This is a genomic window from Stenotrophomonas sp. 05N37, from assembly GCF_056397365.1.
The window spans coordinates 905,865-963,120 of record NZ_JBFTNG010000001.1 but is presented as its reverse complement, the minus strand read 5'-3'; the positions used below and the strand labels follow the sequence as shown (position 1 = coordinate 963,120).

Here is a 57,256-nt window from a genome sequence, read left to right as displayed (position 1 = left end):
GAGTTGCCGACCATGGTCAGCGCGCCGCCCATCACGATCGCCGCGGCGATCGGCAGCAGCAGGCGCTGCAGGGTCAGCCCGGTACGCGCGGCCAGCCGCGAGGCGACCGGCAGGTACAGCGCCATCACCGAGGGATTCTGCATGAACGACGAGTTCAAGCCGGCGATCGCGGTGGTCATCATCAGCAGGCGGGTTTCCACGCCATGCCCGCGCCGCAGCAGCCAGGCCGCCAGCCGGTTCAGCGCGCCGGTGCGGTCCAGGCCCGCACCGAGGATGGTGGTGGCGATGATGCTCATCACCGCGTTACCGGAGAAGCCGCCGAAGATTTCCTCCGGTGCGATCAGCCCGGTCACGCCCAGCACCACCAGCACCACCAGCGCCACCACATCGGCGCGGATGCGCTCGAACAGGAACATCGCCATCGTGAAGCCGACCAGCCCCAGGACGAGCTTCATGTCGGTGGTCAGCGTCAGCGCGGTATCCATGGGGTGGCGCGGTTCCTTGGGCCAGGATCAGGTGCGGTCGTACAGCAGGTCCCACACGCCATGGCCGAGCTTCTGGCCACGGGTCTCGAAGTGCGTCTGCGGACGCCATGCCGGGCGCTCGACCTGGCCGCGCGGGCCGGCGCGGTTGCTCAGCCCGGCGGTGGCATCGAGCACGTCCCACATCTGCTCGGCGTAGTCTTCCCAGTCGGTGGCACAGTGCAGGCGGCCACCGACGCGCAGCTTGCGCACCAGCAGGTCGGCAAAGCCGGGCTGGATCAGGCGGCGCTTGTTGTGGCGCTTCTTGTGCCACGGATCGGGGAAGTAGATGCGTACTTCATCCAGCGCGCCATCGGCGATCTCCTTTTCCAGTACCTCCACCGCATCGTGGTGGTACAGGCGCACGTGGTCGGCGTTGTCGTCGGCCAGGGCATTGAGCAGGCGGCCCACGCCCGGGGCGTGCACTTCCAGGCCGATGTAGTCGCGGCTCGGGTCCTGCTGCGCGGCGAAGCGCAACGCGGCGCCGTTGCCGAAGCCGATCTCCAGCACCTTGTGCGCATCGCGCCCGAAGGTGGCATCCAGGTCGCGCGGCTCGCCGGTGAAGTCCAGGCCGAAGCGCGGCCAGCGGTCATCGAACGCGCGCTGCTGGGCCGGGGTGAAGCGACCCTGGCGCAGGACGAAGCTGCGCACCTCGCGGCGGCCTTCGGTAATGGTGAAGGGCTTGGCCGGGGCCTTGGCGCCGGCGCTGTCGAAAGGATTGGTCATCAGCCGATCAACCCGTCCACCGGCGAGGACGCACTCGCGTAGCGCTTGCGCGGAATGCGCCCGGCCAGGAATGCCTCGCGGCCCGCTTCCACGGCCTTGCGCATCGCGCTGGCCATCAGGATCGGGTTGCGGGCGCCGGCGATGGCGGTGTTCATCAGCACGCCGTCACAGCCCAGTTCCATCGCGATCGCCGCGTCGGAGGCGGTGCCCACGCCGGCGTCGACGATGATCGGCACCTTGGCATCTTCGATGATCTGCAGCAGGTTGTACTTGTTCTGGATGCCCAGGCCCGAGCCGATCGGCGCGGCCAGCGGCATCACCGCGGCGCAGCCGATCTCTTCCAGGCGCTTGGCCAGGATCGGGTCGTCGGAGGTGTAGACCATCACCTCGAAGCCATCCTTCACCAATTGCTCGGCCGCCTTCAGGGTCTGCACCACGTCCGGGTACAGCGTCTTCTGGTCGCCCAGCACTTCCAGCTTGGTCAGGTTGTGCCCGTCCAGCAGCTCGCGCGCCAGGCGGCAGGTGCGCACCGCGTCGTCGGCGGTGTAGCAGCCGGCGGTATTGGGCAGGATTGTGTAGCGATCCGGCGGCAGCACGTCGAGCAGGTTGGGCTCGCCCGGGTTCTGCCCGATGTTGGTGCGGCGGATCGCCACGGTCACGATCCGGGCCCCGGCGGCATCGGTGGCCAGGCGGGTTTCTTCCAGGTCCTTGAACTTGCCGGTGCCGGTCAGCAGCCGGGAACCGTAGGTCTTGCCGGCGATCACCAGCGAATCAATGGGGGCATTTGCATTCATGCGCGCAATTATCGCCTATCGCGCGGCGCGATGCTGCGTCGCTCAACCGCCACCGAGTGCGTGTACGATCTCGACCCGGTCGCCATCCTGCAACGCGTGCCCGGCATGCCGGCTGCGGGTGACGATCTCGCCATTGACCTCCACCGCGACGCGGCGCTCGAGCAGGTTCTCGACCTGCAACAGGTCAAGGACGGTGGCGGTTTGCGGAAGCTGGCGGGTCTCGCCGTTGAGCACGATGTTCATGACGCCATTGTCCCTCAATGGCGCTGGACTGCGTACCCTTGCAGCCCCCTCCCGGGGCCGCGGAGGCGGCCTCGCCGGGGGCTGGCCGGTCCCCGGGGCATTTCATGCGGCAACGCAGCGTGAATTGGCCCGGGTGCAGTGAAACCATTACACCGTGCGCCGGCGTACGTCGGTGGTTCTCCCACTTCAAGGAGCTTTACATGCTGATCAGCAAGCGTCCCCTGCGTTCCCTCTTGGCCGTGGCCATCGCCCTGGCGGCGGCGCCGGCCATGGCCCAGTCGCCGTACACCAAAACCGTGTTCATCGGCGACAGCCTGACCGACGCAGGGTACTTCCGTCCGCTGCTGCCCGCAGGCGTGCAGCCGGTCACCGGTCAGTTCACCACCAACCCGGGCTGGACCTACGCCCAGTACGTGGCCAACTACTACGGTACCAACGGGTCGGCGCACGGCAACGGGCAGGGCGGTGACAACTACGCCATCGGTGGCGCTCGCGTCGGCGTGGATACCAGCCAGGTGCTGGCCGCAGGCACCCCGGCGGTGCCGGTGTACTCGCTCAAGACCCAGACCGCGCAGTACCTGGCCGCCAACGGCGGCAAGGCAGACCCGAATGCGCTGTACACCGTGTTCGGTGGCGCCAATGACCTGTTCGCCATCCAGGCCGGCGCCCCGCTGGTCTCCACCCTGACCAACGCGGTCACCGACCAGGTCGGCATCGTCGCCACCCTCAAGGGTGCCGGCGCCGAGTACATCGTGGTCCCGACCATCCCCGACGTCGGCCTGACCCCGGGCGCACGCGCCGGTGGCCCCGCCGCGATGGCGGCCGGCACCGCGCTGGCCAAGGCCTACAACGACGCCCTGTTCGGTGGCCTGAAGGCCGCCGGCCTGCAGGTGATCCCGGTGGACACCTTCCACGTGCTGCAGGAAATCGTCGCCAACCCGGGCCAGTACGGCTTCGTCAATGTCACCAACCCGGCCTGCACCACGGCCTCGTCGCTGACCTGCAACCCGACCAGCTACGCCACCCCGACCGCCGCCAGCACCTACGTGTTCGCCGACGGCGTGCACCCCACCAGCGCCACCCATGAGATGCTCGGCCAGTACACCCTGTCGATCCTGGAAGCCCCGCGCAATCAGCAGATCCTGACCCACTCGGCGCAGACCATCGGCCGCTCGCGCGCCGACCAGGTCAGCCTGCACCTGGGTGGCCGTCCGGACGACGGCATGTCCTGGTGGGGCGGCGTGCGTGGCGACATGCAGCGTTACTCGCACGGCGACCTGTACGACGGCATGGCCCCGGCCGGCCTGTTCGGCGTGGATTGGGCGCGTGACGGCCTGGTGCTCGGCGGCTTCGCCGGTTACGGCCGCATGGACGCCGACTTCGGCAACAACAAGGGCGACTTCACCCAGTCCGACACCTCGCTGGGCCTGTTCGCCGGCTGGTACGGCCAGCACGCCTGGGTCAACGGCCAGGTCAGCTACAGCTGGCTGGACTACGACGTCACCCGCAAGGTCCAGCTTGGGCCGGCTACCCGCACCCATGAAGGGTCGCCGGAAGGCAGCAACCTGACCGTGGCACTGAACGCCGGCTACGATTTCGGCGGCCAGTCGCACTTCGAAGGCGGCTTCCGCCACGGCCCGATCGCCGCGGTGATCTGGCAGAAGGTCAAGCTGGACGGCTACGCCGAAAGCAACCCCAGCGCCACCGCGCTGGGCTATGCCAACCAGGACGTCGACTCCACCGTCGGCCGCCTCGGCTGGCAGGCGCGCTTCGAAGGCAGCACCGTCACCCCGTACGTGCAGGTCACCTACGACCACGAGTTCGAAGACGGCCAGCAGGCCAGCGCGTGGCTGCAGTCGATGCCGGACGTGGGCATGTACAAGGTGCCGGGCCTGGAGTTCGACAAGGACTACGTGACCGCCGTGATGGGCGCACGCGTCAAGCTGGGCGGCCTGCAGAGCAACATCGGCATGAGCGCCACCACGCTGCAGAAGCGTGCGCGCGACGTGTCGCTGTTCGCCAGCTTCAGCGGCAGCTTCTGATCCACCCTTGCGCAGCGCCCCTTGCCGGGGCGCCGCGCAGGGCCGGCGAAAGCCGGACGCAGCGGGCGGCCCAGTGCCGCCCGTTGCCTTTTGACCACTCCGCCGCATAGACTTGTCCGGCACCACGCGGGTGTAGCTCAATGGTAGAGCTGTAGCTTCCCAAGCTACTGACGAGGGTTCGATTCCCTTCACCCGCTCCATGTCCCCCAGCGCTTTCGGGGATCAAGGCCGCTCCGCAATATCCAGGCCGCTCCGCAATTCCTCGTTTTGTATCGCAGATATCTAGGCCACAGAGTCCAGGTTTCGCTCCGCGATCTGCGCGTCTTTGTCGCTTGCAGCGACGAACCTCCATTGTCGCCCGAACGATGCCGAGCCAAATTCAATGAATGTGCTTGTAACGGCCCGTAAGCTCAGCCGCCAGCAAATTCTTACGCTTTAGTCGCGCGACTATCTTGTGAGCGTTGCTTTGGCACCCATCTTCTTTTACACGTAGACCTTGGTTGTCGCGGCCTATTTGTGCCCGAGCGGGGCTTGCGCTTCGGGAACTTCGTTCGCCGAATTGGCCTCGTATGTGCCTGCCTTCTCGCTCAGGTGCGAAACTGAAAATTCCCCTTTGCATTACCGGCGCCCTTCCGGTGCAGCGATGCCGCCAGTTCAGCCGTGATCTCCACGAGCACCTTGTTCTTGGACTTCGCTTGCTAGATAGCCAAGTCGCGTGATGAGGCCTGTCGAAGATTCATCGACCAGACGTCGCCCACACACCGGCCGGTTAGCAGGCGAGGTCCATTTCAAGGCTCTATGCGTGCGTCCAGACTAGCGTGTTTCCTCAAGAGGGAAAGCAGTCCGCTTCCATGGATCAGCTCGCTTGGTTTGTCCTTGGCGGTGTAAGCCGCGGTAGACATCGGTGCATGCGAGGATGCCTGCACTGGTGCGCAGCAGGCTGCTGGACGGTTAGAGGGAACTAGGTGAAATCAAAGAAATCAGCAAGCAACAAGCCATTGGCCTCCCTGTTCCTGGCGTCGACACACACGACTTCAGCACCCAACGCTTGGAGCTCAGAATGCAAGTCGCGGAATGGAAGGAAATTGTCCAGAGTAATACCTTGGCGATTGGGGGCAAGGAACGCCAATCTAACCCGCTCCGGAGTGAATGCCTTCTGGAACCGACGCACCGTCTCCACAACGTCAGGCATGCGTTTGAACGCATTTGGCTGCAGGGCGCCTGCAAAGTTCCATCGCCCGCCGTCCATTTTTCCCCTAGCCTTTCGAATGAACTCTGCTGAACTCTCGCCGTACTCATGCGGAGAGGTCAGCCGAAGATACAGGCGCCTTTCCCGGCCGAGCGAATACGTGTCAGGAAGTTTGCTGTGCGTGGGAATCTTGCCTCCGTTTCCCAGCCGGGGATCAAGGAACATCGCTCGCAACTGGGTGCTTTTGCCAAAGCCTTGGGGCGCGACAACGAACAGTACTCTTTCCAGATAAATAGTCATCCAACGTCCTGGCTTGATTAGCTTGCTTATCGGCAGGTCCGTCCCGCCTGCTGCTCTGTCTCCCCGCGTTGCTGTGCCTGTTCTTGCGCCTGCTGCTGTCCCTGCGTTCGTTGAAGCACTTCTGCCTGCTGAAGGCTCTGCTCGGCAGGCTCCTGCGCAGCCTGCCTTCCATCTACATGAGTATGGAAGTGCGGGCCCTTGTCGCCGAACGGCGCATAGACCGCGAACACGTTGTGCGCACCATCTCTTCCAAGGCCACCCGTGACGTGATCGACTCTCTGAACGAGAGGGGCGCTCAGCTGCTGCTTATAGAGCGAAGCGGCGACGTTGCGGCTTTCGGCCTCGTTCCAATTACCAGTGCCTTTGACCCATTCATGGATCCGGCCATAAGTGGCGTGGTCGGCGTGGGCAGGATGGTCTGCGAACACCGCCGCAGGGCGATCAGTTTGCTGAGCAGCGATGTCCGGCTGAGCATGGCCGATAGGCCCTACCTGACGGACCTCAACCGGAAGATGCCGGCCACCGGACGTGTCTGCGAAGCCAAATACCTTGCCGGTGCCGCCCAGCGAAACGCCAGCCGCCTGGATCTCAGCAACTGAGCTCCTCAGCTCGGCCAAGTTCATCCCCACCTGCGGCATGGTCTGGGTAGAAGCTTGACTGCGCTCCTTCAGTAATTCCGCACCGACGGAGACAACGTAAGAAAGGTAGTAGGCGTTGTAGTCGGCCTTTCCTTGGACACCCAGCGTGCTGCTCGACTTATCGAACTGGCAAACCGCCACCGCCTCAATGGCAGGGCTTTGGATCGTCGTCCCGGGGCGCTGCATGAAACCTGGCCCTATCTGGATCCCTGTTGCCAACTTTCCGTCGGTGACACAGGGGGTTGTGTCGTCCAAGCGTTTCACGACCTGCTCCAGATCCGCTCCGTTGACCGTAGTCTTGATGCGGCTTGCAACCGCGTTCATCGAAACCAATTCGGCAAAACCTTCGTTCTTGCGGGAGGCATTGATGTACGTTTGCGCGAAAGGTGTGATGTCTACTGTTGCATCCCCGTATTGCACGCCTTGCTTCAAGGCTCCTTCAATGTCAAAGGAGAGCCTGTGATTGGTGAGGTGGGTGGACCGCGCCATAAGAGCGTGACCCGTTTCGTGCCCGAGTACGGCCGTGAGCTGATCCACTCGTTGATGTTGGCGGGGCCAGTCCCAGACGTGAGAGCTGATGCTGATGGTCTGATTCTTGGCATCATAGTGCCCCCTTCGTTAGGGGAATCAGCGAAGCGAATGTGCTTGAGGTCGCCGGAATCCATCGCTTTGCGCATGATGTCAGCGAGAAACGGGGACGTCTCAATGGCTTCTCGCAGATCGCGTGCTTTCGCTTCTGACAGCGACGCCTGCGTATTGGCTTCTTCGAGCATGCGCTCAATGCGGGGATCAAGCATCGCTTGGCGCCACTTCCAGATTTACAACCGAGGCACAGGTTGGAGCATCACGCACGTCCACTTTTATTGACACATAGAGTGTCAACGAAGGACTGACACTCTTATAGAAGGTAATGCGTTGATCGTCGCCAAACGCTGGGACATGCATTCGAAAACCATTATCCACGAGGGGTGACTTGAGCAGCTGGAAGTCCAGACAAGCTTCAGCCGGCGCGACGGTCAACTCGATAGCTTGGCCACCGCCATCTGGCGAGAATTTCCAGACCGCCCACTCGTAGGTTCCAGCGCCGACTTTTCCCGTTACCCCTCGACGACGTCCCTCACTATCCGGCGACAGAGCCGTTCCCAGAACCTCTTCGACCCGTTGGGGATCCGAGTCGGCATAGGAGCGAAGAGAATCTGCAAGCTTGTGGACCTGATCAATCAGGCTCTGCGGGGTCTGCGCCGCCCCGGGTTTCATGGGAGGATAGCCGGCCCAGCTGATCACTGGCCCCGTTTCTCTTGGAATGGCGGCATCTACGATCGCCACTGCATTGTCCTGTTCGCGCTGAATGTCAGCGGCCATAGCATCCTGCATGGATTTTTCCTGGTTGGCTTTCGAAGGCTGCGCACACGCCACTAGCCCCACTATCAGGGCCCCAGCTATCAGACCCATGGGAATGCAGCGCCCTTTGCAAGTAATATCCATTGCCTGCTCACACGTAGGGAGGGGGCGCTGTCAGTGTAGCCCCGGGCCAGATAGGGAACAAACCCTATGGTACCGTCGGTCCATTATCAGCACCGACTCACCTCCCCAGGCGGCTTGATCACCGCGACCAATCGGCTACACCGCATGTCGATGGCCGGCTCGCCGTGGCCGATGTCGCGCGTGTGGCGTCTGACCGCCCCGCAGCGTTGGCACGCACCGGGTCGTTGGACCTGCTCACGCCCTAGTCGCCAACGACCTCGAAGGCAAACGGATTGTCCGGGTCGGGAAAACGCAGCAGATAGCGCGCAATGCGCGTCCGGCCATCTGGCAGCAGGTAGTCCACCTGCAAGCCGCGCGGAATGTCTTCCATTCCGGACCCCAGGTAGGTATTGCTCGGGTAGCTGAAACGGTGGTGCGGCGCGGTCCGAATGGCGGCACACGTGCCAAACAGCGGGGGCAGAAGGTACAGCCGCTCCCCATGCAGCAACAGCACCTTGGTGTAACGATCGCCCTTGCCGCTGCTGACGTAGCGCATGTCCAGGCACACCGACGTGCCGTGCTGCCACGCCGTGACGTCCGCCAGGTTCTCCGGGCGGATGGATGCATCGGTGCGCCATGCCGGCGGGGCGAGGTCGACGGCGCTTCGCAGTGGCCAGCGCCGCGCACCCACAAACATCGTCTGGCCATCGAAAACAACGTCGGGTAGGCCGTCCGTGGGCTCCAGTGCCAGACTGCCTGGCACGGTCCACTGTGCGTCTGCATGGCGACGCATCGCCTGGATCGTCGAGGTGGCCCACAGGCAGTGCCGCGGCGATTCGGTGCAGGGCATGCCCAGTTCGGTTCCCGGGCCCAGGAACAGGTTGCCACCCAACGATCGGTAGAAATCGTCGTAGCCGGTGAACTGCACCGGCCCGGCACCGGTCGTGCCCGACAGGAGGACACTCAACAGGGCCACTGGAGCGAGCGTTGCGGGTTTCATTGGCATGCGTCTGCGGCGGTCGCCGGTCGGGCGTCGAGGGTATCGGTTCGAGGGGGCCAGCGGAACACCGTTACGCCCACACAGCGTGGGTAGCCGCCGACGCACCGCACGGGAGTCTGTTGGAAAGTGAGGCTGTCTTGCCCCCAGGTCGATGAGGGGCCCCCTCAAGGGGGATCGCTCACGCTTTCGTTTCCATGAAACCGTGGCGGCGCCGAGCCTCGCCGATCCTCATCGCAGCGTACCCCGCGCAGGCTATGCTTCGCGTTTTCCGGCCCCGTGCGCCCATCGCGATGAAACTCGCCATCCTGTCCCGCAACAGCAAGCTGTACTCCACGCGCCGGCTGGTGGAAGCCGCGCGCGCGCGCGGCCACACCGTGCGCATCCTCGACCCGCTGCGCTGCTACATGCGCATCGCCGCCGACGGTTTCACCATGCACTACAAGGGGCGGCCGATCACCGGCGTGGATGCGGTCATCCCGCGCATCGGCGCGTCGGTGACCCGTTACGGCACCGCCGTGCTGCGCCAGTTCGAGATGATGGGCGCGCGCACGCCCAATCCGTCCGATGCCATCCTGCGGGCCCGCGACAAGCTGCGCGCGCACCAGATCCTGGCCTCCAAGGGCATCGACATGCCGGTGACCGTGTTCGGCGACAACCCCGACGACACCGTCGACCTGTTGTCCATGCTGGGCCCTCCGCCGCACGTGGTGAAGCTCAACGAAGGCACCCAGGGCAGGGGGGTGATCCTGACCGAGAAGGCCAGCGCCTCGCGCGGCATCGTGGAGGCGCTGCGCGGGCTGTATGCCAACTTCCTGATGCAGGAATTCATCGGCGAGGCGCAGGGTGCGGACCTGCGTTGCCTGGTGGTCGGCGACCAGGTGGTGGGGGCGATGCAGCGCCAGGCCCCGGACGGCGACTTCCGCTCCAACCTGCATGCCGGCGGCAGCGCCCGGGCTGCGAAGGCCAGCCGGGCCGAACAGCAGGTCGCGGTGCGGTCGGCCAAGGCGCTGGGGTTGGGCGTGGCGGGCGTGGACCTGATCCGCTCCAGCCGTGGCCCGCTGGTGCTGGAGGTCAACTCCACGCCGGGCCTGGAGGGGATCGAAGCGATCTGCCAGACCGACCTGGCCGGGCGCATCATCGACCACGTTGCCAACATGAAAAAGCCAGCAAATTCAAAGCCTTGATGGTTTTACGGAAAGCTTCGGCGGATTTAACGAGGCTTTAATCGCCCCCAGCGTAGGCTTCGACGAACCGCAGCTCTGCCCTCCTCAGCAGGATCGGTAATCGGGAACGCACTTCAGGCCCAGGCGGTTTCCGTCTGGGCCTTTTTACAGGCCGGCGGCGTCGACCGGGCGCGCCTTTGGACCCCTGCCATCAGTCCCTTGTCCGGCGTTCGGTGGGCTCGTACAGTGGCGCTTCGTTCATGGAAGGATGGAGTTTTGGCGATGCGTCGATATACCGTTTTTCTGCTTGCCCTGTGTGTGGTTGGCTCCGCCGAAGCCAAGCGTGATGATGGGGTGGTCAAGATCACCGAGGGCGAGCCGGTATCGGCCCAGGTGGATCGGGTAAAGGCTGCGCTCAACAGCGAGTCCTACAGCGAGATCAGCCCGGAAGACAAGGGCCGGGTCCAGCAGGCGCTGGGCAGGATCGAGCAGAAGATGGAGGGGCACACCCTCTCCAGCGAGCTGAGTCCGGTTGACCGCACGGCCGTGTTCAATGACCAGGAACTGGTCAACACGGTGATGAGCAAGGCCAAGGAGGACAGCCGGCTGATCTGCCGCCGTGAGCGTGCCACCGGCAGCAACATGTCGCAGAGCGTGTGCACCACCGTGGCGCAGCGGCGCCGGGCCACAGAGAACGGCCGGTCCCTGCTCAATGAGCACCAGCAGTTCAACAATCTCAACCCCGGCAGGTGATTTGACGCTGTCATGGCACGGGCCGGTGTCTACTGTTAACAATGAAGCCTGTATCGTTCAGCAGGCAGCGCAAGGTAATGGCTCGCTGCGGTTTCGGCCGCAGCGACGCTGTCCGGGCCAATCCCTCATGAAACAGAGGTCACAGTGCGAATTCTTGTAATTGAAGACAACAGCGACATCGCCGCCAACCTGGGCGATTACCTCGAAGACCGCGGACACACCGTGGACTTCGCCGCCGACGGCGTGACCGGCCTGCACCTTGCCGTGGTGCACGAATTCGATGCGATCGTGCTGGACCTCAACCTGCCCGGCATGGACGGCATCGAAGTCTGCCGCAAGCTGCGCAACGAAGCGCGCAAGCAGACCCCGGTGTTGATGCTTACCGCGCGCGATTCGCTGGACAACAAGCTGGCCGGCTTCGATTCCGGTGCCGATGACTACCTGATCAAGCCGTTCGCGCTGCAGGAAGTGGAAGTACGCCTGAACGCGCTGTCGCGCCGGGGCAAGGGGGTGCAGACCCGCGTGCTGGAAACCGGCGATCTGGAATACAACCTGGACACGCTGGAAGTGCGCCGCCAGGGCAAGCTGCTGCAGCTCAACCCGACCGCACTGAAGATCCTGCAGGCCCTGATGGAAGCCGCCCCTGCGGTGGTGACCCGCCAGGAGCTGGAAACCCGCGTGTGGGGCGAAGAACTGCCCGATTCGGATTCGCTGCGCGTGCACATCCACGGCCTGCGTGCGGTGGTGGACAAGCCGTTCGAAGTGCCGCTGATCCAGACCCGCCATGGCATCGGATACCGCATCGCCGCGCCGGAAGCCTGATCCGGTGACGGCCAAGGGGGAGCGTCGCCGCGCGCCATATCGGCGCCGGCTGCGCAGCCGCATCATCGTGTCTTTTGCGCTGTTGGGCTTCTGCCTGACGGCGCTGTTTGCGTTTGCCACCAATTGGACCCGCGCGCGGGTGGAAAACCAACTGGTGGAAGACGTGATGAACCGCAATATCGACGAGTACGCGATGCGGTTCCAGCTCGACCCGAGCCGCAGCCCGGATCTGCCGTTCCAGCAGATCCGCGCCTTCGCCTATTCCAAAGACAAATTCGACCGCGTGCGCGAAGAGCGCCCGGAATGGGCGGCCTACGCACCTGGAAATTACAGCGTCAGCGGGGTCGATGAGGAGAACAAGCCGTTCTCCTACAAGCTGGCAGTGCGCAAGACCCCGGAGGCCTGGTTTTTCCTGGCCTACGACATGACCGAAAGCGTGCGCGGGGAGGCCCAGCTCAATCGTGCGCTGTTGATCTCCGTACTTGTCTTCAGCCTGCTGTCCCTGGTGCTGGGCTGGTGGTCGGCGTCCAAAGTGATGAAGCCGGTATCGGACCTGGCCGCGCGCCTGCGTGCCTACCGTGGTGGCACCAGCGAGCCGGAGCCGCTGGCCCCGCGTTTCCCGGATGACGAAGTGGGCCAGCTGGCCCAGGCCCTGGATGATTATTCTTCGCGGCTGACCGAAGTGGTGCAGCGCGATCGCGAGTTCAACGCCGACGTCAGCCATGAGTTGCGCACACCGTTGGCGGTGATCCGCGGGGCAACCGAGCTGCTGCTGGCCCGGCCGGGCCTGGACGAGAAGGTGCTGCAACGCCTGCAGCGCATCCAGCGCGCCGAACAGCAGTGCACCGACCTGATCGGCTCGCTGTTGCTGCTGTCGCGCAACGAGCGCGGGCAGGGCAGCAGCAACGTGGCGCGGGTGGGCGAGCAACTGCTCGATGCGCACCGCGCCCAGCTCGGTGGCAAGCCGCTCGAGCTGGTGCTGGAGGGCGACCGCGACCTGGTCATCGATGCGCCGGAATCGGCCCTGTCGGTGGCGTTGGGCAACCTGATCGGCAACGCGGTGAAGTATTCGCAGGAAGGCTCAGTGCGCGTACGCATCACCGGCAACCGGGTCGATGTCATTGACAGTGGCCCGGGCCTGAGTGCGGAAGATGCGGCCAAGCTGTTCCAGCGCGGCTATCGCGGCACCCACGCCGGGCATTCGCAGGGCGGCGGCATTGGCCTGTCGATCGTCAGCCGGCTGTGCGACCTGTACGGCTGGCAGGTGAGCGTGCGCCCGGGCGACCAGCGCGGCGTGGTGGCAACGCTGACGTTTGCGCCCGCATAGCGCCACGCCACGCGCGGCTGCCGTTCGAGCCCATCCAGCTGCCGTGCAGCCACCGATGGGATGGCGCTACGGTTTGGCGGCTGCTGCCAGGGCGCGATAGCGGCGGTCGAGTTGCTCGACCTTGGCCTGCAGGTGGTCCGGGTCGCCGTCGTTGACCACGACGTCATCGGCCAGCGCCAGGCGTGCCTCGCGGCTGGCCTGGGCGGCGATCATGCGGTCGGCCAGCGCGGCGCTGATCCCGTCGCGCCGCAGCAGGCGGGCGTGCTGGACCGCCACCGGGACATCCACCACCAGAATGCGGTCCAGCCAGGGATACTGTTGGCGGCCGCCGGCTTCGGTGAGCAGTGGGATGGCGGCGATCGCGTACGGCCCGTCGGCCTGCTCGCAGGTCTCGCGCAGCAGCGTGCGGATGGCGGGGTGGGTGATGGCTTCCAGCGCCTGGCGCTCCCGTGCCGAGGCGAAGATGCGCTCGCGCAGGGCGGCCCGGTCAAGCTGGCCGTCGGCCAGCAGGATGCCCGGGCCGAAATGCGCCGCGATCCGGGCCAGACCTTCGCTGCCGGGGGCGACCACCGCACGCGCGGCGACGTCGGCATCGGCGACGGTAATGCCCAGGGCGTTGAACCGCCGGCTCAGTTCGCTTTTGCCGGCGGCGATGCCGCCGGTCAACCCGATGAGGTAGCGCGCCATCGGCCGGCCCTCAACGCAGGCCGGCAAAGCCCATATAGGCGCTGATGATCTGCTCGCCCCACATGAAGACGATCCAGCCGGCAATCGCCAGATAGGGGCCGAACGGGATCGGCGTGGCGCGGTCGCGGCCGCGCGCATACAGCCAGACCGAGCCGATGATCGCGCCGACCACCGAGGACAGCAGGATGATCGGCAGGATGCCCTTGAGCCCGCACCAGGCGCCCAGCGCGGCCAGCAGCTTGAAGTCGCCGTGGCCCATGCCTTCTTTGCCGGTGATCTGCTTGAACAGCCACCACACCGACCATAGCGACAGGTAGCCGGCCAATGCACCCAGGAGGGCCGGCTTGGCGGGCATGTACAGGTTGTCGCTGGCGGCGATCAGGCCCAGCCACATCAGCGGCAGGGTCAACTGGTCGGGCAGCAGTTGGGTGCGCAGGTCGATCCCGGACAGGGCGACCAGGAAGCAGCTCAGCACGATCGCGCCGAAGCCTTGCCAGCCGAAGCCGAACTGCCAGACGCTGGCCAGCACCAGCAGCGCGGTCAGCAGTTCCACCAGCGGGTACTGGATCGAGATCGGAGCGTGGCAATGGCGGCACTTGCCACGCTGGATCAGCCAGCTGAACAGCGGGATGTTCTCGTACCAGGCCAGCTTGTGCTTGCAGTGCGGGCAGTGCGAGGGCTCGACCACGATCCCCGGCGGCGGCGGCTCGTAGATGTCCGGCTCTTCCAGCACTTCGCGGGCGTCGCGCTTCCACTGCCAGTCCAGCCGCTTGGGCAGGCGCAGGATCACTACATTGAGGAAGCTGCCCAGGAGCAGTCCCAGGCCGGCCGCGGCGGGGTAGCCGAGACCGGGGTGCTGGTCGAGAAATGCCATGTGTGTATCAGACCACCGAAGCGAGTTTGAAGATGGGCAGGTACATGCCGATCACCATGCCGCCGACGATGGTACCAATAACCACCATCACGATCGGTTCCAGCAGGCTGCTCAGCGCGTCCACCGCGTTGTTCACTTCCTGCTCGTAGTACTCGGCCACCTTGAACAGCATGGCGTCCAGCGCGCCGGCCTCTTCGCCGATGCCGGTCATCTGGATGACCATGTGCGGGAACAGGTTGGTCTGCTTCATGGCCATATTGACCGGGTAGCCCACCGACACGTCGTCGCGCATGCGCAGCACGGCTTCCTCATACACCATGTTGCCGGTTGCGCCGGCCACGATGCTCAGGGCCTCCACCAGCGGGACACCTGCCTTGAAGGTCACCGCCGTGGTCCGGGCGAAGCGGGCGATGGCACTGTTGTGCATCAGCTGGCCGATCACCGGTACCTTCAGGATCAGCCGGTCCAGGGTGTGCTGCATCGTCGGCGAGCGCTTGTAGGCGGCGAGGAAGCCGAACACGCTGCCGACCAGGACGATCAGGATCGGCAGCCACCAGGACACCATGAACCGGGACAGGTTCACGATCATCTGGGTGAAGGCAGGCAGCTCGGCGCCGAAGCCCTTGAACACGTCCTCGAACTGCGGCACCACCCAGACCAGCAGGATGCCGCTGACCAGCATGGCCACGGCCATGACCATGATCGGGTAGAACAGGGCCTTCTTGATCTTGCCCTTGAGCGCTTCGATGTTCTCTTTGTAGTTGGCCACCGTCTCCAGCACGGTTTCCAGCACACCGGCGCCTTCACCGGCCTTGACCAGGTTGCGGTACAGCTCGTCGAACTGGACCGGGTGCCGGCTGATCGCCTCATACAGCGAGGAGCCGCCCTCGATGTCGGTGCGGATGGTGTCGACCATCTTCTTCATGCGCGGGTTCTTGTGCCCGCTGGCGATGATGTCCAGCGCGCCCACGATGGGCACGCCCGACTTCATCATGGTCGCCATCTGGCGGCTGAAGAAGGCGATGTCCTTGGCGCTGATCTTGGCCCCGGCCGCGCCGAACAGCGGCTTGGGCTTGGGCTTGACCACGGTGGGCGTGATGCCCATCCGGCGCAGCTCCGCGCGCAGCAGGTTCATGTTCTTGGCGGGCTGTTCGCCCTTCATCTTCACGCCCCGCTTGTCGGTCCCCTCCCAGACAAACGGCTGCAACTCCATGGTGCTGCGCGCCACGGGCTCTTTCTTGACTGCACTACGGCTGACAGACATACAGGCTCCCCAGCCACGCCATCCCCAGGCGGGCTATCTGCGCCGCATGTTAGCCGGTTCCGGGGCGCTGTGGCATCCCCAGTTCGGGACGAAGCGTGACCGGGATCCGGGACCCCCACGGTCACAAGGTGACGCAACACGTCACATTGCCGGATTGGTCGCAGATTTCCGTGAAGGGGGTTCCAATCCTGAAGATTGCTGCCATCATTGCGCCGGGGAATGCTGGGGAGCATTGCTGATCACGTTGGCACGCAACCTGCTTTGATCCACCCGCACGGGCGCCAGCCTCGCTCACCGGTCCGCCGGCCCAGGCTTCGACCCAGTGTTCATTTTTTTCCTACCTCTAGGGGATGTACTCATGAAGAAGCAGCAGGGCTTTACCCTGATCGAACTGATGATCGTTGTCGCGATCATCGCCATCCTGGCCGCCATCGCACTGCCGGCTTACCAGAACTACGTCGCCAAGTCGCAGGTCACTGCCGGTCTGGCCGACATCCGTGGCGGCGTGACCGCGTTCGAGGAAGGCATCCAGTCGGGCACCAAGACGGGCTCTGCGACCACTACCGACCTGGGCCTGGCTTCCAGCACCCCGCGTTGCGACATTGCGCCGTCGGGCAAGTGGGATGATGCCTCCGGCCAGAAGATCACCTGCACCCTGAAGGGCAACCCGAAGGTTGCTGGCAAGACCATCGAGCTGGAGCGCAATGGCTCGGGCGCGTGGAACTGCACCGCCGCCAGCGACCTGGAAGCATACAAGCCGGCCGGCTGCTAATTATTGGCGCCAGACGTGTTTGAAAGAAGGGGGCGGTTTCGCCCCCTTTTCTTTTGAAGGGCAACCGAACAGCATCCTATGGGGGGACGCCATGCGTGGGGAGCGTGGTTTTACGTTGATCGAGTTGATGATCGTGGTCGCGATCATCGCGATCCTGGCAGCCATCGCGCTGCCGGCTTATCAGAATTACGTGGCCAAGTCGCAGTTGACGGCGGGGCTTGCCGAAGTGACCGGCGGCCGCACCATGTTCGAGTCGCAGGTGCTGGCCAACAATATCACCACCTTCAATCTGGCCGACATCGGTCTGCCCAGCAGCACCGCGCGTTGCCGGATGAGCATGTTGTCCACGGATGAGGGATTCATCCGGTGCACGCTGCGCGGCAGTCCGACCGTGGCCAACAAGACCATCGAAATCGCACGCAGCCGCTCGGGCGAATGGCGCTGCAAGGCCGACGCGTCGGTTGATGCAAAGCTGCTGCCTGCCGGCTGCAGTTGATTGCGCCGATATCGAGGGAGAGGGCGTTGTTGAAATGTGAGCGTGGGATGCATCGTTGGCAGCAGTCGGCAGGACTATGTCTACTCTTTCTCGTCGTACTCGCGGTCTACTGGCCGGGCTTGAGCGGCGCCTTCATCTTTGATGATTACAGCACGATCGTAGACAATACGCGGCTGCACGTGGATGCGCTGCAGCCGTCGTTGATCTGGAAGGCCGCAACCTCTTTCGATCCTGGCGGGACGCTGGGCGCCCGCCCACTGGCCATGGCCTCGCTTGCGGTCAACCATGCGTTGGGTGGATTGAACCCCTGGGGCTACAAGTTTGGCGGTCTGCTGGTGCATGCATGCAACAGCGTGCTGGTGTACCTGCTGGCAAGCATGCTGCTGCGTACCTCGGCCGCATCGACGGGGCGTGGTGGATGGATCGCCGCCCTGGCGGTGGCATTGCTTTGGGCCATTCACCCGATCCAGGTGTCCAGTGCGCTGTATGTCGTCCAGCGAATGGAGACGTTGGCGGCAAGCTTCATGCTGGCAGCCCTGATCTGTTACCTGCATGGGCGCTTGCGCCAGGTCGACGGCATGCGGGCGTGGCCCTGGCTGGCCAGTGCTGCGCTGCTCACCTTGGCCGGCCTGCTCTCCAAGGAGACGGCGGTCCTCGTACCCGTGTATGCGCTGGCGATGGAGCTGACCGTACTGCGTTTTGCCGCCGCCAACCCGGCAGTGGGACGTCGCTGGCGGGTCCTGTATGCCGCTATGGTGGTGGTCGGTATCGTCGTGTTCGTGACGCTGGTGATACCGCGGTACTGGTCCGAACACTACCTTGCGCGAAACTTCGGTACCTGGGAGCGACTGCTTACCCAGCTCCGTGTCCTGCCGATGTACCTGAAGCAGATGTTCGTGCCAACGCCGGGCAATCTTACGTTCTATTACGACAACGTCCTTCCGTCACGAGGACTCCTGCAGCCGGTCACCACGTTGCTTGGTGGGGTGCTGTTGTCTGGGCTGCTGGCGCTCGCCATGTGGGCGCGTCGGCGGGCGCCGCTGTTTGCGCTCGGCGTGTTGTGGTTCTTCATCTCACACCTGTTGACCAGCAATGTGGTGGGGCTGGAACTGGCGTTCGAGCATCGGAACTACCTGGCGCTGCTCGGCATACTGCTCGCACTCGCCGACCTTGCGTTGCGTCTTCCTGCCGCATCCCACCAGTTGGTGGTGCCCGCTGTGGTGGCCGCGGTGGTTGTCGCTTGTCTCGGGCTCACCCTGATCCGATCGGCGACCTGGGGTAATCCGTTGCTGCTGGCTACCGAGCTGGCCGTGGAAAATCGTGGATCTGCACGAGCCAGTGCCGATTTGGGCGCCAAGTATGTGGAAATGTCCGACGGATATGCGACTTCTCCCTTCGTGGATATGGCCATCGCCGAGTTCGAGCGCGGGGCTGCGTTGCCCAATGCATCCATCATCAGTGACCAGGGCTTGATCCTTGTCGCGGCGAACAGTGGCCGCCCGGTGCCTGACCTGTGGTGGGATCGGCTGGTGGGCAAGGTCCGCACGGGGATGCTGAGCCCGGAAACGACCGGGGCGTTGTTCTCCCTGCTTGCCAACCGCTACAAGGACGTGCCGCTGGATGATGTCCGGCTGGTTGAGGCGTTCCGTGCCCTGTTCGCCCGTGCCACGTTGCCGCCCTACAGCTATGCACAGGTCGGGGATTACGCCATGGCGTATGCCCACGACGAGGCGTTCGCCGATGAGATGTTCGTCCGTGCGATCGAGACCAGCAAGTCGCAGCCCGCGTATGCTCGGAAGGTAATTGATACCCTTGAGCAGAAAGGTTGGCGTCGCCAGGCTGGACTGGCCCGTGCGAAAGCCGAGGCCATGGGGTTGCTCGATGCGTCGCCTGCTCCAAAGGCCGGCGGCAGCGACTGAGTGCACCGTGGCATGGGCCCGGCCGGACAGGCCGGGCGCCTGTACTTCCACCGCAGATCGATAGCGTCCAGCATAGCCATGTCATCTCCGCTTGTCCGCAACACGGTGCTGATGGTCTTCTGGCAAGCCCTTCGGGCTGGCCTGCAGGCGGTGTGGGCGATCGGCTTGGCCCGGGCGCTGGGTCTGGGCGGCTACGGCACCTTTGCGGGATTGGCGGGGCTGGCGACCGCACTGGGTGCCTTGAGCGGGATCGGTTTCGGCCTTGTGATGTTGCAGGCAGCGTCGCGCGATTCCGGCGAGTTTCCGCTGCAGTGGCGCAAGGCGCTGTGGCGGTTGCTGGGCAGTAGCATCGCCCTTGGTGTCGTTTACGTGACCTTGGCGGTCACTTGGCTGGACAGCCCGGTGGCGATCACCGCGCTTTTGGCCATTGCCGGCCCCGAACTACTGCTGGCGCCCCTGCTCACCCTTGCCAGTTACGCGTTCCAGGCGCACGACCGGATGGGGTGGGCCGGTGCAATGTATGCGCTGGGGCCGCTGGGCAACGTGGTCGCGCTTGTCGTGTGTGTGTCGCTGGCGGCGCCGGTGAATCTGAGCGGCTACTTGTATTGGCATGTGTTGCTGGGCGCGGGGGCCACCGGCCTGGCGCTTCTGGCGGTAGCGCGCCTGCTGCGGCCGGGTTGGGCGCCGGCTGCGGCGGTCGCAGGCGAGTATGCAGAAGCATCGGGGTTTCTGGCCATGCGCGTGGTCGACACTGGCCTGGGCACCCTCGACAAGTCATTGGTCTACCGGTTGGCCGGGGCGGATGTGGCCGGCCACTACACGGCCGCTTACCGGCTGGCCGCGCTGATCGCGCTGCCAGCAGTATCGTTGGCGATTTCCGCTGCGCCCAAGCTGTTTCGCCGTTTGGGCAGCGCCGATGAACAGGCTCGCTTCCTGCGCCGGCTGGCGGGTGCGGGGGTGGGGTTGGGTCTGGTCAGCATTCCCGTGGCGTGGACACTGTCGTTCGCGCTGCCATGGCTGTTCGGCGCCGAGTTCGCCCATGCGGCCGAGCTGGCGCGCCTGAACTGCCTGTTCCCCGCGCTGCTTGGCTTGTCGGCACTTGGCTGTACCATGTTGATGGCGCGCGGACGCAAGCGGATACGGATCGGGATGCAGCTGGGGGCGCTGCTTCTGTTGCTGGTGTTGATGGTCGCATGGGTGCCGGCGTTTGCCGGGGCCGGTGCGGTCCTGGCACTTGGCACGACCTACCTGCTGTTGGTGGTCGCGTTGTGGTGGTCGTTATGGCGGCCCGCGCAGGCATGAAAACAGGGGAACTGGTGTGGCAAGGATAACAACGGCATTCGGCGACGCATCGCCTCCCGAGCTCGACCCGCAGGAGGTGGCCGCCTTTTTCGAGGATCGCGCCCGGCGCATGGACGAGGTGGGGCCCACGCGAGCGGTCATCTATCAGGACAAGCAGGGCGACCTCGCGGAACGTCGCGATGCGGCCGAGGTTGCGCGCCTGCTGCCGCTGCTGCGGCTGGACGGTCGGCAGGCCTTGCTGGATGTAGGCTGCGGTACCGGACGCTGGAGCCGTCGACTGGTTCCGCGCTTGGCGCGCTACCACGGCATCGATGCAACGGAGGGGTTGCTGGCGCATGCGCGTGCGCAGCATGAGGACGATTCACGGTGCCGCTTCAGCCACCTGCACGCCGAGGATCTGTCGGCTGACGCGTTGGGCGAGACTCATTTCGATCGGGTGTTGTGTGCCGGCATTTGCATGTACCTCAACGATGCGCAGCTGAGCACCTTGTTCGGCGCGATCGTCGACGTTACCGCGGTCGGAGCGCTGGTGCTGCTGCGAGAGCCCGTGGCAACGGAGGCGCGGCTGACCCTCAAGGGGCATTTCTCCAGCGAACTCGAGCACGACTATCACGCCATTTATCGCAGCGTCCCGGAGTTGATGACGCTGATGCGGCCGACACTGCTCGATCGGGGATTTCAACTGATCGATGAGGGGGACGTTTACGAGCAGGACGGCTTGAACAATCGTGCGGAAACCCGCCAGCGCTGGTTCCTGCTGGAGCGAACATGAGCGTAACCGCCTTCTGTTTTGATCTGGATGGGACGCTGACGTCCACCGAGATCCTGCCGTGCATCGCCGCCGAACTGGACATCGCCGGCGAGATCGCCACGCTGACGCGATTGACCATGGATGGGCATGTGCCTTTCGAAGATTCGATGCGCCTGCGGACCTTGATTCTTGGGCAGGTTCCGTTGGCGCGCGTGCACGAGATCATTGCGGCGGTGCCGTTGTCTGCAGAGTTGCAGGCGTTCGTGGCTGCCAATGCCGACCGCTGCTTCGTGGTGACCGGTAATCTTGACCTATGGATTGCGCCCATGGTGGCGCGGCTTGGCTGCCGATCGTTCAGCTCCAGCGCCGAGGCCACCCCGGCCGGCGTGCAGTTGAAATCCATCCTGGCGAAGGATGATGCGATTCGCGCCCTCCGCCGCGAGGGTGGTTACGAGCGGATCGTCGCCATCGGTGACGGTGCCAACGACGTGCCGATGCTGCGCGAGGCCGACATCGGTATCGCATACGGCGGCGTGCACGCCCCGGCACCGCAGACCATCGCGGCGGCCGATATTGTGGTCAATGATGCGAGTAGCCTATGCAAGCTCTTGAAGGCGCTGTAATCGCCTGTGCCGGCCTGGGCTCGCGCCTGGGCATGGGCATGCCCAAATGCATGATCGAGATCGATGGGATCACGTTGCTGTCGCGGTTGATCCATGCCCTTCAACCGCTGGTGCCGCGCATTCACGTAGTGGTCGGTTACCGCGAGGAACTGATCATCGATCATTGCAGTCGTCACCACCGTGACGTCGTGCTGGTGAGGAACCCGGAGTACCGCACGACCAATACGGCCCATAGCATCCGCCTCGGTTCGGTGGGCATGCACGACCGGGTGCTGTATCTGGACGGCGACCTGATCATAGATCCCGCATCGCTGCGGTCCTTCGTCCAGGCCGCGGAAAAGGTGCCTCTCCTGATTGGCGTCACACGGGCCAAGAGTACCCAGGCGGTGTTCGTCAGCACTGATGGGGCCGGCGATGCCATCCAGTCGGTCTCGGCTTTTCATCGCGATCCAGCGACGGAATGGGAATGGGCCAATGTATTCGCCGGGCCGCCGCATCTGCTCGTGTCTGGCACGCGTTACGTCTACGAGTGCATCGAGCCGCTGCTGCCGGCGGCGGCGCGCGCGCTGGAGCTGTTCGAGGTGGATACGCCGGAGGACCTGGAGCTGGCGCAGGCCGGCATTGCTGGCTTCGCTGCGGCGGGGTGACCGATGCAATCCCCGTTGCGTGTGCTATTCCTGCTGCAGCGCCCGGAGGCCTGGGGTAACGTCGCGTCGCTATGGTGCCGGATGCGGGTCGATTCGCGTTTTGAACCGGTTGCGTGGTTGCTGCCGTACAACGTCGAGAACGCGTCGTTGAGCGCGGTCCGCGCGGTTGACCATCGGGCGCTGTTGAGTGCCGAGCAGGTTTCGTACGTTGAATGGGATCCGTCGCTGCTGCTGCAGCCTGGGCAATTCGACGTAGCGATCTTTACCCATCCTTACGATCGCGAACGTCCGCAGCCCCTGTGGTTCCAGCGGGTGCGCCGCTGCGTGGAGCACATCGTGTACATCCCCTATGGGTTGACCGTGGGGGCGGGCGCGAAGAACCTGCGGTTGCAATTCGCTCAGCCGTTGCAGATCGGTGCTGATCTCATCGTTGCGCGTTCGATGGGTGAGAAGGCGATGTACGCGCGGCACTGCCCACGCGGCGATGCACATGTCCGGGTGGTCGGCCATCCTCGTTTTGATCGCATGGTCCAGGCATTGAGTGCGTCGGTGGATGATGCTCTTCAATCGCGGATCGGTAACCGCACAGCCATCCTCTGGAACAGTCACTTCAGCTTCGGCCACCGCTATTCGCAGTCGTCCAACTTCTCCACGTTCGATCTGCTGGGTCCGGAGTTGTTCGAGTACTTCATTGCGCGTCGCGAAACGCTATGCCTGATCTGGAGGCCACATCCCGGGCTGTTTCCCGCGTTGCTGGAGCAGGCGCTGCTCACGGCCGAGCAGTTGCCCATCCTGCGAGCGGAGTTGCAGGCCCTTGGGATCGTTGTGGATGAGAGCCCCGGGCATCTCCCTGCTTTCGCCTGTTCGCGCGCCATGCTCAGTGATCCTGGCTCATTCCTGTTCGACTACCTGGCGCTGCAGAGGCCGCAGCTGGTGTTGGTGAATCCGGAAGGAGAGCCGCTCAACGAAGAGGCCAGTACGCTTGTGCAGGCGTTGGGAGGGGCAGCGAGCATCGCGCCGGTGGAGGCGTTCATTGACGCTGTGCTCGATGGACGGATCGATACCGAAGTGTTGGCGGAGCACCGCAAGCAGTTCCTGCCATGGGCCGACGGGCATAGCGCCGAACGCATTCTCGCACTGATCGCTGACGGAGAGGCTGCGGTGACGCCCGCCCCCTTGGTAACCGCCCCCTTAGGGGGCGCGCATGCTGGCATGCGGGAGCAGGACGGGCCGGCGGTGCCACTGCCCACCGCCGCCGTTCCGCCGGTGCTGGCGGCGCTGCTGGATGGCCTTCGACGGATCCGGGCGGAGAAAGCTGCAGAGGCTGCGACGCGAAAGCGCCTGCGTCGCGTGATGAACCGGGCAAGGACCTGGCTTGGGGAACGCATCAAGCAACACCCCGGATTGATGGCGGCAGTCAGCCGTGTTCGCGCCGGGCGGAAGTGATCTGGCGGTAGAGGTCGATGTAGCAGGCCACCGCCCGGTCCTCGCTAAAGTGGCTTTCCGCGCGTGCACGTGCTTTGGTGCCGAGCGTCCTGCGCAACCCGGGGTCGTCGGCAAGCCGGTGCAGGTGCGCCGCCATCGTCGCCAGGTCGTCGACCGGCCCAAGCAGCGCGGTTTCGCCGTGGCGGCACACTTCTGCGGTCCCTGTGCTGTCGAATCCCACCACCGGCACGCCACAGGCCATCGCTTCCAGCGCGACGTATCCAAATGCCTCATAGCGGGTGGGGATGAGCACGACGTCCACGCTGTTGTAGAGCGTGGGCATGTCCTCCGGCGCGTGCCGCGGTAATACCTTGAGGAGACCGCGAAAATGCGCGGACTCGCTGCGCAGTCCGCCCAGGCACAGGATCTCGAATCCGCCGCCAAGCCGCGCCGCCAGCGCGGGAAGAACATCACTACCCTTGCGCCGAGACGGATTGCCGACAAACAGACAGCGCAGCGGCGCGCCGGCTGGCCGGGACGAGGCATCGGGATGGAAGTACTCGAGGTTTACCCAGTTGTGAATATGCGCGACGGGTCGATGCAGTCTGCGCTGCATGGCCTCGGCAGTGTGCCGACTGACCGCGACCACACCATCGGCGAGCCGGTAGGACGCATCCACCTGGCGCTGGATCAGGACGCGGTGGTACATCCGCTGCATGGGCGTGAGGTACGGCGCGAAGGCGGGATCGGCGATGTAGTGGTGTTCGGTGACCAGCAGGGGCAGGCTTTCGCGGTTGAAGGCATGCGCTGTCCAGCTGTTGCCGTGGATTACGTCGGTGCCAGGTGGCGCCGGAACCCCGCGAAGCCGGCCGGGCCAAGGCTCATTTCGATGCGCGAAGAACTGGGGCACCGGATCGTGCCCGCGTACCGCGAGCGCGTCGGCCAGGCGACGTGTGAAAACATCCGTGCCACTGCCGGTATGGATCGCAGGCAGCCAGATCTTCATCGGTCAGGCCTGCGCCTGTAAGCCAAGGACGTTGCGCACCTGGCGACCAAACGCTTCCCAGTCGAACTGCGCGGCGAAGGCCAGCATGGGCGCGTCGTCCAGCGGGCGGTCGATCATGGCGGTCACCGCGGCAACGAATCCGGTGCTGTCACCGGGCGTGACCAGCATGCCGGATACGCCCTCCGCGATGGCATCGACGACACCACCGGAGGCGTAGGCAACGGTAGGCAGGCCGTGCGCGGCTGCTTCGATCGCCACCATGCCAAAACCCTCCGGGTCGCTGCGCTGGGAGCGGACCGGAAACACATGCACCGCCGCGCTGAGCATGGCGATGCTGAGGTCCTGATCGCTCACTTCGCCGATGAAGCGTACCCGTTGCCGGGTTGCTTCCGTTGCGCTGGCCAGCACTCGTTCCGGTGTGAGCGCTTCTGAGCTGAGTGCCTGAGTGGCCACCCCGCCGACCACCACCAAGGTCGCTCCGGGATGCGTTCGCAGGATCGCGGGCATCTCATCACGTACAAATTCCAACAGGCCCTTGCGCGGGGTCAGCCGACCGACCGACAGCAACAGTGGGCCTTCCCCCAGTCCGTGCCGGGAACGGAAGGCCGCGGCGCTGATCGCCTTGCGGGCATCGTCGGGCAAGGCAGGCAGACTGACACCCGGGTGAACCAGATGGAGTCGGGCTGGCAGAATCCCGGCCTCCACGGCCAGTGCGGCGGTGGCTCCACTATTGACGATGACCAGATCCAGCCGTCGCAGGATGGGTACCCATAGGTGTCGGTATACGGCATTGTCGACGGTGATGTCCAAGCCATGCAGGTAAGCGATGCAGCGCCCGCCGAATACTCTGCTCGCCAGCCATGCCTGGGGCGCGGTAAGTCCGCTGCCGGCGATATAGGCGCTTGGGCGTCCGCGCCTGCCGAGTGCGAGCGTTTGCCACAGCGAGGCAAGCATGAAGCGCCAAAGAGGGCGCAGGTGCGCCTCACGCACCTCCGGCCCCTGCGGTGCCAGTGCTGCCGCGCCCTGCGGCCCCACCACCTGCATGTCCGCTACACGCTGAAGCTGATGCAGCAGATGCCAGTTGAGGCGCTCCATGCCGCCCTGAAGTGGCGGCAGGTTACGCGTAATCAACAGCAGGCGCGCACGTTGCGGCTGCGTCCCACTCACTCCGCGTCCCGCCCGTCCCGCGCTGCCAGGTAGGTCAGCCCGGTGATCTGCTCGGAGATCAGCCCGATCAGGAAGATGATCACCGAGGCGCTGAACAGCAGGGTGCTCATGTTGGTGAAGCGGTGCATGGTGGCGAAGGTGTAGCCGTAATAGCCCAGGCCGAGCAGGAAGAAGCCGACCGCGATCGGCGCGAACAGCTTCAGCGGCGAGTACAGGGTGGCGATCTTGAAGATGATCAGCAGGAAGCGGATGCCGTCCTTGATCGGACGGATGTGGCTGCCGTTGCCCACGCGCCTGGCGACCGGGATCGGCACGTAGGCGACCGGGTAGGCGCTGCGGAAGAACGCCATGGTGCTGGTAGTGGGGTAGCTGAAGCCGTTCGGCAGCAGGTGCAGGAACTCGCGGAAGCGCCGGGCACGGGCGGCGCGGAACCCGGAGGTGAGGTCCAGGATCCTGAACCCGGTCATGCGGCTGGCCAGCCAGTTGTAGAAGCGGTTGGCCAGGCCACGGTGGACGCTGGCCTGGCCGCTGCTGTCGCGGGCGCCCACGACCATGTCGTAGCCCTCGGCAAGCTTGCCCAGCAGGGTCTGGATGTGGGCCGGGTCGTGCTGGCCGTCGGCGTCCATGAACACCAGGATCTCGCCGCTGGCGGCGCGGGCGCCGCGCTTGATGGCGGCGCCGTTGCCCATCGAGTACGGGCTGGACAGGACCACGGCGCCATGGCGGCGGCCAATCTCGGCGGTGCTGTCGGTGGAGCCGTCGTCGACCACGATCAGCTCGGCGTGCGGATACAGTTGACGCAATGCCGGCAAGGTGCGGAGCAGGCCTTCTGCTTCGTTCTTGGCGGGCAGGATGATGCTGATGCTTTTCACGTTGTTTCCCCGGTTTCCCCGCGCCAATGTTACCCCGGCACCCCCGTCGCCGGGGGCCGTCGAACGGGTCGGAACGCAGGATCGGAGCAGGCGCGGGACCCCGTCCCATCCCGCAATGCAGTAATCTTCCGCCTATGACATGGGGAGCCTGCATCCAATGAACGCCGTGGTTACTGCCAATCTCGTCGGGATCACCGGCATCGCCCGCCGCCTGGTCCAGGATGGCGCGCTGGACGAAGCCACCGCGCGCGATGCGATGGCCAAGGCCAGCGCGGCCAAGCAGCCGTTGCCGCAGTACTTCGCCGAGAAGAAGCTGGTCACCGCCGCGCAACTGGCCGCCGCCAACGCGCTGGAGTTCGGCATGCCGCTGCTGGACGTATCGGTGTTCGACAGCGCGCAGAATGCGATCAGCCTGGTCAGCGAGGAGCTGCTGCGCAAGCATCACGTCCTGCCGCTGTTCAGGCGTGGCGGCAAGCTGTTCGTGGGCACCAGCGATCCGACCCATTCGCTGGACGAGATCAAGTTCCACACCAACCTGGTGGTCGAGCCGATCCTGGTCGACGAGGAGCAGATCAAGCGCACCCTGGAGCAGTGGCAGTCCCGGCACGACACCCTGGGCGTGTCGCTGGGCGGCGACGACGAGGGCATGGGCGACCTGGATGTGTCCGGCGGCGATGAAGACGGCGCGTCCGGCGACACCGGCCACGATGCCAAGGGCGACGACACCCCGGTGGTGAAGTTCGTCAACAAGGTGCTGGTCGATGCGATCCGCAAGGGCGCCTCGGACATCCATTTCGAGCCCTACGAAGACGATTACCGGGTGCGTTTCCGCATCGACGGCCTGCTCAAGAACGTGGCCAAGGCCCCGGTCAAGCTCAACCAGCGCATCGCCGCGCGCCTGAAGGTGATGTCGCAGCTGGACATCGCCGAAAAGCGGGTGCCGCAGGATGGGCGCATCAAGCTCAACCTGTCCAAGACCAAGCAGATCGACTTCCGCGTCAGTACCTTGCCGACCCTGTTCGGCGAAAAGATCGTGCTGCGTATCCTGGACGGCAGCGCGGCCAAGCTGGGCATCGACAAGCTGGGTTACGAGACCGAGCAGCAGCGGCTGTTCCTGGACGCCATCCACAAGCCGTACGGCATGGTGCTGGTGACCGGGCCGACCGGTTCGGGCAAGACCGTGTCGCTGTATACCGCGCTGGGCATCCTCAACGATGAAACGCGCAACATCTCCACCGCCGAGGATCCGGTGGAAATCCGCCTGCCCGGCGTCAACCAGGTGCAGCAGAACGTCAAGCGCGGCATGACGTTCGCCGCGGCGTTGCGCTCGTTCCTGCGACAGGACCCGGACATCATCATGGTCGGCGAAATCCGCGACCTGGAGACGGCGGAAATCGCGATCAAGGCGGCCCAGACCGGCCACATGGTGCTGTCCACGCTGCATACCAACGATGCGCCGCAGACCATCGCGCGCCTGATGAACATGGGCATCGCCCCGTTCAACATCACCAGCTCGGTGACCCTGGTGATCGCCCAGCGCCTGGCGCGCCGGTTGTGCAGCAACTGCAAGCGTTCGATCGACCTGCCCGCCAACGCCCTGCTGGCCGAGGGCTTCACCCAGGCGCAGATCGACGCGGGCATCCGGCTGTATGAGCCGGTGGGCTGCGAGGAATGCACCGAGGGCTACAAGGGCCGTACCGGTATCTACCAGGTGATGCCGATGAGCGAGGAAATTTCGGTGATCGTGCTGGCGGGCGGCAATGCCATCCAGATCGCCGAAGCCGCGCAGCGGGCCGGCGTGCCCGACCTGCGCCAGTCGGCGCTGATCAAGGCCGCCGCCGGTACCACCAGCCTGGCCGAGATCAACCGCGTCACCAAGGATTGAGCGACGGCGCTGCTTGAACGGACAAGGCCCGCGGATGCGGGCCTTGTCGTTCTGGTTCCTGGTGCAGCCCTGCAGGGCGTGGCGCTGGCGGAAAGGGTGACCCCTCAATCCATCCCGAGCTTTTTCAGCTTGTAGCGCAGCGCCCGGAACGTAATCCCCAGCTGCGCCGCCGTTCGGGTCTTGTTCCAGCGGTTCTCCTCCAGGGCCTTCTGGATCGCGGTGCGCTCCATCTGCTCGATGTAGGAGGGCAGGGCACCGTTGCCGGCCGGCAGGTCGACCACCGCTTCTTCCTGCACGGCGGCGGCACCGCCGTGGCGCGCGCTGCCCGGCTGCGGCAGGCGCAGGTCGCTGGCGCCGATGCTGTCCGCCTCGGCCAGGGCCAGGGCGCGCTCGAGGATGTTCTCCAGCTCGCGCACGTTGCCCGGGAAGTGGTACTGGGCCAGGGCATCCAGCGCCGAGGGCGCCAGCAGCGGGGTGGCGCGCTCGTGGGTGCGGGCCAGCCGCGCCAGGATCGATGCAGCCAGCTGCGGCAGGTCGCTGCGGCGTTCGCGCAGGGGCGGCACGCGCAGTTCGATCACATTGATGCGGTAGTAAAGGTCGTGGCGGAAACGGCCGTCCTCGACCAACTCGCCCAGGTCCTTGTGCGTGGCCGAGAGGATGCGGACGTCGACCGGCACCTCGGTGGCCGAGCCGACCGGGCGGATCGATTTTTCCTGGATCGCCCGCAGCAGCTTCACCTGCATCTGCAGGGGCAGTTCGGCGACCTCGTCCAGGAACAGGGTGCCGCCGTGCGCGGCCTGGAACAGGCCGGGCTTGTCGGCGTGGGCGCCGCTGAAGCTGCCCTTCTTGTGCCCGAAGAACTCGCTTTCCATCAATTCGGACGGAATCGCACCGCAGTTGACCGGCACGAACGGGCCGGCGGTACGCGCGCTCTGCGCATGGATGGTGCGTGCGACCAGCTCCTTGCCAACGCCGGATTCACCGAGGATGTAGACCGGGGCCTGGCTGCGCGAGACCTTGGCGATCGTGCTGCGCAGGCCATCCATCGCCGGCGAGTCCCCGAGCAGGCGCGCGGCCTGCTCGCTGGCCAGCGCGGGCGGGACCACCCGTTCGCTGTTGTTGAGCTCCAGGGCGTGCTTCACCAGCCCGCGCAGCACGGCGATGTCGACCGGCTTGCTGACGAAATCGAAGGCGCCGGCCTTCAGCGCCTCCACGGCCAGGTCCATGCTGCCGAAGGCGGTGATCATCGCCACCGGCGTGCGTGGGTAGTGCTGGGCGATCTCGGTGACCAGCTCGATGCCGTTGCCGTCGGGCAGTCGCATGTCGGTGATGCACAGGTCGTACGGGTTGCTGGCCAGCAGCTCGCGGGCTTCGGCGAGATTGGCTGCGGTGCTGATGCGCAGGCCCATGCGGCCCAGGGTCAGTACCAGCAGTTCGCGGATGTCACGTTCGTCGTCGACGACGAGGGCGCTGCGGTTTTCGTTCATATGGGGGAAAGATAGCCGAGGGCGGTTGAATCCGACAAATGTTTGACGGTGGGCGATGGGGGCGTGCCCCGGGTCATTGCGGCAGCATCGTATGCGGGCCGGACAGGACCAGCCGGAAGCAGGCGCCGCCGGCGGGCACCGACACGTACTCCAGGTTGGCCTGGTTGGCCCGGCACAGCTCGCGGGCGATATACAGGCCCAGCCCGGTGCCGTGCTCGGAGGTGGTGAAGAACGGGCGGAACAGCTGGCTGGCCACCGTCTCGGGGATGCCAGGCCCCCGGTCCATGACGTCGATGACCGCAGCGCGGTCCTGGCGCGCCACGCGCAGCCGCACCCGCGCCGGTTCCTGCCCGATCCGGCCGTACTTGAGTGCGTTGTGCACCAGCACGGTGAGGATCTGGTGGAGGTGGCGCGGGTCGATCAGGGCATGCACCGAGGTCTCGGTGATGATCGGCTCGACGCTGTCGGTTTCCAGGCTCAGGCCCTGCTTGTATTCCAGCACGAAGCGCCGCACGAAGGCCGCCAGGTCCAGGTTCTCCGGGTTGGCGCGCTCGCGCCGGGCCAGGCCGAGCACGCTTTCGACGATGCCGTTGGTGCGCTGGCACTGCTGGTGGATGATCTGCAGCAGGCGGCGGTCGGTATCGCCGATGCCGGTGGATTCCTCCAGCAACTGGGCGGCGTAGTTGATCGCCGCCAGCGGGTTGCGGATCTCGTGGGCCAGGCTGGCCGAAAAGCGTCCCATCGCCGACAGGGTCAACGATTCGGCGCGCCGCGAGACCACGCTGGAGTCGTCCAGGAACACCAGGGTCAGGTCGCTGCCGGCCAGCAGGCGGGCGAACCGGGGCTGCACTTCGGGCTGGTCGGGGGACAGCTGCAGCGGGGTTTCCTCGTTGGTCCAGCCATTGCGCCAGCGCTGCAGGCGCCGGCTCAGGTCCGGGGCGGCACTGCCCAGTTCCAGCTGCCCGCTGCCGCCGTTGCCCTCGCCATCGCCGATCAGGGTGGAGGCGGCCTCGTTGGCCAGGGTGATGCGGTTGGCACCATCGACCACCAGCACCCCGGTGCGCATGCGCCGGATGATCAGTTCGTTGATCTCGAACAGGTTGGCGACCTCGTCGCCGCGCTGGTTGGCCAGTTGCTGGTTGCGACGGGCGCGGTTGCCGACCTGGTAGCTGACGAAGGCCAGGGCCAGGTAGCTGGTGATGAACATGGCCAGCTCGGCCAGGGTGCGGGTGGGGTCGCCGCCCTCGACCAGCTTCCACACGTATTCCCCGGCGGTGGCTGCGCTGGCAGTGAGGGCGATGCCCATGCCGAGCGTCAGCGGCAGCAGGGTGGCGGCAGCGGCGACGTTGAACAGCAGCGACATCGAGATGCCCGCGCTGGCGCCGGGCAGGGCATGCGCCAGCAGGGTGGCGGCGATGATGTCCACGGCCACGCCACCGACCACGATCGGGCGCAGCCAGCGTTCGTTGCGGCCCACGGCCAGGATCAGCAGCGACAGCACCAGATAGGCGCCGCTGACCCAGGCGGCCAGGCGTGGGTGGTCGGCGGCACCGACCAGTGCGCTCAGCGGGCTGAACAGCAGGGCGGCGATCACCGCGGCGATCAGTACCCGGTAGAGGGCGAAAAAGTACAGCTCCCGCCTCGGTATCGATTCGATGCGGTCGATCAATGAAGCACTGGGTGACACGCCGGAACTCCCCTTCTGGCTGCCCTGGTGGAGGCGGGCCATGCTCGGCTGCCTTCAACGGCCCGGGCCCGCTCCGTTGAAGGTCCAGTATAGGCAAGCCGCACTGCCGACGGGGCGGCTGGAAGGCCGGGCGTCGCGCATTTGACCCGCCACCCGGCCAGTGGCCCACCCAGGCCGGTGCCGCAACTGCCTGAATGACCGCGAAAAACCGCCGGGTGCCGGGCGGGGCGTCGCACGTCTTTGCGCCTGCGCGCCGGCTCGTCCACAATAGTGGGCCCGCCGCGGTCCGTACCGGCGCCCCGTGAGGGAGCCCTGGAGATGCGTGCGGTCGTTCCTATTCCCACGGTGACGCATGAATTTCCACGAATACCAGTCAAAACAACTGCTTGCCGAGTACGGCATTCCCGTTCCGGCCGGCAAGGTCGCGGCGACCCCGGATGAAGCAGTTGCAGCGGCCAACTCCCTGGGCCAGGGCCCCTGGATGGTCAAGGCGCAGATCCACGCGGGCGGCCGCGGCAAGGCTGGCGGCGTCAAGTTCTGCAAGACCACCGACGATGTGAAGGCCGCTGCGGCCAAGATGCTCGGCACCAAGATGGCCACCTACCAGACCGCCGGCGTGGAACTGCCGGTCAACCTGGTGCTGGTGACCACCGCTGGCGAGATCGTCAAGGAACTGTACCTGTCGGTACTGGTCGACCGCGGCACCAAGACCATCACCTACATCGCCTCCTCGGAAGGCGGCGTGGAAATCGAGCAGGTCGCTGCTGAAACCCCGGAGCTGATCCACTCGCTCAACGTCGACTTCGTCGAAGGCGTGCAGGGTTACCACGGCCGTGATTTCGGCTTCAAGCTGGGCCTGACCGCCAAGCAGGCCGGCCAGTTCGCCAGCATCATGGTGAACCTGTACCGCCTGTTCAACGAAAAGGACCTGGCCCTGGTTGAAATCAACCCGCTGGCCATCCTGGACGACGGCAACCTGTACGCGCTGGACGGCAAGTTCGACAGCGACGACAACGCCGCGTTCCGTCAGAAGGCCCTGGTCGCCATGCGCGACAAGACCCAGGAAGACGAAACCGAAGTGACCGCTTCGGAGCTGGACATCAATTACGTCACCATGGACGGCAACATCGGCTGCATGGTCAACGGCGCCGGCCTGGCCATGGCCACCATGGACGTCATCAAGCTCAACGGCGGCGAGCCGGCGAACTTCCTGGACGTGGGCGGCGGTGCCAACAAGCAGCGCGTCATCGAAGCCTTCAAGCTGATCCTGTCCTCGGACAAGGTCGAAGGCATCTTCGTCAACATCTTCGGCGGCATCGTCCGCTGCGACATGATTGCCGAGGGCATCATCGCCGCGGTCAAGGAAGTGGGCGTCAAGGTTCCGGTCGTGGTGCGCCTGGAAGGCACCAACGTGGAAGAAGGCAAGCAGCTGCTGCGCGACAGCGGCATGGCCATCATCCCGGCCGACAACATCAACGACGGTGCCAAGAAGGTCGTCGAAGCTGTCAAGAACGCCGCCTAATTTTCCACGGCATCGGATCGCCGGCAGAAGCCTGACATGCCCCCTCGAGTCAAGGGGGCTGGCACTCCGCAACGCGGCGTGACGGGGCTTCTGGTGGCGTGCGGTACGGACATCGACCTGGTCGATGGCTCCTCCTCCGACGCCGGCCTAAATAATTTACGAAGGACTTCAAGACATGTCCGTTTTGATCAACAAGAACACCAAGGTGATCGTGCAGGGCTTCACCGGCCAGCAGGGTACCTTCCACGCCACTCAGATGATCGAGTACGGCACCCAGGTTGTTGGCGGCGTGACCCCCGGCAAGGGCGGCACCACCCACATCGATCTGCCGGTCTTCAACACCGTTGCCGACGCCGTGTCGGCCACCGGTGCTGACGCGTCGGTCATCTACGTGCCGCCGCCGTACGCGGCCGATGCGATCCTGGAAGCCGCGGCTGCCGGTATCAAGGTCATCGTGTGCATCACCGAAGGCATCCCGGTGCTGGACATGCTGCGCGTCAAGAACGTGCTGACCCGCGCGCATCCGGACACCGTGCTGGTCGGTCCGAACTGCCCCGGCGTGATCACCCCGGGCGAGTGCAAGATCGGCATCATGCCGGGCCACATCCACATGCCGGGCAAGATCGGCATCGTGTCGCGTTCGGGCACGCTGACCTATGAAGCGGTCAAGCAGACCACCGAAGTCGGCCTGGGTCAGTCGACCTGCATCGGCATCGGCGGCGACCCGATCAACGGCCTGAACTTCGTCGACTGCCTGAAGCTGTTCAACGAAGATCCGCAGACCCTGGGCATCATCATGGTCGGCGAAATCGGCGGCGACGCTGAAGAAGCCGGTGCGGAGTACATCAAGAACCACGTGAAGAAGCCGGTCGTCGGTTTCATCGCGGGCGCCTCGGCGCCGGCCGGCAAGCGCATGGGCCACGCCGGTGCGATCGCATCGGGCGGCAAGGGCACTGCCGAAGGCAAGTTCGCGGCGATGGAAGCCGCTGGCGTTGTCACCGTCCGTTCGCCGGGCGACCTGGGCGCGGCCATCGCCAAGCTGGTCAAGTAAGACCGCCCGCCGCGCAAGCGGCGGCCGTGTCGGTAGAGCCGAGCCATGCTCGGCTGCTTCAAACAGAAAGGCCGCCTCCGGGCGGCCTTTCTGCGTTTGCAATGGGGGGTGCCGATGAACCCCATCCACGCGTGGCGTGGATCTACAATGAGCGTATTGCAACCACAGGCTGGACGTTCATGGCTTCGATCCGCATCGCGATGGCGCAGTTTGATTTCCCGGTGGGCGCGGTGGCGCAGAACACCGACAACATCATCGCGATGATCGCCGAGGCGCGCGACGAGTATGGTGCCGAGCTGGTGGTGTTCCCGGAACTGGCGATCAGCGGTTACCCGCCGGAGGACCTGCTGCTGCGCCCCGGTTTCCTTTACGACTGCGAGCTGGCGCTCAAGCGCATCGCCGCCGCCACGACCGGCATCGCCGCCGTGGTCGGCTGGCCGCAGGCGGCCGGCGCGGTGGTGTACAACGCGGCCAGCGTGCTGCGCGATGGCAAGGTGGAACATACCTACCGCAAGCGCGAACTGCCCAACTATGCGGTGTTCGACGAACGCCGGTACTTCGACGTGGACCCGGACGGCGGCAGCTGCGTGTTCGCGCTGAAGGGCGTGCCGGTGGGCGTGTTGATCTGCGAGGACCTGTGGTTCGCCGAGCCGCTGGCCGACACCGTGCGCGACGGTGCGCAGCTGGTTCTGGTGCCCAATGCCTCGCCCTACGAGCGCGGCAAGCACGCCCAGCGCGACGCCCTGTTGGCCGAGCGTACCCGCGAAAGCGGCGCGGCGATCGCCTACCTCAACGTGGTCGGTGGCCAGGACGCGCTGGTGTTCGACGGCGCCTCGGTGGTGGCCGACGGCGATGGCACCGTGCACCCGGCCGCGGCCGCCTTCACCGACCAATGGCTGGTGGTGGACTACGACGCCGAAACGCGCCGCTTCCTGCCGCGCGAGTGGATCGATGACGGCGACGAAAGCATGGATGCGCTGGCCTGGCGCGCGGTGACGCGCGGCATCCAGGACTACTGCCGCAAGAACGGCTTCAGGAAGGTCTGGTTGGGCCTGTCCGGCGGGATCGACTCGGCGCTGGTGCTGGCGATGGCGGTCGATGCGCTGGGCGCGGACAACGTGACGGCGGTGCGCCTGCCGTCGCGCTACACCGCCGACATGTCCAACGACCTGGCCGCCGAGCAGTGCCGCGCGCTGGGGGTGAAACTGGAGGCGGTGTCGATCGAACCGGTGTTCGAGGGCTTGATGGCCGCGCTCGGCCCGATGTTCGAGGGCCAGGCGGCCGATGTCACCGAAGAAAACCTGCAGTCGCGCAGCCGCGGGGTGATCCTGATGGCGCTGTCCAACAAGTTCGGCGGGCTGCTGCTGACCACCGGCAACAAGAGTGAATACGCGGTCGGCTACGCCACCATCTACGGCGACATGTGCGGTGGCTACGCGCCGCTGAAGGACCTGTACAAGACCGAGGTGTTCGGCCTGTCCAAGTGGCGCAACACGGTAGGCGGCGCGCCGGTGATCCCGCCGGCGGTGATCAGCCGCCCGCCGTCGGCCGAGCTGCGCGCCAACCAGACCGACCAGGATTCGCTGCCGGCCTACGACGTGCTGGACGGCATCCTGTACCGCTACGTGGACCAGGAGCAGTCGCGCGAGGAGATCGTGGCCGCCGGGTATGCCCCCGAGGTGGTGGACCGGGTGCTGCGCCTGGTGCGCACCAGCGAGTGGAAGCGCCACCAGGCCGCGCCGGGCCCGAAGGTGTCGCGGCGTGCGTTCGGGCGCGAGCGCCGCTATCCGATCAGCAACGGCTACAAGGGCTGAGTCGATGGCGGGCAGGCGCCCGCTATCCGCCCTAGGCGGCCTTCGCCAGGCGTCCGCGGCCCAGGGCGGTCAGCCGGCCGTCGATGCGCGGCTCGGCCTTGGATCAGGCGGGTGATCAGCTAGCCCAGGGAGGCGTTCGCCGCGGCGCCGAGCGGCGCGACGGGAGCCGGGTCCCAGGCTACGCGGGGTGAGGTGGACCCGCGCCGGCGTGCCGGTGCCCACCGCGACGTGAAGGCCCAACGCCGGGCCGCCGAGCGCGCTGGCGACGCTGGGGCGGCGAGGATGGCCGCGGCCGTGTCCTGCGAGTAGCCCTGCGAGACCCAGCGTGGTGCGAGAAAGGATGATGTGCCTGCCGGCCGGCTGCCGTGGCAGCCCCGGCGCGGGCAGGCTGGCCGCGACGCGGCAGGGGGCCGGGAAACGCGAGGTCACGCAGGCTTCGGGCCCGGACGGGCCCGCTGCAAGCGCTGAAACCTGCGCGGGCACGGGCCCGGAAGGCCGCTACCCCGTGCACGACTGGGCCGGTTTCGTGCGATGCCTGGCCTCCGGGCCTGCTGATCGGCCACGAAAAAGGGCCCCTCGCGGGACCCTTGTTCGTGCAGGACGGCAGGCTCGACCGCGGTCTTACTTGCGTTCCAGCGTCGCGTTGCGCTGACCGGTACTGGCGGACTTCTCGCCGGCGAACGGGTTCAGCTTGCGGATCATCCACGGGTACTTCGGCCAGTTGCCGGCCAGCCATGGGTGCTGCGGCTGGTTCAGCTCCAGCACGCGGCGGGCGTCGTCGGCCAGGGTCTTGTTGCCCAGGTGGGTGTAAGCCTCGCCCAGGGCGGCGACCGCGTCGTACTGGTAGGCGCTCTGCGGGTAGGTCTCCAGCAGGTAGTTGGCGCGGCCGGCGGCCGACACCCAGGCCTGGCGGCGCAGGTAGTACAGGGCGTTGTCCAGCTCGTGCTGGGCGAACACGTCGCGCAGCTCGAGCATGCGCTTGCGGGCATCGGCGGCGTAACGGCTGTTCGGGTAGCGGTCCACGACGATGTTGAAGTCGGCGTAGGCCTGGCGCGGGGTGGACAGGTCGCGGCGGCTCGGGTCCAGCGACCACACCCGGCGCAGGAACACCGTGTTGCGGTTGCCGTTGGCCAGGCCACGCAGGTAGTACAGGTAGGCGATATTGCGGTGGGTCGGGTAGGTACGGATGAAGCGGTCCACGCTGGACACCGCGTCATCGTGCTTGCCGGCCTTGTACTGGGCGTAGGCGGTCTCGATCATCGCCTGCTCGGTGTACGGACCATACGGGTACTGGGCGATCAGGCGCCGGAAGCTGGCCTCGGCCCCGCTCCAGTTGCCGCCTTCCATCAGGCGGTGGCTCTTCTCGTAGATCTGTTCGACCGGCTGGCCTTCATCCGGATTATCGCCCTTGGTGCCGCGGTGGCAGCCAGTGGCGACGAGGGCCAGGACCAGCAGCAGGGCGGCGGTGCGGACGGGCGCGGACAGCAAAGAAGAGCGTCGGATCATGGGGTCAGGGCGGGACGCGGCTGGAATACGAAGGGTCGATGATAGCCTAGTGGCCTGTCCCGCGACTGAAACTGGTCGCCCGGACCCCAAATTTGTCTCCTTGCGGTGCTTTCCCCATGTCCGATAACGCTTCTGAATCCGAATCCCCCCGCCAGGCCGTGGTGCCCGATACCGCCGCTGGACGGCGTTTCGATGCCGTGCTGGCCGAGCTGTTCCCTGAATTTTCCCGATCCAAGCTGACCGAGTGGATCAAGTCCGGCGACGTCCTGCTGGACGGCGAGCAGGTCCGCGGGCGCGACCCGGTGCGCGGCGGCGAGGTGGCCAGCCTGCATGTCGTGCTCGACACCCAGACCCATGCCGAGCCGGAGGACATCCCGCTGGAGGTGCTGTACGAGGACGAGCACGTGTTCGTGATCAACAAGCCGGTCGGCCTGGTGGTCCATCCCGGCGCGGGCAACCCCACCGGCACCCTGGTCAACGCGCTGCTGTTCCGCGACCCGTCGCTGTCGGTGCTGCCGCGCGCGGGCATCGTGCACCGGCTGGACAAGGACACCAGCGGTGTCATGGTGATCGCGCGGACCATCCAGGCGCAGACCGCACTGGTGGAACAGCTGTCCGCGCGCCAGGTGCACCGCCAGTACCTGGCGATCGTGGTGGGCGCGCTGGTCTCCGGCGGCACCGCCGATGCGGCGATCGACCGCCACCCGCGCGACCGCGTGCGCATGGCGGTGCGCGAAGACGGCAAGGATGCGATCACCCATTACCGCCTGCGCGAGCGCTTCCGCGCGCACACCGCGCTGGAGTGCCGCCTGGAAACCGGGCGTACCCACCAGATCCGCGTGCACATGGCGCACCTGCGCCATCCGATCATCGGCGATCAGCTGTACGGCGGCGCCCTGAAGCTGCCCAAGGGCGCCAGCGATGAACTGGTCGCCCAGCTGCGTGGTTTCAAGCGCCAGGCGCTGCACGCCGAAACGCTGGAGTTCGTGCACCCGATCACCGGTGAAACGATCACCAACAGCGCGCCGCCGCCGGCCGACATGCTGGCGCTGATGCAGGCACTGCGCGAGGACAGCAAGCGCTTCGCCGAACTGGAACGCGGTCGCCGTTGATGCACGCGTCGCTTCCCCTGCTGGTGGCCGATTGGCCTGCACCGCCCCGGGTGCGGGCCTGCACCACGCTGCGGCACGGCGCAGGTGGCTCGTTGCCGCCGTTCGACCAGTTCAACATGGGCAACCGTTACGCGGTGGATGGCGACGACCCGGTGCAGGTGCAGCGCAATCGCGACCTGTTGCAGGCCGGGCTGGCACTGCCATCGGCGCCCCATTGGCTGCGCCAGGTGCACGGCACCACGGTGCTGCGGTTCGATGCGCCCCCCAGCGCCCAGGGCGTGGACGTGGAGCCGACCGCCGATGCATCGGTGACCTCGGTGCCGGGCGTGGTGCTGGCCATCCTCACCGCCGATTGCCTGCCGGTGGTGTTCGCTGCCCGCGACGGCACGGAAGTCGCCGCGGCCCACGCCGGGTGGCGCGGCCTGGCGGACGGCATGCTGGAAGCGACCGTGGCGGCCATGCACACGCCGCCCGCGCAGGTGCAGGCGTGGTTGGGCCCGGCTGCCGGTCCGGCCCACTACGAGGTGGGCGAGGACGTGTTCGCCGCGTTCGTTGATCGCGATGCGGGTGCGCAGGCAGCCTTTGTCGCCACCCGCGCCGGTCACTGGAAGGTTGATCTGTATGCGCTGGCGCGGCGACGACTGCACGGCGTCGGGATCGATCCTGCGCAGATCAGCGGCGGTCAGCTGTGCAGCATCGCCGAGCCGCAGCGTTTCTATTCGCACCGGCGTGACCGGCGTACCGGACGCATGGCGACGCTGGCGTGGATGGCGCCCTGAGCGCATGAACGGCGACGACGCGCGTGCCGAGGGTGCGGTGATCGTGTTCGACGGCGTGTGCGCGTTGTGCAGCCGCTGGGTTCGTTTCCTGCTGCGTTTCGACCATCGCGGGCGCTATCGCTTCGCGGCGATGCAGGGCACGCACGGACGTGCGCTGCTGGAGCAGCACGGTTTGGATCCGGAGGATCCGCTGTCGTTCCTGCTGCTCGAGCAGGGCAGGGCCTGGACCGATACCGATGCGATCATGCGGGTGGTGGGCGGGCTGGGCGGCGCGTGGCGGATGGTCATGGTGCTAAGGGTGCTGCCACGGGTGTGGCGCGATGGTGCCTACCGCGTGCTGGCGCGCAACCGCTACCGCTGGTTCGGGCGGCATGACAGCTGCTATCTGCCGACACCCGCGCAGGCGACCCGCTTCCTGGATTGACCCGGGGGCGCAGGCCAGGCCGGCACGTCGCCGGGATCCACGGGGTGTCGGACTGCAGCGGGTCGCCGTCGAAGGTCGACCCTGGCCATCGCCCGGCAGGTGCGGCCGCCGGGCACTCGTCCGCGTCAGCCTTCCAGCGCCTGCAGGTACGTCTGCCGCCAATGGTTGATGTCGTGCGCGCGCAGATGCTCCATCATCGCCTGCCATCGCTCCACGCGTTTGCGCAGGGGCATGGTCGCAGCGGTGGCGATGGCGTCGGCCACGCCGTCCAGGTCATGCGGGTTGACCAGCAGCGCCTGCTTGAGCTCGTCGGCGGCGCCGGCCAGCAGCGACAGCACCAGCACGCCCGGGTTCTCCGGGTCCTGCGAGGCCACGTATTCCTTGGCGACCAGGTTCATGCCATCGCGTAGCGGGGTGACCAGGCCCACCGCGGCGGCACGGTAAAAGCCGGTCAGGGTGGCATGGGTGAAGTTCTGGTTGACGTAGCGCAGCGGCGTCCAGTCCGGGGCGGCGTGGCCGCCATTGATGTGCCCGGCGATCTGTTCGAGCTGGCTGCGCAGTTGCCGGTATTCGGTGACATCGCCGCGCGAGACCGGGGCGATCTGCAGGTAGGTCAGGCTGCCGTGCTGGTCCGGGTGGCGCTCCAGGTAGCGCTCGAAGCCCATGAAGCGCTCGGGCAGGCCCTTGGAGTAGTCCAGCCGATCCACCCCGATCGCCAGTTGCCGGTCGCGCAGGCTGTTGCGCAGGTCGCGCACGGCCGGCTTGTTGGCGCCGGCCTTGGCCTGGCGGGCGATGTAGTCGGTGTCGATGCCGATCGGGAAGGCGGCCGCACGGAAGCGGCGCCCACCGGGGGCTTCCAGTTCGCCATCGGCCAGCACCCGGCCGCCGCCGAACAGGCGCACGTAGGACTGGAAGCGATCGGCGTCGCGCTGGGTCTGGAAGCCGACCAGGTCGTAGGCATACAGGCTGGAGAACAGGCGCAGGTGGTCGGGCATGGCCTGCAGCAGGTCGGCCGACGGCATCGGCACGTGCAGGAAGAAACCGATCCGGCAGCCGATGCCACGCTCGCGCAGCAGCGACGCCAACGGGATCAGGTGGTAATCGTGGATCCAGACGATGTCGTCTTCGCGCAGCAGCGGCGCCAACTTGTCGGCGAACAACGCATTGACCCGCCGATACGTCTCGCGGGTGGCGCGGTCGTAGTCGACCAGGTCGAGGCGGAAGTGCAGCAACGGCCACAGCGTGCGGTTGGCGAAGCCGTTGTAGTAGCCGTCGACGTCGCGCTTGTTGAGGTCCATGGTGACATAGCGGATATCACCCTCGACCTGCTCATGCAGGGTGCCGCTGTTGTCGCGGACCGATTTGCCACTCCAGCCGAACCACACCCCGCCGCGTTCCTTCAGTGCGGCCAGCAGCCCCACCGCGAGCCCGCCCGCGCGTGATTCACCGGGCACGGCGACCCGGTTGGAGACCACCACCAAGCGGCTCATGACGCTTCCTGCCAGCTGCGCGACAGACGCATCGCCGCGGTGATCAGGCCCACATGCGAGTAGGTCTGCGGGAAGTTGCCCCAGGCTTCGCCACTATCGAAGGCCAGGTCTTCGGAGAGCAGGCCGAGATGGTTGCGGCGCTCCAGCAACATCTCGAACATCTCGCGTGCCTCGTCCAGGCGGCCGATCGCCGCCAGCGCGTCGATGTACCAGAAGGTGCAGATGGTGAAGCTGGTTTCGGGCTCGCCGAAATCATCCGGGGCGACGTAACGGTACAGCGCGTTGCCATGCTTCAGGTCACGCCCGATCGCCTCGACGGTGGCCACGAAGCGCGCGTCGCCGGCCTCGATGAAGCCGATGTCCGCCAGCAGCAGCAGCGAGGCATCCAGGCGGTGGCCGCCGAACGTATCGGTGAAGTGGCCGAGTTCCTCGCTCCATGCCTCACGCAGGATCCGCGCGTGGATGGTGTCGGCGCGCGCGCGCCAGTAATCGGCGCGGTCATCCAGCTTGAGGCGGATGGCGATCTTGCACAGACGGTCGCAGGCGGCCCAGCACATCGCGCTGGTGTAGGTATGCACTTCGGTGCGGCCGCGGAACTCCCACAGACCGGCATCGGGAACGTCGTGCAGGGCGAAGGCCTGCTCACCGAGCGGCTCCAGTCGCGCGAAGGTATGCGCATCGCCCGGGTCCTGCAGGCGCTGGTCGAAGAACAGCTGGGTGGAGGCCAGCACCACGCTGCCGTAGACATCGTGCTGGCGCTGCACCCAGGCCAGGTTGCCGCGACGCACCGGGCCCATGCCGCGGTAGCCGTCCAGCGACGCCACTTCGGTCTCCTCCAGCTTCGCCTCGAAGCCGATCCCGTACAGTGGCTGCAGGCTGCCATCGGTGGTGGCCAGGTTGAAGATGTAGCCGAGGAACTGCTCCATGGTGCGGGTGGCGCCGAGGCGGTTGAGCGTGCGCACCACGAATGCCGCGTCGCGCAGCCAGCAGTAGCGGTAATCCCAGTTGCGGATGCTGCCCGGCGCCTCGGGAATGGAGGTGGTCATCGCGGCGATGATCGCGCCACTGTCTTCGTACTGGCACAGCTTGAGGGTGATCGCGCTGCGGATCACCGCGTCCTGCCATTCCAGCGGGATGGACAGGTAGCGGACCCATTCGCGCCAGTAGTCGCGGGTGCGCTGGAAGGACTCCTGCACATAGCCGCTGAGCGAGCGGTTCAGCGATTCGTCCACGCCCAGCACCAGGTTGACCGGGTGGCTCAGCACGAAGGGCAGGCCGTCGCGGACGAAGCGCAGCGGCACGTCGGTGGTCAGCCGCAGCACGTGGTCCGGGAGGATCCAGCGGATGTGGTTGCTCCCCCAGGTGGCCTCCGGCACGCGTGCGCCCCAGTCGGCCAGCGGGCGCGCGCGCACGATGATGCGCGGGTTGCCGGCCAGCGGACGCACCTGGCGGATCAGGCTGACGGGACGGTAGAAACGCTCGTTCTGGCGCCAGCGCGGGGCGAAATCGAGGATTTCCAGCGAACCACCGTGCTTGTCGTGCAGGACGGTGCGCAGTATGGCGGTGTTGGTGAGGTAGCTCTGTTCGCTGCCGACCAGGTCTTCCAGTTCGATCGCGAAGTCGCCGCCTTCGTTCTGGTTGGGGCCGAGCAGGGCGCAGAAGGTGGGGTCGCCGTCGAAGGTCGGCAGGCAGCTCCAGACCACGCGTGCGTGCTGGTCGATCAACGCGCCGAAGCTGCCGTTGCCGACCACGCCAAGATTCAGATCAGGTTCTTTCATAGGGAGCGGTGCATCTCGTTCGGGCCGCCCCGCGACAGGGCTGCAGCGGGGCGGCGGCGGTGGGGGAGTCAGTACGCGTTTTCCTGCAGCCAGGCGTGCACGCTGCGGATGTGCGGCAGGGCGAATACCGCGGCGCTGGGGCTGCGCGCGCCGACCAGAACGCTCCAGCCGTGCTGGGCGTTGGCGGCGTTGAAGCCGAATTCATCGGTGAGGTCGTCGCCGAGGAACACCGGCAGGCGCCCACGGAACGGGGGTTGCTGCATCAGCTGCTGCAGGGCGCGGCCCTTGTCGCTGCCCTCGGGCACGAATTCGACCACGTGGTCGCCCGGTTGCAGCCGGTAGCCGGTATGCCCGCGGATGTGGCGGTCGGCGAAGGCACGCACCTCGGCGGCGGCATGCGGCGCGCCGCGCCAGTGCAGGGCCAGGCTGCGGCCCTTGTCTTCGACCAGCACGCCGGGATTGCCGTGCGCGAAACGCATGGCCTGCTGGTGTACGGCGTGCAGCCATTCGCTGGTATCGGTGCTGTTGGCCTGGCTGTCGACGTGGCCATCGGCGTGACGCAGTTCATGACCGTGGAGGCCGGCGGCCGGGAGATGCAGGGGGGCGAAGAGTTCGTCGAGCTGGTTGAGCGGGCGGCCGCTGATGAGGGCGACGGCGCCCTCAAGGCGATCGCTGATGCGACCGATGGCGTCGCGGACTTCGGGCAGCAGCGTGACCGCTTCGGGGTCGCGCTCAAATTCGATCAGGGTGCCATCCACGTCGAGGAACAACGCACAGGCATCGTCCAGCAGTGGCGGCGACGGACGCGGGGGGAGGTCGTTGGCCATGCGTGCAAACATGCCATTCACGGTGTGATTGTCAGGTCATGGGAGACCGGCCAACCGCCGCCCGTGCTTGACATGGCTTGATCGCAGAGGAAGGCAGCCGACCATGGGTCGGCTCTACCTTGCCTCGTCACCCGCGGGTAGAGCCGACCGTTGGTCGGCTGCACCAACGATCAGAACGTATACCGCACAAGACCCGTGGAGCCGACCGTTGGTCGGCTGCACCAACGGTGCGCGATCCTGGGCCGGGCCAATCGCCGGCCGTCCTTGACATGGCTTGAGCGCAGAGGAAAGCAGCCGACCATGGGTCGGCTCTACCTCGCATCATCATGCTACCGGTAGAGCCGGGCCATGCCCGGCTACACCAATGATCGGAACGCATACCGCACGCGACCCGTAGAGCCGACCGTTGGTCGGCTGCACCAACGGTGCGCGATCCTGGGCCGGCCAATCGCCGGCCGTCCTCGGCATGGCTTGAGCGCAGAGGAGGGCAGCCGACCATGGGTCGGCTCTACCTTGCCTCATCACCCGCGGGTAGAGCCGACCGTTGGTCGGCTGCACCAATGATCGGAACGCATACCGCACGCGACCGGCAGAGCCGACCGTTGGTCGGCTGCACCAATGATCGGAACGTATACCGCACGCGACCGGTAGAGCCGACCGTTGGTCGGCTGCACCAACGATCAGAACGTGTACCGCACGCGACCGTAATAGTACGCACCATTGCTCCCCACCGGCGACAGCACGTCATACGGCAGATTGCCGTAGTAGTAGATGTCGTCGTTGGACAGGTCCGAGTAATTGTCGGTCAGGTTCTGCCCGCCCACGGCCACGCTCCACTGTGGGGTGATCTTGAACTCCACTTCCGCATCGAGCTGCCATTCGGCGCCATAGGTCTGGCGCGGGATGAAGCCATCGCCGAAGTTGAACACGCGGGTCACGCTGCCGTAGCGGCTGAGCCGGCTGCTCAGCGACCAGCGGTCGTCACTCCAGCTGGCGGCCAGGGCGGCACGGGTGCGTGGGGTGGCGTCGGTGAGGGTGTTGGTCTCCTCCACGCCGAACAGCACGTAGTCCGGGTCCAGCGCCAGCAGGCTGGCCGGCGTGGCCAGCACGTTCTTCAGCGTGGTCTTGGTGTAGGCATAGGTGCCGGTCAGCACCAGCTCGCCATCGCCCAGCGACTGCCGCCAGTTGCTGACCAGCTCGGCACCGCGGGTGCGGGTGTCGGCGGCGTTGACGAAGAAGCTCGCGCTCTGCAGGCCGGCCACGCCGAACTGCTGCTGCACGTAGTCGGTGAGTGCGTCGCCGGTGATGCTCTCCGACAGCGCGATACGGTCGTCGATATCGATCTGGAAGAAGTCCAGCGACACATCGAAGTGGTCGCCGATGCGGCTGGTGAAGCCCAGGCTGGTGTTGAGCGACTTCTCCGGCTTCAGGTCCGACGCCCCCAGGCCACGGGCGATCGGGTTGTTGACCGACAGCACCCGGCCCTGCACCAGCTGGCCAGCGGCGTTGTAGCCGGTGGACGTGGACTCGTAGCCGATCTGCGCCAGCGAGGGCGCGCGGAAGTTGTTGGAAATCGCCCCGCGCAGCGCGAACGCCGGGGTGAATTCATAGCGCAGGCCCAGCTTGCCGGTGAGCTCGCCGCCGTAGTCGTCGCTGTGTTCGTAACGCGCGGCCAGGTCGCTGGAGAAGTGCTCGCCGAACTGGCTGGACAGGCTGGCATAGGCGCTGGCCACGTCGCGCGACAGCGAGGTGGCGTCCTGCGGGGTCAGGCCACCGCCGGCCTGGGAGCCGGTCGGGCGGTCGGTGAACGGGCCGGCGGCGTAGCTGCTCGGGTCGCCCGGACGGGTCTGGTAGTGGTCGCGGCGTGCTTCCACGCCCAGCCCGAGGCTGTGGGTGATGGTGTCGCCCTGGTTGAACACGCGGCCCAGGTCGAGGTTGGCGACGGTCAGTTCGTTCTGGTAGTCGCCGGTCTTGAAGCGGGTCGGGCTGGTCGGGCCGAGCGAGGCGTTGAGCGAGTTGCGCAGGCGGTAGGTGAAGCTGTTGGTGCCGTAATCCAGGCTGGCGTCGTAGTTCCACTCGCCCCATTGGCCCTTCGCACCGGCCACGGCCTGCACGTCGCGGTTTTCGCCTTCGGAAATCGGGCGGTAACCGTTGGGGTAGACCTGCGCCCAGTTGGCGTCGCTGTCGGGGTAGCGGAAGTAGTTGGCGCCTTCGCTGTCGCGCTGGTTGAACGTGCTGAAGAAATAGAACTTGGAGGTCTCACCGAACGGCAGTTCGCTGTTGATCCAGGCGTTGAGGTCACGGGTCTTGCCATCGCCCAGCACGTAATTGCGCTTGCCCTGCAGCGCCAGGTTGGTATCGCTCTGGTCCCACGGCGGGATCTGGTCGAAGCCGGCGCGGTTGGTGCCTTCGTGGTTTTTCAGCTCCAGGCCCACGCGCAGGAAACCGCCGTCGTCGCCCAGCCGGGTGCCGACCTTGGCGCTGGCGTAGCTGGTCTGGCCATCGGTGATGGTCCGGTCGATCGGCTTGAGGTCGGTGTGGTTGGCGCCGAAGCTGGCCTCGAACGCGCCGCCTTCCGGGGCGTCATCGAGAATCACGTTGATCACCCCGGCCACCGCATCGGAGCCGTACAGCGCGCCGGCGCCATCGCGCAGTACCTCGATGCGCTTGATCGCGCTGATCGGGATCGCGTTGAAGTCCACCGGCGTGGTGCCCTTGCCGATCTTGCTGTCGGTGTTGACCAGCGCGCTGGTGTGGCGGCGCTTGCCGTTCACGAGCACCAGCACCTGGTCCGGCGACAGCCCGCGCAGCTGCGCGGCACGGATGTGGTCGGCCCCGCCGGAGTTGGACTGGCGCGGGAAGTTGAACGAGGGCAGCAGCGCCTGCAGCGCGCTGCCCAGCTCGCCGTTGACCACGCCGGCCTTGCGGATGTCCTCGGCGGTGAGCACGTCCACCGGCGAGGTGGATTCCAGCACCGTGCGGTCGACCGCGCGGGTGCCGGTGACGATCACGGTGTCCAGCGTGGTGGCCGAGCCGGGCGCGTCCTGCGCATGTACGTCCTGGGCGAGCAGGCGGGAGGAGAGGACGAGCGCGATGGCAAGGCCAAGGCGCGACGCGGACGGACGGGACATGCGGACTCCAGCGGGACGACGGGGGGGGGGGGGGGAGGGGAGAGCGGGGAGGCGGCGTTGCCGACCAACGGTCGGCACTACCAATCCATCCGGATGAAGCGATATATTATCTTGGCGTGATGGCGGATGTGATGCAAGTCCCATCGCCTATGGTCATCAGCAGATAACGGCTGGTGATCTATGCAGGAACCGGATGTCCTGCACCCTTCTTCCCCCTGTACGCCTGCATTTCCTGGAGTTTTTCAATGAAGTCCTATGCTGTCCTGTTCGCCGTGGCCCTGGCCGCCACTGGCTGCGCCACCGCCGCGCCCACGGCCAAGCCGGCGCCGCCGGCCACCGCCACCGCCACCCTGCAGGGCGATGCCGCCCGCCCCGATGCCGCCGCAGGCTGGGTGCGCAGCGAGCTGTACTTTGGCGTGGGCGAGGAGAGCGGCGCGTCCGAGCGCAAGCAGACGGACGCCATCAGCGAGGCGCAGTGGCGCGATTTCCTCGACAAGCAGGTCACCCCGCGCTTCCCCGATGGCCTGACCGTGTTCGACGCCTACGGGCAGTGGCTGTTCCGCGGCGCGGCCGAGCCCAACCGCCTGCGCACCAAGGTGCTGGTGGTGCTGCACGAGAACACCCCGCAGCGCCGGGCCGACATCGAAGCCATCCGCCTGGCGTGGAAGCAGGCCACCGGCCACCAGTCGGTGCTGTGGGCGCAGCAGGCGGTTGAAGTATCGTTCTGATCCAGGGCGCCGCGGTGGCGCCACGCGGAGCGATGATGAAGCACAGGGATGGATGGGCGCTGGCACTGCTGCTGAGTCTTGCGCTGCCGCTCGCGCAGGCGCAGGCGGGCGATCCGGGGCGCCTGCGGTTCGAGCCCGCGCCGGGCGTGCAGGTGCAGGCCGAGGTACAGGAAGGCGGCGACATCGCCGTCGTGCTGCAGCCTTCGGGCGCGCGCCAGCGGCTGCCGGGGGCGCCCGATGCCGACGGCAATGCCGACCTGACGGCCGAGGACGTGGATTTCGACGGACGCCCGGAGCTGGTCGCGCGGGCGAGCGTGGGCATGGTCAACGAGGCGGTGGCCGTCTACCGCTTCGACCCACGGCGGCAGGCGTTGGTGGCACTGGCGCCGGCCACGCATGACCACGCGCAGTGCGGCGGCCTGATGGGGTTGACCGTGGACGCGGACAACCGCCTGCTGAGCAGCAGCTGCCGCAGTGGCCCGATGTGGTACGTGGACCAGTACCGCTATGACGGCGCGCGCCTGTACCTGTACCGCGCCGAGCGCATGATGATGCTGGGCGACGCGCTGGAGGCCGTCGTGTTCGTCAAGCAGACCGCCGACAGCGGGCCGCTGGCTGTCTGGAGCACGTTCGATCCGGCCGGTCGCGTGCTGGAGACCGCGATCGCCGATGGGCTGGTGTCGCCGCGCGGCACCGCGCCGCTGCTGCCGGTCAGCGGCCAGGTGGTGCCCGCGCGCCTGCCGCTGTACACGCGCCCGGGCGACACGGCTACCCGGCGCTACCTGGTCAAGGACGATCGCGTCGAGCTGCTGGATGAGCAGGACGGGTGGGTGAAGCTGCGTTACGCCAACCCCACGCGGGGCGATGTCATCGGCTGGGTGGATGCGCGTCCCTGAGGGCGGTGCACGCATTTCCCGCGTGCCCATGGCCGCGCCGATTCGCACATGGAGATCACTTTCGCGGGTCTACCCTGACGCTTCCCCCAGGTCGTGGACGTTCCCCCATGAGCAAGCGCGTTGCCGAGATCGTGGTTGAAACCCTGCAGGCCGCCGGTGTCCGTCATTGTTACGGCATCGTCGGCGACACCCTCAACTACGTTACCGATGCCATCCACCACAGCGAGATCGAGTGGGTGCACATGCGGCACGAGGAAGTGGCCGCCTTCGCCGCCGGCGCCGAGTCGCTGATCAGTGGGCAGCTCACCGCCTGTGCCGGCTCGTGCGGCCCGGGCGGGCTGCACTTCATCAACGGCGTGTTCGAAACCAACCGCAACCGCGCGCCGATGGTGCTGATCGCCAGCCAGGTGGTCACCGCCGAGCTGGGCATGGAGTTCCCGCAGGAGGTGGACTTCAAGGCGGTGTATGCCAGTTGCAGCGTGTTCTGCGAGCAGGTGTACAGCGCGCAGCAGGCGCGTCGCGTGGTCGCGTTGGCCTGCCAGGCGGCGATAAGCCGGCGCGGCGTGGCGGTGGTGATCCTGCCGGCGGACATCAGCGAGGCCGAGGTCAAGCACGATGTGCCGTTTTCGGTGCACTACACCCAGCCGGTGCTGCGCCCCAGCGACGACGAACTGCAGCGCATCGCCGCGCTGATCGGGCAGGGCAAGCGCATCGGCATCTATGCCGGCGCCGGCTGCGAGCATGCCCATGACGCGCTGGTGGCGCTGGGCGAACGGCTCAAGGCACCGATCGCGCATACCTCGCGGGCCAAGGATTTCGTGGAGTACGACAACCCGTACAACATGGGCATGACCGGCATCTTCGGCATCGAGTCGGGCTACCACACGCTGATGTCCTGCGACACGCTGCTGCTGCTCGGCGCCGACTTCGCCTGGGGCCAGTACTACCCGGACAAGGCCACGCTGATCCAGGTCGATCGCGATGGCAGCCACCTTGGCCGCCGCCACCCGGTCAACCTGGGCGTGGTCGGCGACATCGGCCCGACACTGGAGGCCTTGCTGCCGCTGCTGCCGCCGCGCGAGGACCACAGCTTCCTGGACGAGTGCATCAGCCACCGCGACAAGGCGCTGGCCACGCGGGCCAAGGAGGAGGAGCCGGGCGAGGGCGAGCTGATCCACCCGCAGCACCTGACCGCGCTGATCAACCGCTACGCCAGCGACGATGCCCTGTTCACCGCCGACGGCGGGTCGCCGATGGTGTGGATCCTGCGCCACATCCGCGCCAACGGGCGCCGCCGCACGCTGACCAGCCTGCTGCACGGCACGATGGCCAACGCGATGCCGCAGGCCCTCGGCCTGCAGAAGGCCTATCCCGGCCGACAGGTCATCTCGCTGTCCGGCGACGGCGGCATCGCGATGCTGCTCGGCGACCTGCTCACGGCGGTGCAGGAAAACCTGCCGATCAAGGTGGTGGTCTACAACAACAGCTCGCTCAACTTCGTCGAACTGGAGCAGAAGGTCGAGGGCCTGCTGGACAACTACACCGACTTGAAGAACCCCGATTTCGGCCGCCTGGCCGAGGTGGTCGGCTTCTACGGGCGCACCGTGACCCGTTCCGAGGACCTGGAGCAGGCGGTAATGGACTTCCTGGCCCATCCCGGCCCGGCACTCCTGGATGTGCACACCAGCCCGACCGAACTGGTGATGCCGCCGCAGGTGGAAGCCAAGCAGGTGGCCGGCACCGCGCTGTATGCAGCCAAGGCCTTGCTGAGCGGACGGGTAGGCGACGTGCGCGACCTGCTGGCGAATAACTTCCTCAACAAGCCCTGAGGCAACCGCCCGGCGAGTGCCGGCCACTGGCCGGCACGACGCAACGCGGCCCCCGGGGGGCGGGCCGCGCCGCAGCCGCGGGGGCAGGGGGGCAAGCCGGAAGGGCCCGCGGCGCGTAATGCGATGGCGCGTACCCCCGGCGTTCCATCCATGTGCCTGTTGTTGCCGGCGGCGAGGCCCTACCATCGGCTACCCCCTCCCCACGGCAGTACCGCGCATGTCCGCCCCCGCCCCGGTCCGTTCCGGACCCCCTCGCTGGTTCGTCGCCGGCGATTTCAACGGCTTCTTCGGTCTGGTGGTCGACAACCTGTCGATCCTGGGCTTCATCGCGATGGCGCTGGTCGGCATCTTCCAGTTCCCGCCCGACGTGGTATTCGGGCGCATGTTCCCCGGCACGGCGTTCGGCGTGCTGGTCGGCAACGTGCTGTACACCTGGATGGCGCGCCGCCTGGCCATCCGCACCGGGCGCGAGGATGTCACCGCGATGCCACTGGGCCTGGATGCGCCGACCAGCATCGGCATGGCCCTGCTGGTCCTTGGCCCGGCCTTCCTCGCCTTCAAGGCGCAGGGACTGGCCCCGCACGATGCGGCCATCGCGACCTGGCAGTTGGGCATGGCTTCGCTGGTGATCATGGGCGTGCTGAAGGTGATCCTGTCCTTCTTCGGCGAAGCGGTGACCCGCGCGCTGCCGCGCGCGTCGCTGCTGGGCTCCATCGCCGGTATCGCGATCGTGCTGATGGGCTTCCTGCCGCTGCTGGAAACCCTGCGTTCGCCGATCGTCGGCTTCGTCACCCTGGGCCTGCTGCTGTACGTGCTGATCGCCAAGCGCACGCTGCCGATCCGCGCGCCCGGCGTGCTGGTCGCCTTCGTGTTCGGCACGCTCCTGTACTACGGCCTCGGCCTGGCCGGACTCGGCGCGCCAGGCTTCAAGGTGCCGGACTGGACGCCGCCGCAGGTGGTGCTGCCGTGGCCCACGCTGGGCTTCATCGATGGCCTGCCGACCGCGCTCACCTACCTGCCGCTGCTGCTGCCGTTCGGTCTGCTGATGGTGGTGGGTGGTATCAACGTGTCCGAGAGCGCGCGCGCCGCGGGCGACGACTACCGCACCCGCGACATCCTGTTGGTGGAAGCCGTGGCCACGCTGGTGGCCGGACTGTGCGGCGGCGTTGCGCAGACCACCCCGTACATCGGCCAGCCGGCCTACAAGCACATGGGCGCGCGCAGCGGCTATACGCTGCTGACCGGGCTGTTCGTGGGCATCGGCGGCATGCTCGGGGTGATTTCCGGGCTGGTGCAGTGGCTGCCGCTGGCGGTGCTGGCACCGATCATCGTGTACGTGGCCATCGACATCACCACCCAGGCATTCCAGGCCACCCCGCGCGAGCATGCCGGTGCGATGGTGCTGGGCTTCCTGCCCTCGGTGGCCTACCTGCTGGCGATCAAGGCACCGGGCTGGATCGCCCCGGCGCAGCTGGCGGCCATGACCAGCACGCTGGACGGCCATGGCCTGCCGGAGCTGGCGGTGATCTTCACCCTGGGCAATGGCTTCATCATCACCTCGATGTTGTGGATCGCGGCGGTGGTGGCGATGATCGATGGCCGCCTGCTGCGCGCGTCGGGTGTGCTGCTCGTGGCCGCGGCGCTGACCCTGTTCGGGCTGATCCACTCGGTGGACCCGCGCGGCGGCATCTACCTGCCGTGGCAGCTGGTGGGGTTGCCGAAGAGCATCATGTGGCAGTTCGCTGGCGCGTATGTGGCGCTGGCCGGGTTGCTGGCGCTGCTGTCGTTGCAGAAACAGGAGCGCTGAACACGGGCGCGGAAAGCGCCGGTCGCTGGCCGGGGCCATGTGGCCGCCGTACCGCCTGGTGGCCGGCCAACGGCCGGCACGATCGATCCGGGTCGATCGGCGTGGATCAGGTCTCGCCATCCAGCGCCGGGTAGTGCCGGAAGATACCGTTGGTGTTGAATGCCAGGCGGCGTTCGGAGGCGAGGTAGGCGGCGATGTTCGGTCGTCGCTCCACCCGGTCCTTGAGCGCGCGCAACAGCGGCAACGTGGGCCACAGCGCCTGCATGCGCCGCGGGAACATGTACTCCAGGCCGCCCAGCACCTGGAACAGCGACAGGTCCACGTAGGAATGTTCGCGCAGCGGATGCCGCTCGCCGTTGTCCTTGAGCACGCGCTCGAAATAGCCGAGGAACTTGGGCATGCGCTCACCGCGCATGCCCGCTGCACGGGCCTTGGCTTCGCGCTTCTGGTCCTCGTAATACTGCGACATGGAAATCGGGTGGTGGGTGTCGTGCACCTCGGCCACCAGGTCGGCGATGGTCAACTGCAACTGCAGCGCCTGCTGGCGGCGCGAGGCGGCGTCGGGAACCAGGCCGAGGTCGGGACCCAGGTGATCCAGGATCGCCGCGACCTGCGCGATCACTTGCCTGCCACTCTTTACGAACGGCGGCGCGAAGGGCTGCAGGCCGTCTTCCTTGCCGTCCAGGAAAGGCTGCATCACCGCATCGCCATGCACCCGCGCCATGTCGGTGTAGGCGGCACCGGCATCCTCCAGCGCCAGCCGGATGAACTCGCCACGCCCCTGGATGCCGGTCCAGTAATAAAGCTCGTAATGCATCGCGGTGCTCCGCAAGGACAGCCCACAGCTTCGGCGCGGGCGTGCAAAGCGCACGTGATCGTGTCGTGGTGGCCGTGATAGGGTCCGGTGCAGGCACACATCGACCACAGGAGTGACACGATGCGGTATTGGGTATGGGCGGCAGGTGCCTTGCTGGCGCCGTGTGTCGCGCACGCACAGGTCAGCGTGTTCAGCGATGGCTACGGCTACAGCCGTGCGGTGATGACCGCGGAGCTCGGCACGCTGCAGAAAATGAGCAAGGCCCCCGGTGCAGCCGGCAAGCTCGGGGGCGCGGGTTACTACCGCGTGCGCGGCGAGCTGGAGAATGCCAACCGGGCGGCCCGGGCCTGCCTCGAGGCGGTGGCCGCCAGTCCGCCGGAGACGGTCAAGGGCATGGCCTTCCTGTGCGAGGCCACGCTGGCCGGCAACGCGTTGATCGAAGGCGATATCGCGGGTTGGGCGCGGCACATGCAGCAGGTGCGCAGCGCGTACGCGCAGACCATCAAACCGATGCTCAAGAGCGAGGCGGAGATCGCCGACATCGCCCGACCGCGGCTGGAGCGTTTCGTCGACTGGCCACGCAGCGCATGGCCGGTTGCACCGCGCGGCGCGGACGTGGACGTGCCGATCCAGCCCAGCAACGAGCTGGCCTCGCTCACCGCAACGGTCAAGGGCGGCGACGGCCAGGCGCAGTCGCTGACGTTCCTGCTCGATACCGGCGCGGCCCGTTCCCACCTCAGCCGCAGCGCGGCCAAGGCATTGGGGCTGGCGGTGACCGAGGACTTCGTGGTGGTGGACGATGCCCCGGGCAAGGTGCGGATGGCGGGCCTGGTGGCCCCGGCCGACCTGGTCCTCAACGGGGTGACGGTGCGGGAGGTATCGTTCAACAGCGAGGAAGGACGCGAGGTCAACCTGATCGGCCTGGACGTGTTGCGCGCGCTGGGCCGCGTGCGCATTTCCCGGCAGTCGCTGACCCTGCTGGCAGCGCAGACCCCGGTGGACTGCGAGCGGCGCATGGCGACAACGTCGTCGCTGTGGGGACCGTTCTTCCAGCAACGCTACCCGATCCGCAGCGGCGAGAAGAACCAGTTGATGCTGGTCGACACCGGGTTCAATGGCGCGTTCCAGATGCGTGGCGCGCCGCGCAGCGCGGTCCCGGCCGCCTCGATCCGGCGCAAGAACGTGATCACCACCGCCGGCGCCGAGGATATCGAGTACGCCGAGGCGAGCACCCCGGTGATGATCAACGACAAGGTGCTCAACATCCCGGTGGACGTGGCGTTCCAGGCGCCGGACCTGTTTGCCAGCTCGTGGCGGATTGGTTACGGGGTCACCGCGCGCTATGACCTGTACATGGACATGCAGAGCACCTACGGCTGTCTGATCGAGCGACCCGTCGAGCCGTCGCTGCTGCCTGCGCCGACGCCGCGGGCGGCCGCCGCCGGTCAGGCGCGGTCATAGCGTGCGCAGGAACGCCTCGATGGCCTGCAGCTCGTCGCGCTGCAGGCCCAATGGGCGCAGCAGCGGGTCCGGTTGCGGGAACGGTGGGGCACCGGTGGCAGGCATCACGGGCGCACGCGGCTTGCCGCCGCCGACGTTGTAGAACGCCAGCACGCTGTCCAGGCGCGGCAGCATCCCGTTGTGCATGTACGGGGCGGTGCCCGCCACGCCACGCAGCGACGGGGTGCGGAAGCGGCCGCTGTCGGCAGCATCGCCGGTGACCTCGTAGCGGCCCAGGTCCTGGCGTGCGCGGCCGTGGAGATGCAGGCCCAGGTTGTGGAAGGCGTTGTCGGTAAGCGCCGGCCCGCCGTGGCAGTTCATGCAGCCGCCGCGGGTACGGAACAGGTGCAGGCCGCGCAGCTGCTGGTCATCCAGTGCGCGGGACTGGCCGCCGAGGAAGCGGTCGAAGCGGTTGCGGACGGGCGTCAGGCTGCGCTCGAACGCGGCGATGGCCTGGGCCAGCTGCCGGCTGTCCACGCGCTCGTTGCCGAACACCGCGGCGAACTGCCGTCGATAGCTGGCGTCCTGGCGCAGCCTCGCGGCGGCCGCGTCGACGCTGAAGGCCATTTCCCTGGGATCGGCGATGGGCGCGCGTGCCTGGTCTTCCAGCGTCGTTGCGCGCCCGTCCCAGAACAGCGTCTGCGCATGGCCGGCCATCGCCACGCTGGGCGCGTTGCGACGCCCGGGCTGGCGGTCATGTCCGAACGACACGCGCCGGCCATCGGCGAACCCGAGGTCACGCTCGTGGCAACTGGCACAGGCGATCTGGCCGGAACGGGACAGGCGCGGCTCGTTGAACAGGCGTTCGCCGAGGGCGACCTTGCCCGGCGTGGTGGGGTTGTCCCGGGGCTGGGGTGGCAGCGGCAGCGGGGCCAGTTCCTGCCAGTCCACGCCGGGGTCGACGTGGGGGGCAGGCCATTGCGTGCTGGGACGCGCGTACAACCGGCGCAGGCAGTCGGCACCCGGTTCGACCGTGCCCGCTTGGCAGTCCAATGGAACGGCCGGCGCGGCGTCGCGGCGCGCATCGACCGGGAGGCTGCCACCCAGCGCCAGGCACAGGGCAAGCACCGCGGGCGGCCAACGCCGATGGCATGGCCGCCGGCGGCGATTCGCGCAGTCAGAAACGATAGCCAAGCTCCAGCCAGAACTGGCGGCCGGTTTCGTACAGCACCGTGCGGGTGGCACTGCTCGACTCGCCATAGGCGTTGGCCTTGTCGAGCAGGTTCGTCACGTCGACGTTGGCAAAAATGCGGCCGGCGCTGGAGGGCAACGGCTGCTCCCAGGCCAACCGCAGGTCCCACGTCAGCGCGGGCGAATAGGACTGCTGTTCCCACACGCGCGCGGCCTCGCCGTCGAACAGGACGTTCCTGCCGGTATCGCGGATGGCCCGGTAGCCGGCGCGGTAACGCAGCAGGTTGCTCACCGTGAGGTTCCAGCGGTCGATCCGGGTGATCGTGCTCAGGCGCGCGGTCCAGGGGCGGTTGTAGTTGTCCGGCGGCAGATCCCGGTAACGAATGAAGTCGCCGTCGTAGCGGATCCAGGGATTCTGGTAGAACAGATCGGACTGGTCATCGTATTCGGGAAGGGTGCTGCGCTGATCGGTCCAGTCCAGCGCGAGCAGCGCCGTCGAACGCGTGCCGCCCCAGGCGAGATTGCGCAGCGGCTGCACGGTGAGCGAGTAGATGTTGGTCTCGGCACGGCCGCCATTGGTCCAGGTGTCGTAGCTGGTGGCCAGCGTCGGGTCGTCGGCCTGCTGGTCCAGCGTCCGGCCCTGCACCTTGATCACCTGGTCGCGGTACCTGCGGTTGACCACCTTGAGGTTGACGCGCAGACCTGCCCAGTCCTGGCGCAGGGCCAGCATCAACTCGTCCGCGTATCCGACCCGGTCCAGATCGAAATGGGTGTCGTTGCTGGCCTGGGTGCCCACGGTCCAGTCGCTGTCGAGGCTGGTGCGACGCTCGCTGTTGTAGCGCAGGCGGTTGACGCCGTCGCGCAACCGCCAGGTGGCGATGTCGCGATCGTAGTAGCGGTTGGCGCCCGCCGTGAGCAGGGTGCCGTCGCGGACCGCCCAGCTGGCGGCCAGTCGTGGGGCAACGGTCGTTCGACCGATGTAGGTATCGCGCTCGATGCGCAGGCCGGGGCGCACCGAGACCGGGCCAAAACGCATGTCGTCTTCGACATACATGCCGTAGGTTTCGGTGTCGAAGCCGATCTCACCGGTGGTGTAGCGGGTGCGCCGGGTCAGGTACTGGCCGGGCCAGCCGCTGGCGGTGGTGCCCATCGCGCAGGTCAGGGCATCGGTGACGCCGGCGCGGTTGGTACAGGTGCTGGTGCGCGCGGGCGTGGTGTAGGTGCTGCTCTCGGTCAGCCGCGCGTAGCGGAAGTCATCGCGTTCCAGC

At 66.6% G+C, this 57,256-nt stretch carries 49 protein-coding genes and 1 tRNA gene (2 of these 50 only partly in view); 26 read left to right on the top strand and 24 right to left on the bottom strand.

Translation table 11 applies throughout. From position 1 onward, the window contains the following. The 4 genes in view from AC1DGC_RS04235 to thiS are tightly spaced (at most 42 nt apart) and all read right to left on the bottom strand, a layout consistent with a single transcriptional unit that may run on beyond the window. On the bottom strand, positions 1-485 hold the start of the coding sequence (locus AC1DGC_RS04235; protein WP_259206446.1) for an SLC13 family permease. Its footprint begins 1,363 nt before the window's first position; the window shows 485 of its 1,848 coding nt (coding positions 1-485); it begins with the start codon at positions 483-485; the stop codon falls past the left edge of the window. A gap of 27 nt (positions 486-512) precedes the next feature. Further along, entirely contained in the window at positions 513-1,247 is a 735-nt protein-coding gene (gene trmB, locus AC1DGC_RS04230) for a tRNA (guanosine(46)-N7)-methyltransferase TrmB (protein WP_259206444.1), read from the bottom strand. After that, entirely contained in the window at positions 1,247-2,041 is a 795-nt protein-coding gene (locus AC1DGC_RS04225) for a thiazole synthase (RefSeq protein WP_259206443.1), read from the bottom strand. Before AC1DGC_RS04225 ends, trmB begins: the two co-directional genes overlap by 1 nt. Before the next feature lie 42 nt (positions 2,042-2,083). Beyond that, the gene (thiS, locus tag AC1DGC_RS04220; protein WP_259206441.1) at positions 2,084-2,284 is read right to left on the bottom strand and encodes a sulfur carrier protein ThiS; all 201 of its coding nucleotides are present in this window, start codon (positions 2,282-2,284) and stop codon (positions 2,084-2,086) included. A 233-nt stretch (positions 2,285-2,517) separates the two neighbouring features. Here thiS and AC1DGC_RS04215 point away from each other — a divergent pair, with 233 nt between their 5' ends. Together AC1DGC_RS04215 and AC1DGC_RS04210 are read left to right on the top strand one after the other, a co-directional pair. After that, complete coding sequence (locus tag AC1DGC_RS04215) at positions 2,518-4,326, top strand: autotransporter outer membrane beta-barrel domain-containing protein (protein ID WP_394161306.1); 1,809 nt, start codon at positions 2,518-2,520, stop codon at positions 4,324-4,326. Between the two features lie 126 nt (positions 4,327-4,452). Next, positions 4,453-4,526 (top strand) — tRNA-Gly (locus tag AC1DGC_RS04210). Positions 4,527-5,287: 761 nt separating this feature from the next. Here the strand turns inward: AC1DGC_RS04210 and AC1DGC_RS04205 are convergent. The 4 genes from AC1DGC_RS04205 to AC1DGC_RS04190 all read right to left on the bottom strand — a co-directional run bounded on the left by AC1DGC_RS04205 (position 5,288) and on the right by AC1DGC_RS04190 (position 8,917). After that, positions 5,288-5,815: a hypothetical protein gene (locus AC1DGC_RS04205; RefSeq protein ID WP_394161234.1), complete on the bottom strand. Its 528-nt coding sequence runs from the start codon at positions 5,813-5,815 to the stop codon at positions 5,288-5,290. 26 nt (positions 5,816-5,841) lie between these two features. Continuing rightward, a complete protein-coding gene (locus AC1DGC_RS04200; RefSeq protein ID WP_478047278.1) occupies positions 5,842-6,942 on the bottom strand; it encodes an XVIPCD domain-containing protein in 1,101 nt (366 codons plus the stop codon). A 300-nt stretch (positions 6,943-7,242) separates the two neighbouring features. Then, positions 7,243-7,938 carry a hypothetical protein gene (locus AC1DGC_RS04195; protein WP_394161230.1) on the bottom strand — a complete coding sequence of 232 codons (696 nt, stop codon included), beginning with the start codon at positions 7,936-7,938 and terminating at the stop codon, positions 7,243-7,245. Positions 7,939-8,179: 241 nt separating this feature from the next. After that, the gene (locus AC1DGC_RS04190) at positions 8,180-8,917 is read right to left on the bottom strand and encodes a hypothetical protein (protein ID WP_478047277.1); all 738 of its coding nucleotides are present in this window, start codon (positions 8,915-8,917) and stop codon (positions 8,180-8,182) included. Positions 8,918-9,207: 290 nt separating this feature from the next. Here AC1DGC_RS04190 and rimK point away from each other — a divergent pair, with 290 nt between their 5' ends. From rimK to AC1DGC_RS04170, 4 genes are all read left to right on the top strand, one after another. Continuing rightward, entirely contained in the window at positions 9,208-10,101 is an 894-nt protein-coding gene (gene rimK / locus AC1DGC_RS04185; protein WP_394161226.1) for a 30S ribosomal protein S6--L-glutamate ligase, read from the top strand. Positions 10,102-10,362: 261 nt separating this feature from the next. Next, positions 10,363-10,833 carry a protein kinase family protein gene (locus tag AC1DGC_RS04180; protein WP_259206437.1) on the top strand — a complete coding sequence of 157 codons (471 nt, stop codon included), beginning with the start codon at positions 10,363-10,365 and terminating at the stop codon, positions 10,831-10,833. Between the two features lie 144 nt (positions 10,834-10,977). After that, a complete protein-coding gene (locus AC1DGC_RS04175) occupies positions 10,978-11,655 on the top strand; it encodes a response regulator transcription factor (protein ID WP_017356179.1) in 678 nt (225 codons plus the stop codon). Further along, complete coding sequence (locus AC1DGC_RS04170; RefSeq protein ID WP_259206435.1) at positions 11,618-12,982, top strand: sensor histidine kinase; 1,365 nt, start codon at positions 11,618-11,620, stop codon at positions 12,980-12,982. The genes AC1DGC_RS04175 and AC1DGC_RS04170 overlap by 38 nt, the downstream gene beginning before the upstream one ends. Positions 12,983-13,048: 66 nt before the next feature. On the opposite strand, the gene coaE is transcribed toward AC1DGC_RS04170, so the two are convergent. From coaE to AC1DGC_RS04155, 3 genes are read right to left on the bottom strand one after another with little or no spacing between them, the layout of a single operon-like run. Continuing rightward, entirely contained in the window at positions 13,049-13,669 is a 621-nt protein-coding gene (gene coaE / locus AC1DGC_RS04165) for a dephospho-CoA kinase (protein ID WP_394161223.1), read from the bottom strand. A gap of 10 nt (positions 13,670-13,679) precedes the next feature. Next, positions 13,680-14,543, bottom strand: a complete 864-nt coding sequence (locus AC1DGC_RS04160; RefSeq protein WP_259206432.1) for a prepilin peptidase — start codon at positions 14,541-14,543, stop codon at positions 13,680-13,682. A 7-nt stretch (positions 14,544-14,550) separates the two neighbouring features. After that, positions 14,551-15,807, bottom strand: a complete 1,257-nt coding sequence (locus AC1DGC_RS04155; protein ID WP_478047276.1) for a type II secretion system F family protein — start codon at positions 15,805-15,807, stop codon at positions 14,551-14,553. A 358-nt stretch (positions 15,808-16,165) separates the two neighbouring features. Here AC1DGC_RS04155 and AC1DGC_RS04150 point away from each other — a divergent pair, with 358 nt between their 5' ends. From AC1DGC_RS04150 to AC1DGC_RS04115, 8 genes are all read left to right on the top strand, one after another. Further along, complete coding sequence (locus AC1DGC_RS04150; RefSeq protein WP_478047275.1) at positions 16,166-16,579, top strand: pilin; 414 nt, start codon at positions 16,166-16,168, stop codon at positions 16,577-16,579. A gap of 91 nt (positions 16,580-16,670) precedes the next feature. Then, positions 16,671-17,075, top strand: coding sequence for a pilin (locus AC1DGC_RS04145; protein WP_478047274.1), 405 nt, complete (start codon positions 16,671-16,673; stop codon positions 17,073-17,075). 47 nt (positions 17,076-17,122) lie between these two features. Beyond that, positions 17,123-18,994 (top strand): hypothetical protein, encoded by a 1,872-nt coding sequence (locus AC1DGC_RS04140; RefSeq protein WP_478047273.1) that lies wholly within the window; start codon positions 17,123-17,125, stop codon positions 18,992-18,994. Positions 18,995-19,072: 78 nt separating this feature from the next. Then, the gene (locus tag AC1DGC_RS04135; protein ID WP_478047272.1) at positions 19,073-20,296 is read left to right on the top strand and encodes a lipopolysaccharide biosynthesis protein; all 1,224 of its coding nucleotides are present in this window, start codon (positions 19,073-19,075) and stop codon (positions 20,294-20,296) included. A 16-nt stretch (positions 20,297-20,312) separates the two neighbouring features. After that, positions 20,313-21,068 (top strand): class I SAM-dependent methyltransferase, encoded by a 756-nt coding sequence (locus AC1DGC_RS04130; protein ID WP_478047271.1) that lies wholly within the window; start codon positions 20,313-20,315, stop codon positions 21,066-21,068. After that, the gene (locus tag AC1DGC_RS04125) at positions 21,065-21,670 is read left to right on the top strand and encodes an HAD family hydrolase (RefSeq protein WP_478047270.1); all 606 of its coding nucleotides are present in this window, start codon (positions 21,065-21,067) and stop codon (positions 21,668-21,670) included. The genes AC1DGC_RS04130 and AC1DGC_RS04125 overlap by 4 nt, the downstream gene beginning before the upstream one ends. 50 nt (positions 21,671-21,720) lie before the next feature. Next, entirely contained in the window at positions 21,721-22,317 is a 597-nt protein-coding gene (locus AC1DGC_RS04120) for an NTP transferase domain-containing protein (protein ID WP_478047269.1), read from the top strand. Positions 22,318-22,332: 15 nt separating this feature from the next. Next, entirely contained in the window at positions 22,333-23,763 is a 1,431-nt protein-coding gene (locus AC1DGC_RS04115; protein ID WP_478047268.1) for a hypothetical protein, read from the top strand. Here the strand turns inward: AC1DGC_RS04115 and AC1DGC_RS04110 are convergent. The 3 genes from AC1DGC_RS04110 to AC1DGC_RS04100 form a co-directional block, all read right to left on the bottom strand. Continuing rightward, positions 23,735-24,748 carry a glycosyltransferase family 4 protein gene (locus tag AC1DGC_RS04110; protein WP_478047267.1) on the bottom strand — a complete coding sequence of 338 codons (1,014 nt, stop codon included), beginning with the start codon at positions 24,746-24,748 and terminating at the stop codon, positions 23,735-23,737. The two genes, AC1DGC_RS04115 and AC1DGC_RS04110, sit on opposite strands and share 29 nt — an antisense overlap. A 3-nt stretch (positions 24,749-24,751) precedes the next feature. Next, on the bottom strand, positions 24,752-25,843 hold the full coding sequence (locus AC1DGC_RS04105; RefSeq protein ID WP_478047266.1) for a glycosyltransferase family 4 protein: 1,092 nt from the start codon (positions 25,841-25,843) through the stop codon (positions 24,752-24,754). Between the two features lie 68 nt (positions 25,844-25,911). Continuing rightward, positions 25,912-26,787: a glycosyltransferase family 2 protein gene (locus AC1DGC_RS04100; protein ID WP_259206420.1), complete on the bottom strand. Its 876-nt coding sequence runs from the start codon at positions 26,785-26,787 to the stop codon at positions 25,912-25,914. A 157-nt stretch (positions 26,788-26,944) separates the two neighbouring features. Here AC1DGC_RS04100 and pilB point away from each other — a divergent pair, with 157 nt between their 5' ends. Further along, the gene (gene pilB, locus AC1DGC_RS04095) at positions 26,945-28,672 is read left to right on the top strand and encodes a type IV-A pilus assembly ATPase PilB (protein ID WP_478047265.1); all 1,728 of its coding nucleotides are present in this window, start codon (positions 26,945-26,947) and stop codon (positions 28,670-28,672) included. 104 nt (positions 28,673-28,776) lie between these two features. Here pilB and AC1DGC_RS04090 read toward each other — a convergent pair whose 3' ends face one another. Both AC1DGC_RS04090 and AC1DGC_RS04085 read right to left on the bottom strand, forming a co-directional pair. Further along, positions 28,777-30,159, bottom strand: a complete 1,383-nt coding sequence (locus AC1DGC_RS04090; RefSeq protein WP_259206418.1) for a sigma-54-dependent transcriptional regulator — start codon at positions 30,157-30,159, stop codon at positions 28,777-28,779. A 73-nt stretch (positions 30,160-30,232) separates the two neighbouring features. Then, positions 30,233-31,846: a sensor histidine kinase gene (locus tag AC1DGC_RS04085; protein ID WP_394161304.1), complete on the bottom strand. Its 1,614-nt coding sequence runs from the start codon at positions 31,844-31,846 to the stop codon at positions 30,233-30,235. Positions 31,847-32,198: 352 nt separating this feature from the next. On the opposite strand from AC1DGC_RS04085, the gene sucC reads away from it, so the two are divergent. The 3 genes from sucC to AC1DGC_RS04070 all read left to right on the top strand — a co-directional run bounded on the left by sucC (position 32,199) and on the right by AC1DGC_RS04070 (position 36,233). Then, positions 32,199-33,368: an ADP-forming succinate--CoA ligase subunit beta gene (gene sucC / locus AC1DGC_RS04080; protein WP_259206417.1), complete on the top strand. Its 1,170-nt coding sequence runs from the start codon at positions 32,199-32,201 to the stop codon at positions 33,366-33,368. Positions 33,369-33,543: 175 nt separating this feature from the next. Then, positions 33,544-34,419: a succinate--CoA ligase subunit alpha gene (gene sucD / locus AC1DGC_RS04075; RefSeq protein WP_128097080.1), complete on the top strand. Its 876-nt coding sequence runs from the start codon at positions 33,544-33,546 to the stop codon at positions 34,417-34,419. Between the two features lie 179 nt (positions 34,420-34,598). Then, complete coding sequence (locus tag AC1DGC_RS04070) at positions 34,599-36,233, top strand: NAD+ synthase (protein ID WP_259206414.1); 1,635 nt, start codon at positions 34,599-34,601, stop codon at positions 36,231-36,233. Between the two features lie 621 nt (positions 36,234-36,854). On the opposite strand, the gene AC1DGC_RS04065 is transcribed toward AC1DGC_RS04070, so the two are convergent. After that, positions 36,855-37,739, bottom strand: coding sequence for an outer membrane protein assembly factor BamD (locus AC1DGC_RS04065; RefSeq protein WP_259206413.1), 885 nt, complete (start codon positions 37,737-37,739; stop codon positions 36,855-36,857). Positions 37,740-37,855: 116 nt separating this feature from the next. On the opposite strand from AC1DGC_RS04065, the gene rluD reads away from it, so the two are divergent. Genes rluD through AC1DGC_RS04050 form a run of 3 tightly spaced genes read left to right on the top strand, consistent with a single transcriptional unit; the run spans position 37,856 to position 40,054 of the window. Beyond that, positions 37,856-38,851 carry a 23S rRNA pseudouridine(1911/1915/1917) synthase RluD gene (rluD, locus tag AC1DGC_RS04060; protein WP_259206412.1) on the top strand — a complete coding sequence of 332 codons (996 nt, stop codon included), beginning with the start codon at positions 37,856-37,858 and terminating at the stop codon, positions 38,849-38,851. Then, positions 38,851-39,630, top strand: a complete 780-nt coding sequence (gene pgeF / locus AC1DGC_RS04055) for a peptidoglycan editing factor PgeF (protein WP_394161202.1) — start codon at positions 38,851-38,853, stop codon at positions 39,628-39,630. Before rluD ends, pgeF begins: the two co-directional genes overlap by 1 nt. Positions 39,631-39,634: 4 nt before the next feature. Then, positions 39,635-40,054 carry a thiol-disulfide oxidoreductase DCC family protein gene (locus AC1DGC_RS04050; protein WP_259206408.1) on the top strand — a complete coding sequence of 140 codons (420 nt, stop codon included), beginning with the start codon at positions 39,635-39,637 and terminating at the stop codon, positions 40,052-40,054. 125 nt (positions 40,055-40,179) lie between these two features. Here the strand turns inward: AC1DGC_RS04050 and otsA are convergent, their stop codons facing one another. From otsA to AC1DGC_RS04030, 4 genes are all read right to left on the bottom strand, one after another. Further along, positions 40,180-41,544, bottom strand: coding sequence for an alpha,alpha-trehalose-phosphate synthase (UDP-forming) (gene otsA, locus AC1DGC_RS04045; protein ID WP_259206406.1), 1,365 nt, complete (start codon positions 41,542-41,544; stop codon positions 40,180-40,182). After that, positions 41,541-43,322, bottom strand: a complete 1,782-nt coding sequence (locus AC1DGC_RS04040; protein ID WP_259206403.1) for a glycoside hydrolase family 15 protein — start codon at positions 43,320-43,322, stop codon at positions 41,541-41,543. The genes otsA and AC1DGC_RS04040 overlap by 4 nt, the downstream gene beginning before the upstream one ends. 68 nt (positions 43,323-43,390) lie before the next feature. Next, positions 43,391-44,149 carry a trehalose-phosphatase gene (gene otsB, locus AC1DGC_RS04035; RefSeq protein ID WP_259206401.1) on the bottom strand — a complete coding sequence of 253 codons (759 nt, stop codon included), beginning with the start codon at positions 44,147-44,149 and terminating at the stop codon, positions 43,391-43,393. Positions 44,150-44,829: 680 nt separating this feature from the next. Next, on the bottom strand, positions 44,830-47,280 hold the full coding sequence (locus AC1DGC_RS04030; protein ID WP_478047264.1) for a TonB-dependent receptor plug domain-containing protein: 2,451 nt from the start codon (positions 47,278-47,280) through the stop codon (positions 44,830-44,832). A gap of 245 nt (positions 47,281-47,525) precedes the next feature. Between AC1DGC_RS04030 and AC1DGC_RS04025 the strand changes: the two genes are divergently transcribed. The 4 genes from AC1DGC_RS04025 to AC1DGC_RS04010 all read left to right on the top strand — a co-directional run bounded on the left by AC1DGC_RS04025 (position 47,526) and on the right by AC1DGC_RS04010 (position 52,540). After that, positions 47,526-48,008, top strand: a complete 483-nt coding sequence (locus AC1DGC_RS04025; protein WP_259206398.1) for a DUF3574 domain-containing protein — start codon at positions 47,526-47,528, stop codon at positions 48,006-48,008. Between the two features lie 35 nt (positions 48,009-48,043). Further along, positions 48,044-48,904, top strand: coding sequence for an XAC2610-related protein (locus AC1DGC_RS04020; RefSeq protein WP_478047263.1), 861 nt, complete (start codon positions 48,044-48,046; stop codon positions 48,902-48,904). Between the two features lie 107 nt (positions 48,905-49,011). Then, positions 49,012-50,733, top strand: coding sequence for a thiamine pyrophosphate-dependent enzyme (locus tag AC1DGC_RS04015; protein WP_478047262.1), 1,722 nt, complete (start codon positions 49,012-49,014; stop codon positions 50,731-50,733). A gap of 217 nt (positions 50,734-50,950) precedes the next feature. Further along, entirely contained in the window at positions 50,951-52,540 is a 1,590-nt protein-coding gene (locus AC1DGC_RS04010; RefSeq protein ID WP_259206392.1) for a SulP family inorganic anion transporter, read from the top strand. A gap of 106 nt (positions 52,541-52,646) precedes the next feature. Here the strand turns inward: AC1DGC_RS04010 and AC1DGC_RS04005 are convergent, their stop codons facing one another. Further along, a complete protein-coding gene (locus tag AC1DGC_RS04005; RefSeq protein WP_394161194.1) occupies positions 52,647-53,357 on the bottom strand; it encodes a glutathione S-transferase in 711 nt (236 codons plus the stop codon). A 120-nt stretch (positions 53,358-53,477) separates the two neighbouring features. Here AC1DGC_RS04005 and AC1DGC_RS04000 point away from each other — a divergent pair, with 120 nt between their 5' ends. Next, positions 53,478-54,818 (top strand): retropepsin-like aspartic protease, encoded by a 1,341-nt coding sequence (locus tag AC1DGC_RS04000; RefSeq protein ID WP_478047261.1) that lies wholly within the window; start codon positions 53,478-53,480, stop codon positions 54,816-54,818. Here AC1DGC_RS04000 and AC1DGC_RS03995 read toward each other — a convergent pair. Beyond that, a complete protein-coding gene (locus AC1DGC_RS03995) occupies positions 54,813-55,925 on the bottom strand; it encodes a cytochrome-c peroxidase (protein ID WP_478047260.1) in 1,113 nt (370 codons plus the stop codon). The two genes, AC1DGC_RS04000 and AC1DGC_RS03995, sit on opposite strands and share 6 nt — an antisense overlap. Before the next feature lie 49 nt (positions 55,926-55,974). Further along, on the bottom strand, positions 55,975-57,256 hold the 3' end of the coding sequence (locus AC1DGC_RS03990; RefSeq protein ID WP_478047259.1) for a secretin and TonB N-terminal domain-containing protein. 1,487 nt of this gene lie beyond the right edge of the window; only the last 1,282 of its 2,769 coding nucleotides appear in the window; its start codon lies off the right edge, out of view; it ends in the stop codon at positions 55,975-55,977.

Coding starts and splice junctions, on each gene's coding strand:
- trmB (WP_259206444.1), bottom strand. CDS start 1,247: ATGACCAATCCTTTCGACAGCGCCGGCGCCAAGGCCCCGGCCAAGCCC.
- AC1DGC_RS04225 (WP_259206443.1), bottom strand. CDS start 2,041: ATGAATGCAAATGCCCCCATTGATTCGCTGGTGATCGCCGGCAAGACC.
- thiS (WP_259206441.1), bottom strand. CDS start 2,284: ATGAACATCGTGCTCAACGGCGAGACCCGCCAGCTTCCGCAAACCGCC.
- AC1DGC_RS04205 (WP_394161234.1), bottom strand. CDS start 5,815: ATGACTATTTATCTGGAAAGAGTACTGTTCGTTGTCGCGCCCCAAGGC.
- AC1DGC_RS04200 (WP_478047278.1), bottom strand. CDS start 6,942: ATGGCGCGGTCCACCCACCTCACCAATCACAGGCTCTCCTTTGACATT.
- AC1DGC_RS04195 (WP_394161230.1), bottom strand. CDS start 7,938: ATGGATATTACTTGCAAAGGGCGCTGCATTCCCATGGGTCTGATAGCT.
- AC1DGC_RS04190 (WP_478047277.1), bottom strand. CDS start 8,917: ATGAAACCCGCAACGCTCGCTCCAGTGGCCCTGTTGAGTGTCCTCCTG.
- rimK (WP_394161226.1), top strand. CDS start 9,208: ATGAAACTCGCCATCCTGTCCCGCAACAGCAAGCTGTACTCCACGCGC.
- AC1DGC_RS04180 (WP_259206437.1), top strand. CDS start 10,363: ATGCGTCGATATACCGTTTTTCTGCTTGCCCTGTGTGTGGTTGGCTCC.
- AC1DGC_RS04170 (WP_259206435.1), top strand. CDS start 11,618: ATGGCATCGGATACCGCATCGCCGCGCCGGAAGCCTGATCCGGTGACG.
- coaE (WP_394161223.1), bottom strand. CDS start 13,669: ATGGCGCGCTACCTCATCGGGTTGACCGGCGGCATCGCCGCCGGCAAA.
- AC1DGC_RS04160 (WP_259206432.1), bottom strand. CDS start 14,543: ATGGCATTTCTCGACCAGCACCCCGGTCTCGGCTACCCCGCCGCGGCC.
- AC1DGC_RS04155 (WP_478047276.1), bottom strand. CDS start 15,807: ATGTCTGTCAGCCGTAGTGCAGTCAAGAAAGAGCCCGTGGCGCGCAGC.
- AC1DGC_RS04150 (WP_478047275.1), top strand. CDS start 16,166: ATGAAGAAGCAGCAGGGCTTTACCCTGATCGAACTGATGATCGTTGTC.
- AC1DGC_RS04145 (WP_478047274.1), top strand. CDS start 16,671: ATGCGTGGGGAGCGTGGTTTTACGTTGATCGAGTTGATGATCGTGGTC.
- AC1DGC_RS04140 (WP_478047273.1), top strand. CDS start 17,123: ATGCATCGTTGGCAGCAGTCGGCAGGACTATGTCTACTCTTTCTCGTC.
- AC1DGC_RS04135 (WP_478047272.1), top strand. CDS start 19,073: ATGTCATCTCCGCTTGTCCGCAACACGGTGCTGATGGTCTTCTGGCAA.
- AC1DGC_RS04125 (WP_478047270.1), top strand. CDS start 21,065: ATGAGCGTAACCGCCTTCTGTTTTGATCTGGATGGGACGCTGACGTCC.
- AC1DGC_RS04120 (WP_478047269.1), top strand. CDS start 21,721: ATGATCGAGATCGATGGGATCACGTTGCTGTCGCGGTTGATCCATGCC.
- AC1DGC_RS04110 (WP_478047267.1), bottom strand. CDS start 24,748: ATGAAGATCTGGCTGCCTGCGATCCATACCGGCAGTGGCACGGATGTT.
- AC1DGC_RS04105 (WP_478047266.1), bottom strand. CDS start 25,843: ATGGAGCGCCTCAACTGGCATCTGCTGCATCAGCTTCAGCGTGTAGCG.
- pilB (WP_478047265.1), top strand. CDS start 26,945: ATGAACGCCGTGGTTACTGCCAATCTCGTCGGGATCACCGGCATCGCC.
- AC1DGC_RS04090 (WP_259206418.1), bottom strand. CDS start 30,159: ATGAACGAAAACCGCAGCGCCCTCGTCGTCGACGACGAACGTGACATC.
- sucC (WP_259206417.1), top strand. CDS start 32,199: ATGAATTTCCACGAATACCAGTCAAAACAACTGCTTGCCGAGTACGGC.
- sucD (WP_128097080.1), top strand. CDS start 33,544: ATGTCCGTTTTGATCAACAAGAACACCAAGGTGATCGTGCAGGGCTTC.
- AC1DGC_RS04070 (WP_259206414.1), top strand. CDS start 34,599: ATGGCTTCGATCCGCATCGCGATGGCGCAGTTTGATTTCCCGGTGGGC.
- AC1DGC_RS04065 (WP_259206413.1), bottom strand. CDS start 37,739: ATGATCCGACGCTCTTCTTTGCTGTCCGCGCCCGTCCGCACCGCCGCC.
- rluD (WP_259206412.1), top strand. CDS start 37,856: ATGTCCGATAACGCTTCTGAATCCGAATCCCCCCGCCAGGCCGTGGTG.
- pgeF (WP_394161202.1), top strand. CDS start 38,851: ATGCACGCGTCGCTTCCCCTGCTGGTGGCCGATTGGCCTGCACCGCCC.
- AC1DGC_RS04050 (WP_259206408.1), top strand. CDS start 39,635: ATGAACGGCGACGACGCGCGTGCCGAGGGTGCGGTGATCGTGTTCGAC.
- otsA (WP_259206406.1), bottom strand. CDS start 41,544: ATGAGCCGCTTGGTGGTGGTCTCCAACCGGGTCGCCGTGCCCGGTGAA.
- AC1DGC_RS04040 (WP_259206403.1), bottom strand. CDS start 43,322: ATGAAAGAACCTGATCTGAATCTTGGCGTGGTCGGCAACGGCAGCTTC.
- otsB (WP_259206401.1), bottom strand. CDS start 44,149: ATGGCCAACGACCTCCCCCCGCGTCCGTCGCCGCCACTGCTGGACGAT.
- AC1DGC_RS04030 (WP_478047264.1), bottom strand. CDS start 47,280: ATGTCCCGTCCGTCCGCGTCGCGCCTTGGCCTTGCCATCGCGCTCGTC.
- AC1DGC_RS04025 (WP_259206398.1), top strand. CDS start 47,526: ATGAAGTCCTATGCTGTCCTGTTCGCCGTGGCCCTGGCCGCCACTGGC.
- AC1DGC_RS04020 (WP_478047263.1), top strand. CDS start 48,044: ATGAAGCACAGGGATGGATGGGCGCTGGCACTGCTGCTGAGTCTTGCG.
- AC1DGC_RS04015 (WP_478047262.1), top strand. CDS start 49,012: ATGAGCAAGCGCGTTGCCGAGATCGTGGTTGAAACCCTGCAGGCCGCC.
- AC1DGC_RS04010 (WP_259206392.1), top strand. CDS start 50,951: ATGTCCGCCCCCGCCCCGGTCCGTTCCGGACCCCCTCGCTGGTTCGTC.
- AC1DGC_RS04005 (WP_394161194.1), bottom strand. CDS start 53,357: ATGCATTACGAGCTTTATTACTGGACCGGCATCCAGGGGCGTGGCGAG.
- AC1DGC_RS04000 (WP_478047261.1), top strand. CDS start 53,478: ATGCGGTATTGGGTATGGGCGGCAGGTGCCTTGCTGGCGCCGTGTGTC.